The following is a 56,607-nucleotide window of genomic DNA, read 5'->3' as shown; positions in this document are numbered from 1 at the left end:
CCGGCGCAAGGTGGTGCAACTGATGATGCAGCAGGTGCGCGAGGCGTACTGGCAGGCCGTTGGCGCGCAGCGTATGGCGTCGCGCGTCGGCCCGCTGCTTGCGCAGGCCGGACAGGCGCTCGACGCGTCGCGCCAGTCGCAGCTCGAAGGCTTGCGCTCGCCGCTCGATACGCTTGCCTATCAGCATGCGCTGCTCGACATCATGCGCCAGCTCGAAGCCGTGCGCGACCAGCTCGACGAAGCCAAGCCGCGCCTCGCGTCGCTGATGAACATCGCGCCCGGTACGGATTTCCTGCTCGCGGCGCCCGGAAGTTTCACGGTGCCGAGCTTCGACATGCCGATGGCGCGCATGGAAGAGACGGCGCTCGAACGGCGTCCGGAACTCGTCGAGGCAAGCTACAACGAACGCATCAGCGTCAACGAGACGCACAAGGCGATCGCCAAGCTGCTGCCGGGCATCGAGCTGCAACTGGGCGCGCATTACGACAGCAACAGCTTCCTCGTCTATCACGCGTGGCGCGCGGCCGGCATCAACGTGAGCTGGAACCTGCTGAACGTGCTCAATGCGAAGAACATTCGCGGTGCGGCCAAGGCGCAGCTCGACGTCGCACATGCGCAGCGCCTCGCACTGTCGATGGCCGTCCTGACGCAAGTGCACGTCGCGCGCGCGGAGCTGAGCGCCAGACAGCGCCAGTTCGATCTGTTCAAGCAGATCAACGACGTGGACGCCCAGATTCTGCAGCACACGCACAACGCGACGATCGCGAACGCGCAAGGCCGGCTCGAGGAGATTCGCGCGGCAACCTCCGCAATGATGTCGGAACTCCGGCTGTATCAGAGCTACGGCGAACTCGAAAGCGCATACGGCCAGCTGCTCGCGACGCTCGGGCTCGATCCCGTGCCGTCTTTTACGCGTGATGCGGATTTGAAATCGATCGAACAATCGATCGACACGGAACAGGCGCGCTGGGCGCAATTCGGCCACGCGGACGGAGTAACGACGCAATGAATCGATGGTGCAGGGCAGGGCTATGCAGTGCCATCCTGATGGCGGCCGCCGATGGCGCATGGGCGGCCGGGACGCCGGGCGGCGCGGGGGTGCAGCGTGCCGTGGCAGCGCCGGGCGCATTCCCCGGTGTGCCGGCGGTGGTGCCATCCGTGACGCATGCCGACGACGACGGCCGGATTCGCGTCCAGCTCGTCGCTCGCGATCAGGTCGATATCTCGAGCGAGATCAGTGCGAAGATCGCATCGCTGCCGTTTCGCGACGGCGATGCATTCCGCGCAGGGCAGACGCTCGTCTCGCTCGATTGCGCTCTCTACGCGGCGCAACTGCGCAAGGCTCAAGCAGAGGCGGAAGCGGCGGGGCAACTGAAGCGCGTCGACGACCGGCTGCTGGAACTGCATTCGATTGGGGCGGTCGACGTCGAGCAGGCCAACGCAAAGGCGAAAGCCGGGGCGGCCGAGGTCGCGTATATGCGGGCAACGGTGGGCAAGTGCAGGATCGCCGCGCCGTTCGACGGACGGGTGGTCAAGCGCAGCGCGTCGGCTCAGCAGTTCGCCGAGCCCGGCAAGCCGATTCTCACCATCGTCGACACCGGCCACCTGGAACTCAAGATGATCGTGCCGTCGAAATGGCTCGCGTGGCTCAAGCCGGACCATCCGTTGAGTGTCTCCGTCGACGAGGTCGGCAAGACGTATCCGGCCAGCGTCGCGCGAATCGGCGCGCGTGTCGACCCCGTCACGCAGACGGTCGATGTGACGGCCGCGCTGTCCGGCCGCCCGCCCGAGCTGCTGCCCGGCATGAGCGGCTGGGCGAGGTTCGCCGGCGCTGCCCGCTGATCGCACGATGAACGCCCCGCTGCAGATCGACGCGCATGCGATCGCCGTTCTCTGGCAGTTGTCCGCGCGCGCGCGCGAGGCGCCGAGCGAGGAGACGCTCGGCTTCGTCATGGTCAATGAATCGCTGTCGTTGGTGCCGTATCGCCAGGCGGCCTGGTGGCGGGCGCCGGAGCCCGTGCCGGGCGCGGTTGCGGCGATATCGGGCTTGCCGCACAGCGATCCAGGCACGCCGTACGTGCAATGGCTCGGGGAAGTGTGCCGCGTGCTCGAACGCCAGTCGCGGCAAGCGGCGACGCCGGTACAACCGCCGAGCGCGACAGTTGCCGGCGACGAGGCAGGCGCGTCCGCATTGCCGCACGCGTTTGACGCAAGCAGCCTGCCGGCGACGCTCGCGGCGGACTGGGCCGCCTGGTGGCCGGCGCACGCGCTGTGGGTGCCGCTCATCGATCGGGCCGGCCGTTCGTCAGGCGGTGTCGCGCTTGTGCGCGAGCAGCCATGGACGCCGCTTGAGCAAGCGCTGCTCGCGGAACTTGCCCGTGTCTGGGCCCATGCGCTTTCTGCGTTCGGGCCGAGGGCATCATGGCTCGCGCGCGTGCAACTCGCGCTGCGCGCCGGCAAGCATCGGCGCCGCGCGCTCGCGGCTGTCGCCGTCGCGCTGGTCGTGCCGGTTCCGTTGACAGTGCTTGCACCTGCTGAAGTCACGCCGAAGGATCCGTTCGTCGTGCGGGCCCCGCTCGACGGCGTCATCGATCATCTGTTCGCGCAGCCGAATCAACGGGTCGCCGCAGGGGCGCCCTTGTTTGCGCTCGACTCGACGGCGCTCGCATCGCGCTATTCGCTCGCGAACAAGAACTACGCGACGGCCCAGGAGGAGTACCGCCAGACCGCCCAGCTGGCGGTGACCGACGACAAGGACCGGCTCGACATGGCATTGCGCAAGGGCAAACTCGACCAGAGCGCGGTCGAGCTCGACTACACGGCGCGCGAGCTCGCGCGCGTGAGCGTAACGGCGGCGCGCGCGGGTGTGGCCGTGTTCTCGGATCCGAACGACTGGAACGGGAAGGCGGTGTCGATCGGCGAGAGGGTGATGTTGCTCGCGGATCCCGCACACGTCGAACTCACGGCGTATGTGCCCGTCGCCGACAACGTCGACGTCGTGCCCGGCGCGACCGTGACCCTATATCCGAAGAGTTCACCGCTCGACGCGTACGATGCGCGCATCGATACCGTGGCGTACCGCGCCGAGCCGACGCCCGATGGCGTCGTCGCCTACCGCGTGAAAGCGACGTTCGCGGGCACGGCACGGCCGCCGCTCGGCATGATGGGCACCGCACGCATTCATGGTCGCTGGGTGCCGCTTGCTTATTACCTGCTGCGCCGGCCGCTCGCGACGGCGCGGCAGTGGCTCGGCTGGTAGCCCGCGCGTGGCCGCCGCTTTCACCGGATCTGGCGCATCGATGTCAAGTCTTCCGCCTCTTCGCCAGGAGCTGACGTTGACGCGTGGCGCCTCCACGCTGGGCGGCGCGCCGACCTGGATGCTGCACGACCCGGCGGCTCACCGGTTCTTTCAGATCGGCTGGCCGGCGTTCGAAATGCTCTCACGCTGGTCGCTGGGCGACGCGCAGGCGATCGTCGCGTCGGTTAACGCGGAAACGACGCTGCGCGTGACGATCGACGATTTCGAATCGCTCGTGCGCACGCTGCATCATCAGCACCTGTTCGTCGCGTCGAGCGCGGCCGATACGGGCCGGCTTGCGGGTGCGGCGGCAGCGAGCCGGCTTTCGCATGCGATGTGGCTGCTCAAGCATTACCTGATGATTCGCGTACCGCTGTGGCGGCCGATGCCGTTCCTGCGGCGCTTCGCCCGCCATGCGGACTTCGCGTACCGGCCTGCGTTCTGGGGCGTGGTTGCGCTCGTGGCTCTCGCGGGCCTGGTCCTGGTGTCGCGCCGCTGGGACGAGTTCGTTCATACGTTCCATGGCTATGCCGACCTGCGCGGACTGGTCGCGATCGGCATCGCGATCGGCTGTGCCAAGGTCCTGCACGAGTTTGGACATGCATTTACCGCGTATCGGTACGGCTGTCGCGTGCCGACGATGGGGATCGCGTTGCTCGTGATGGTGCCGGTGCTCTATACGGATACGACCGAAGCATGGAAAGTACCGGGTCGCGCCGAGCGATTGCGAATCGGCGCGGCCGGCATGCTGATCGAACTGGTGCTGGCCGCGTTCGCGACGCTGGCCTGGAGCGTGCTACCCGACGGACCGCTGCGTGCCGGTGCGTTTCTGCTGGCGACGACGACCTGGATCGGCACGCTGACGATCAACGCCAGCCCGTTCATGCGCTTCGATGGCTATTTCCTGCTCTCGGACTGGCTCGACATGCCGAACCTGCACGATCGCGCGTTCGCGTTCGGCCGCTGGTGGATGCGCGAGCGGCTGTTCGGTTTCGGCGATCCGCAGCCCGAGCCCTGCGCACCGCGCCGCCGGCGTTTCCTGATCGCGTTCTCGTTTGCGACGTGGCTTTACAGGCTCGTCGTGTTCTTCTCGATCGCGCTCGTCGTTTATCACACGTTTTTCAAAGCGCTCGGGTTGGTCCTGTTCGGCGTCGAGTTCGGCTGGTTCATCGCGCGGCCGATCGTCCGCGAGAGCATTGCTTGTTGGCAGCGTCGATCGGCGCTGCGGTGGTGCCGCGAAACCCGGCGCACCGCCGTCCTCGGCGTGGCGGCGATCGCGCTGCTCGTGTTGCCCTGGTATGGCGGGATCGGCGCGCCTGCCGTGGTCGGCCCGCTGCGCGCGCAGGGACTCTACGTGCCCGAGCCTGCCTATGTGACGGCCGATGCGCCGATTGCCCGCGATGGCCAGCACGTGCACGCGGGCGACGTGCTGGCCGTGTTTGCGTCGCCCGACCTTGCGCATCGGCTACAGGCGGCACGGGTTGCCGATGCGCTGCTGCGCTGGCAGCTTGAGCAGCAGCCGTTCGACTCGCGGCTGCTCGAACAGGGCGTCGCGTTAAAGCGCCGCTCGGACGCGGCGCATGAAACCGTTGCCGGGCTCGCGGCACAAGTTGCGCAATTGACGCTGCGCGCGCCGTTCGACGGCGTCGTGCAAACCGACGACACACTTGCGCCGGGCACCTGGCTGCCACGCGGCGAGCATGCGTTCGACGTCGTCGGGCCGGCCGGCGTGAAGGGCGAAGCATTCGTCAGCGAAGCGGATGCGGCGCGCATCGCGGCCGGCGATCGCGTCAGCTTCGTGGCATCGTTACCCGAATTCGACACACTGGACTGTCGGGTCAGTGCCATCGATCGCGTCAATGTCGCCACGCTCGACGCGCCGGCGCTGGCAAGCATTTACGGTGGTCCGCTGCCCGTGCAGCTTCAGCCGGGCACGCATAAGCTCGTGCCGCTTGCAGCGACCTATCGCGTGCGGATCGGAGATTGTCCGACAAACGTGGCGTGGCCGCGCGAGATCGTCGGCACAGCGACGATCGGCGGCGCGCGGCAAAGCTTCGCATGGCGCATGCTCGCGTGGCTGACGTCGGTGCTCGTGCGCGAGAGCGGTGCATAGGCAGGCATGGCGACATCGAGAATCGCGCGACACGCCGGGGCGGCAGAGTCAACCGGCATTGCGTCGTACGGGGCGATCAAGAACGTGTATCGCACGGAATTCGGTATCCGATCGCGAGCGCTTCGATGTATTCTGGCGCCATTCGTCAGACCTGAGGCGTCCACCCGTAACGCGTTGCGTGATCTCGTGCCCGCGCTTAATTCCGGTCGCCGGACGGAATCCTCGGCCGGGCGACGCGCGCCGGCAACGGCAGAATGCGCGGCAACACGTTCTCGGATTTGAGAAGCTTGTGTGCGAGCGCGCCTAGCACGTGCAAGCCAACCAGCGCGGCCAGTCCGTAAGCCGTCAGCGCGTGCAGTTCTCCCAGCCAGTGTGACAGCTCGTGGCTCTTGGGCACGAGGGTCGGCAGCGAGAAGAGTCCGAAGCAGCTGGCCGTGTGCCCAGCCGCATTCGTCTTCATCCATCCGAGCACGGGAATGACGAGCATCAGCACGTAGAGCAGCCCGTGGGCGCTGCGCTCCACAAAACGGCTCAGCGTGCCGGCCGGATTGATCGACGGCGGCAGCCGGCGCCGCATGCGCAGCCGGTTGACGATCCGGATCGCCACGAGCCCGAGGATGGCGATTCCGACCGACTTGTGCAGGCTGACGAGGTCTTCGTTGTCGTCCAGCAGCAAACCGACGATCAGGTTGCCGATCAGCGCGACCGCCAGCAGCCAGTGCAGCAGGCTGATCGACAGCGGGTAACGGGTAACGTTTTTCATGACGGGAATACCTGTCCAGTAGCAAAGGCGTGGCCGGCCGCGGTTAGCCGAGCAGGTCGTGATAGCGCTTTTTCGTGCCGTTGATCTGTCGCAACGCCTGCTTGGCGGCTGGCAGATCGTTGGCCTGAATCGCACGGTCGACGGCGGTCAGTTCGTCGCGCAATTTGCCCATGCCTTCGTCGTAGGTCGACTGGTCGTCGCGATACCGCTGGCGGCTCGCCTGCTGGGCATCGTTTTCGAGCCGGGTCACATACCCCTTCATCTCCGGAATCGTCCGGCTGCTCATCGCACCTTGCATCGCGTGCTTCATGTCCCTCATCAGCGTCTTGATCTCGCCGGCGCAAGCCGGCGCGGCAGCCACGGAAAGCAGCACGCTCAGCGCTGCGCAGAAACGGAGTCGGAACGACAGGCGGTTCATGGTCATCGATTCGGTTGCAAAGGTCGGTGATCGCGACCTTAGGGGGCCGACGTTAACGGATTCTTAAGGGCCGGATTTTTCCGCGCGCGGCTTGATGGCTGCCCGTGCCTGCGGGTATCGTGCGGCAAGGGACGGCATGTCCGGAACCAACAGGAACGCGACGCCATGCGGGTGTTACTCGTCGAAGACGACAAACTGATTGGAAGCGGTGTGGAGGACGGCCTGATCGAAGCCGGCATGACGGTCGACTGGGCGCACGACGGCAGGCACGCGCAGCTCGCGCTCGAAACCACGCCATACGACCTCGTCGTGCTCGATCTCGGCCTGCCTCGCCTGTCCGGGGTGGAATTGCTGGACTGGCTTCGCAAGCGGCGTGACCATACACCGGTGATGGTGATGACCGCGCGCGACACAGTGGCCGACCGCGTGAGCGGCTTGAGCGCCGGCGCGGACGACTATCTCGGCAAGCCGTTCGACCTGACCGAGCTGATCGCCCGCTGCCGGGCGCTCGTGCGCCGTTCGCAGGGGCGCGGCACCGACACGATCGAATACGGCGACATGTCGGTCGATCCCGCATTGATGACGGTGACGCGCGGCACCGAACGAATCGCGCTGACGTCGCGCGAATGCGCGTTGCTCGTCGAACTGCTGGCGAACCAGGGACGCCCGCTCTCGCGCGCGCGCCTCCAGGACAGCCTCTACGGCTGGAACGAGGAAATCGAAAGCAATGCGATCGAAGTGCACGTGTCGAATCTGCGCAAGAAGCTGGGGGCCGACTTGATCCGGACGATCCGCGGCGTCGGCTACGTGGTGGAGAAGGCATCGTGATGCGCTCGATCCGGCAACGGCTCACCTTGCTCGTACTGTCGGGCGTCGTGGTGGTCTGGGCCTACTCGCTGGTGTCGAGCTACCGCCAGGCGATTCACGAAGCGGAAGAATGGGATGAAACGCGCATCGAGCAGATCGCCCAGGCGTTCGCCGCGCTCGGTGCCTCCGATCTTCCGGTTTTTGCGGGCATCGCGCTCGGTTCGTCCGAAGACGACGACGGCGACAACGACGCATCGCCGCGGATGCTGTATCAGGTGAGCGACGCCGGCGGCCGGATCCTGGCCGCGAGTCCCGGGCTTGCGTCGCTCGATCTGCCGGTGTTTCCCGCCGCCGCATCGAGCCCGATCCGGTTCGGCAATCCGAAGTGGCACGCATACGTGCTGACCGATGCCGCGCGCGGCCGCACGGTGCGCATCTTCGAGCAACGTACGCACCGTTCGGATCTGTCCGCGGAGGTCGCGCGCCGCGTCGCCCGGCCGCTTGCGTTCGCGCTGCCCGTGCTGGCCGTGCTGATCTGGCTGGCGATCGGCCACAGCCTGACGCCGCTGCGCACGCTGTCCGAGGCGATCGACGCACGTTCGCCGGATAGTCTCGACGCCATCGGCACGACCGGCATTCCCGACGAAGTGCGGCCGCTGGTCACCGCACTCAATACGCTGTTGCAACGCCTGCGTGGTTCGCTCGATCGCGAACGCGCATTCACCAGCGACGCGGCACACGAGCTCAAGACTCCGCTCGCTGCCATCAAGGTCCAGGCACAGGTCGCGCTCACCGCGCGCGATCCGGACCGTCAGCGGCGAGCGATGCAGCGGGTCGTCGAAGGAGTCGACCGAAGCACGCATATGGCGGATCAGTTGCTCGCCCTGGCGCGACTCGACGAAACCGTACCGATGCCCGGCGAGGACGTGGACCTCGCGAGCATGGTGCAGGCGTGCAAGAGCGATCACCAGCCGCGAGCGGCGCTCAAGCGGATATCGTTGACGTCGCGCGCCAGTGATCACACGATCGTGCATGCGCCGCCGACGTTGATCCGTGTCCTGCTCGACAACCTCGTCGATAACGCGATCAAATACGGTCACGAACACGGAACGGTGGAAATCGCAACCTGGCGGGATGCCGGCACGATATGCGTTCAGGTACGGGACGACGGCCCGGGTGTTTCGAGCGACAAACTGTCTCGGCTGCACGATCGCTTCTTCCGGGGTGCGGACCACGACGAAAACGGTAGCGGCCTGGGGCTGTCCATCGTCGCGCGTATCGTGGCAAAGCTTGACGGGCGCCTCGCTTACGTCGACGGGCTGAACGGAACGGGATTCGGCGTCCGCATCACGCTTCCCGTGCCGGTGTGACGTCGCATACTCACGAATTCAGGCCGGCCCTCCATCGGCGATTCAATGAGCGGACGCGAACAGGCGCGATCAGCGACTTCAATGAAAGATCGATCGCATATTTAGGACCGGCGGCCACCGGTCATCTCCCGGCGCATTACCGAGCGCTGTTGATTCAAATACTCATCATCATCGACGCAATACGTGCAATCAGGCCTGCGATAAGAAAGCCTTAAGGTGTGGATTCTATGCTGATGACGTCAGCCGGACACCCGGCTCGTGCTGTGCGGCGGGCAATCCGGATGAACGTAGGAAGAAGCGCTTTCTGGAGGGTCTGCCATGAAATCTCTACTCCTGATCGCCAGCGTGCTCGCCGCCACGGCGCCGCCTTACGCGTCGGCAACGCCCCCCGCCATCCGCGGTGCCCACTTCGGGGTGGAGACTCAGCGGGAGCCGGCCGACCAACATGGGGTGCTGCCTCAGTCGCAGAGCAACGCTCCGCGGCTGAACGGACCCTCCGCCGCCAATGCCGGGCACGACACCTCAGGCTATGGCGGAATGATGAGCGGGGCCCAGCAAGCCGGCCGCATGTCGTTGAGCAAGTCGGAACGCGCCTTGTACGCACATCACTAGGCTCCTCGGCTTCGCGTCGTGCTTGCGCGCGTTCTTTATCGAATCAAAGCCTTGAAATTGAAGAGGTGGCTCATGCTGCAGAAATCTCTTTTTCTTGCGCTCGGCGTCGTCGGCCTCGCGATTGTCTCTTCGGTCACACGGGCTGCCGAGCCGGCCTCGGTCAGGGTGACGCTTTCAGACGGGAAAAATGGCAGCATGTCGCTGACGCTAAGTCCGTCGAAGGTCGCGGCGGGACCCGTCGAGTTCACGATAGCGAACGAGTCTCACACGATGAAGCACGAATTTCTGATCGTGCCATGGTCCGGTTCCGACGCTGCGTTACCCTATTCTGCGAAAACACAGCAGGTGGGGGAAGACCAGCTGAAAGGGCTGCAAGGTGTCGAAGACCTGAATCCGCGCGAGACTGTAACGGCACGATTTTCGCTGAAGAGGGGCAGATATCTCGTGTTCTGCAACGAGCCAGGTCACTACCGCGCTGCGATGCATACTGATCTTTTAGTTGGCAACGCGAATTAAAGGATCGTCGGCCGCGCTCGTCAGCCAGCATCGCAGCCCGGCTACGGATAACGGTTGCTTCGAATCGGCGAGGCCGCTGGTGGCTGGCGGAAGAAGATTCGAGCGGTAGCGTGGGGAGCGGGTTCTGTTTTGACTACAGCTATGCAGGCCTCGTCTACGCGTGGCCGTGTGGTTGTTGGCGAAGCCGGCCGGCGAACCCGTCGCACCGTAATCACGATGTGCTTCCCCTGAAGCGCGCGAGGGCGCTTCAGGGGAAGGCGGACATGTACAGGAACGACATGGCGGCGCGTTCGGACGTTTCTTGTCAGCTTGTCCGGTGAGGAAAGATCACGCGAACACTGAGCCCCCGCGTGTCGCGCCGATTGGTCATCTTCAGCTCCGCCTGGTGGTGCTCCGCGATACGTTGCACGATCGAGAGACCCAGGCCCGTTCCCGATGCGTCCTGACCCGCTCCGCGATAAAAGCGCTCCCAGACTCGTGTCAGTTCGTTATCGGGTATACCTGGCCCGGTATCCCGAACTTCCAGTACCGGGTGATTCCCGTCTTCCCCCACAACGACATCGATGCATGCGCCCGCGCCCGCGTATCGGATCGCGTTGTCGACCAGATTGTTGAGCAGAATCCGCAGCTCCTCCCGATTTCCCCGCACGATAGCGGCATCCGCTGCAACCAGCCCCAGGTCGACGTGATGAGCTTGCGCAACACGTTCCCGGTCGCTCACGACGGAGCGCGCGATCGCTGCGATATCGAGCGGCTCGAATGGGGCTTCCGGAGCCTGCGGCGCGAGACGCGCCAGCGTCAGCAACTGCTCCGCCAGATGGGCGAGCCTGGACGTGCCGATGCGAATCTGCGTGACGATCTCGTCCCGTTCCTGTTCGTCCTGGGCACGGGGGAGCAGCTCGGCCTGAATGCCGAGCCCCATGATCGGTGTGCGTAGCTCATGGGCGGCGTCCGCGATGAAGCGTCGCTGTACGGAAAACGACTGGTCGAGTCGCAGCAGGAGGTCGTTGATGGCGTCGGCCAGCGGAGCGACTTCGCTGGGCATCGCGGCCGTGTCGATCGTCTGCATGTTGTCGGCGTCGCGCCGTCTGAGCGTCGAAGCGATCTCCCGGAGCGGGTGCAATCCGTAGCCGATCCCGAACCATAGAAAGAGCGCAAGAACGGGGAGTAACGATAGAACCGGCCACAGCAGATGCATCGCTATTTCAGCGACGGCCTCCCCGTGTGCACGTTGTGCCTGGGCGACACGAATCAGGGTGTCGCCGCTACGGTACACGTAGGTATGCCACAGCTGCCCTTGAACGGCGATGTCGGCAAGCCCCGGGCCATGCGGAGGGGGAAGCGACGAGTCGGGGTCGGTGCTGAAAAGAACACCCGATCCACGCCAGACTTCCAGCAATACGCCGTGCGATTGCAGGCCCGACAGTCGATCGTCGTCACCTTGCTTGAAGCCGGTCAGTGACAGACGCCCGTTGCCATCCACTACCACGTGCCGCGCAACCGCCTTCAGTTGATCGCTCAGAAGTTCGTCGATCTCGGTCAATGCGCCCCAGTACGTGGCCGCGCTGGCGATTACGCCGATCAACAGCGTCGCGGGCACGAGCCACAGCAGGAGTCTGCGCCGGAGCGATTTCATCCGGGCTCTCCGATCCGGTATCCGATACCGCGTACAGTCACGATGACGTCCGTGCCGAGCTTCTGGCGGAGATGATGGATGTGAACCTGGACCGTGTTGCTCTCGACCTCCTCGTTCCATCCGTAGAGGCACTCTTCGAGCTGCTCCCGCGTAACGATTCCCTTCGGACGGCGGATCAGTTCTTCCAGGATGGCAAATTCCCGCGCCGTCACCGGCGCTTCCTCGGTCCCGAGCCAGACACGGTGCTGCGCAGGATCGAGCCGCAGCGTGCCGGACTGGAACACCGTTTGTACGTTTCCCGTTTGCCTTCGGGAGACGACGCGGATTCGTGCGAGCAGTTCTTCCAGCGCGAAAGGTTTGACAAGGTAGTCATCCGCTCCCGCATCCAGGCCGGCCACGCGATCGCCGATGGTATCGCGGGCAGTGACGATGATGACCGGGGTCGGGTCGTTTCGCTGCCTCAACCTCGTGAGCACGGAGGCGCCATCCTGCTTGGGGAGTCCGAGGTCGAGCAGCATCAGACCGTACTGTGTCGAGCGCAATGCGGTCAATGCGGCTTCGCCGTCCCGAACCCAGTCGACAGCGAAACCCGATTGGCGCAGCCCGCGCAGCACGCCGCTGCCGATCTGCTCATCGTCCTCTACCAGCAAGATGCGCATGCCGGCTCCATTTCGTTTGATTGCCACGACGCAATCGACGGATCGTTCCCGGACAGCGCATACGAAGGCGAATGGAACAACGGCGCGGAACGGGTCACCGCCTGTCGGGCAAGGTTCCCGGAGAATTCGCGCGCAACGGTCGCAGCTGCGGCCTGGATCGACGCCGGATACATGTTGCCCTTTCTCGACGGGTAGTAACCGGCGTCCTCAAACTGGATCAATTGATTGCGGACCTGTCCCCGAGTGAGCGGAGTGCGTGACGTTTGAGAAAGCGCCAGTGCCGGCACGAGCATGATCGCAGCCAGAGCCGTGAATTTCACTGCTGAACCCATCGCCTTGGCCTCCTGAAAGTCCCGGATCGACGCCCGTGCTGAATTTCATGGCGAGATCATGACGGCGAAGGCTTAAGGAATGGTTAACAGGCGCCGGCCCGGCCGCGCCTCGACTCATGCCCAGGGCAACAGATGCCGCCTGGCGTGCACCTCGCGATCTGGTATGACCAGAGTCAGCTCGTGATCGCGTCCGCATCGAGTGTGCGCGACGCGATCCTGATCGGCGTGGTACTGACCAAAGAGCATCGTGAGTCGAGTCTGTCGCATTGGATGAACACGCGTTATGCGGTGCTGATCGAGCGTGTCAGCCGCAGGCCGGTTCTCGCCCTGGCCGGCGTGGCGCCGCTGCTGATCGTGGCCGTACTGGCATTCACGCGGGTGGGCAGCGGGTTCATGCCGTCGATGGACGAGGGCGGATTCGTACTCGACTACCACACGGCACCGGGAACCTCGGTCACCGAAACCGATCGCCTGATGCGGGAAGTCGAGACGATCATCCGCGAGAATCCCAACGTCGCGACTTATTCGAGACGCACCGGCGCAGGCCTTGGCGGCGATCTCAACGAGCCCAACAAAGGCGACTTCTTCGTGCGTTTGAAGTCCGGTTCCCGCGAGCCGATCGATACCGTGATGGAAGAGATCCGGTCGAAGATTGAAGCGAATGTACCCGGCGTGAACATCGAACTCGCGCAACTGATGGAGGACCTCATCGGCGACCTGACTGCTGTGCCGCAACCGGTGCAGATCAAGATCTATTCGGACGATCCTCACGTGCTGGAATCGACTGCACGGCGGGTCGCGGCCCGGATCGGAAAAATTCAGGGCATCGTCGACGTCGACGACGGCATCAATCCGGCAGGCGATGCACTCGATCTTCACGTCCGGCCCGATGCGGCGGCGGCCGAAGGCATGGACCCGCAGACCATCGCGCAGCAAGTATCGGATCTGCTCGAGGGAAACGTGGCCACGCAATTCCAGCAGGGACCGAAGACAGTCGGTGTGCGCGTGTGGGTCGCGAACGCGATGAGCATGAATGGCACGGGGCTCGGAGAATTGCAGATTCGGGCGCCTGACGGGCACCTGTTCCCGCTCAAGCGGGTAACCGATCGCATCACGGTCAGTGGTCAGCCGGAGATCAGCCGCGATAACCTGAAGAGGATGGTGGCGGTCACCGCGCGAATCGACGGCCGCGATCTGGGCTCGACGATTGCGGACGTGCAGCGCTCGCTCGGCGAGGCGAACCTGTTGCCGGCAGGCGTGTATTACGAGCTTGGTGGCCTGTATCAGCAACAGCAGATCGCTTTTCGCGGGCTTCTTGCGGTGTTCGGTGCGGCCGTGGCGCTGGTTTTCGGTCTGTTGCTGTTTCTCTACGAGCGGTTTCGCGTGGCGCTCGCCGTGATGGCGATGCCGCTGTGCGCCACCGGTGCGGTTTTCATCGGTCTGTGGGTAACGGGCATCGAGCTGAACATCTCGGCGATGATGGGGATGACGATGATCGTCGGTATCGTGACCGAAGTCGCGATCTTCTATGTTTCCGAGTTCCAGGCGCTCGTGCGCGATGAGGGAATGGCGCCCGATGTCGCGCTGCTCGCCGCGGGCCGCAACCGGTTGCGGCCAATCGCGATGACGACGATCGCCGCGATCCTGGCATTGCTGCCGCTTGCTTTCGCGCTCGGTCAGGGTTCGGCGATACAGCAACCGCTGGCGGTGGCGATCATATCGGGGCTGATCGTGCAGCTTCCGCTGGTTTTGCTGGTGCTGCCGGTTCTGTTGCGTGTGCTGGTTGCGGGATCCGGGCCGGCAGGACTGTCGGACCATTGAACCGGCTGCCGATGCGGGCGACGCGGGAGACCGACGGCGAGTCAGGCGATCAGCGTACCCGATCGGCTTGCGACCACGGGGAAACGCATGCGGGTGCTGTTGATCGAAGGCGACGCGATGATCGGCGAGGCGGTTCAGGACGGATGGGGGCCGCGCTGGACCTGGGATTTTCCGCCCCGTCTCGCCAATGCGGGCTGATCGTCACGGTCCTGGTGCCGATATCGGATCGTGCATCAGACAACCACGCCAGATCGCCATAAGGCCTTCGAATATCAGGTGAAGCTTCTGTTCGTCGAGCCATGCGTTCATGCGAATCACACGCGTGGATTCATATGCCGCCGTTGTTTCGTTGACACTGACGAGCAGCGGCCGATGACGATTCGCCACGCATGCTGACGGTGGCGAATAGTATCGTCCGGCCGGCGATGGATCGCCGGCCGGAGGATAGACGACGCCGTGAACGGGCCGTCAGTGGTGCAGATAAATCGAGCGAGACATGGCATGTGTCGTGAGGGCATGTCCCGAGTTGCTACCTGCGGATTGTGCGGAACCGTAACCGGTTGTGTCGGCCTGGGCAGTCGACTCGGACGAGTGCAGGCGCGCTTCTGCCTGCTGAATGGATTGCGGATAGTGAATGTCTTTGCGGGCGGGGTAGTATCCGGCGTGCTCGATCTGAACGAGTTGTGCACGAACGTCCGCTCGAGTAAGGCCTTGTCCCGCGAACGCAAGTGCAGGAACAACCGCAAGTGCCAGCATGACGGTTCGAATGGCGAGTTTCATGGCCGTGATCTCCAGTGAGTTGGGAAGGGCAATCACACGATGTGCGATGCCGTAGAAACAGCATGCGCCTCCCGAACTGAAGATAATGTTAACGATGACGTTGATGAGCCGGCTCGAAGGTGCAATGCGAATGTGCGGTGCGCGGGCCCATGTGGGCGTTTTGCGCCGGCCCATCGCTGCAGGAAAGGTGTCGGGACAAAAAAAGACCCGGACTCGCGCCGGGTCGAACGAGCGCGGCGAACGACAAGCAACGAATTTCATGAATCGATCGTTGCTTGCTGCGTTTACCGTCACTCTGCGTGGACGAACGAAACATGAGCCGCACGGTATCGAACCGGCGCGGCATATGCACGTTGTCATGCCATACTTAAGTTATCCTTAAGCTGAAAGGAATCGGGTAAAGCGGAAACCGATGTCTTGATGTGAGGCTCAGCGAGCGCTACAGCGCCCGAAACCCGGTGCTCGACTGGCGAGAATCTCGACTTCAACGGCCGTTCCCAAAAAAGCGCTGCCGGTCGGCTGACCGTCAGCGCTTTTTTGTTGCTCTGGCTCCGCGTGCACGGATAAACCTGACCAACGCCACACGGATGCTGATTTCCGTTCTGCCGCTGACGCTGGCCATTCCGGCTTATGCTGCTACACCCGCCGACAACGTCGCATGGAGCGCGCGGCCCTGGGTTCCTAGTCCCAGAAACTCCGCACCGCGACCGCCACGATCACCGGTACCGAAAACACCAGCGGGATCGCGAAATACTGCGCGTCGCGATCGACGATCCAGCTATAAATCAACCACGCCACGCCAATCGCGAACGTGATGAGGCCGACCAGCACGGCGGCGATATTCAGGACGAGCTTCGAAGGCTGGCGGCGCGTTTTGTCGTTGGTGTCGGGTTCGCGCGGAGACGATTTCATCTGGAGAGGGGCCCGGGCCTGGCAGGTGTAAAAGCACAGGAGACCCCATCTGCACGGATCGCGCAAGGGCCGGCGCAGGGCGCCTGTACGTCGAGCGGTTGGCGCCGAACGCAACGAACCGCTCGCGAGGCTGCTGCGCGATCGCGAGGTCGAGCATCGGATCGGCGACGTCGGTGCGCATGCCGGCCGGTTCTTCGACGACCGCGTGCCCGCAGAATGTACGGATGCTGGCGAATTCGAGTACCGTCTTTGCTCGCTGCTGCAGGCGCTCATCCCGTTCGACGCCGCACGGACCGGCGTCGCGACACGCGTGCCCGCCGGTTCGGTGATGCACAACCGTTTCCTGTACCGTCTGCCGCATGCATGCTTCGCCGACCGGAAACGCGTGCGCAACTGCGATCCGCGCGCGCATCGCACGCTGCTCGGCGCGACGGCCGGCCCGACCGGCGAGAAACCGGCCGACGCGGCCGGTGTGCCGCGAGGAATCGCTCGTACGAGCATCTGCGACGAGCGTGTGCACGAATAGTTGTATCCACAACCATTGAGCGTTATGCTCGTCAGTTCCCAGCAGACGGATTTCCATCATGAACGACACGAATTCAGGGTCGGTGCGTGCGGCGGTGGTCGGTGTCGGCGCGATCGGCGGATTGCTCGCGGCTGCACTGTCGCGGGCCGGCATGACCGTGAGCGCCTACGCGCGCGGTGCGACGCTCGATGCGCTGAATGCGCACGGCGTGCGGGTGATCGACGAGGCGGGCGCCATGTCGTCGGTTCCGGTGCGTGCGAGCGACGACGCGGCCGCGCTCGGTGTGCAGGACTACGTGGTGATCGCGCTGAAGGCGCAGGCGCTGCCGGCGCTGGCCGCGCGCATCGCGCCGCTGGTCGGGCGCGACACGGTGATCGTCGCGGCGATGAACGGGTTGCCGTGGTGGTTCACGCATGGGCTCGCGGGCCCGATCGACGGCGTGCCGCTCGACGCGGTCGACCCGGCGGGCGTGGTGTCGGCGGCGCTGCCGGCCGCGCAGGCGATCGGCTGTGTCGTGCACCTGTCGTCGAGCACCGATGCGCCGGGCATCGTGCGCCGCGGCCGCGGCAACCGCCTGATCATTGGCTCGCCCGCTGCGCGGCTCGACGCCCCGGCCGCACGGTTCGCGTCGGCGCTTGCAGCGGGCGGCTTCGACGTCGAAGCGACGCCGGCGATCCGCACCGAGATCTGGGCGAAGCTGTGGGGCAACATGAACATGAATCCGCTGAGCGCGCTGACGGGTTCGACCGCCGAACAACTGCTCGACGATCCGTTCACGCAGGATCTCGCGTTGCGGATGATGGAGGAGGCGGCCGCGATTGGCGCGAAGCTCGGTCTCGACACGGGGATGAGCGGGCCGGCCCGGATTGCCGTGACGCGCAAGCTCGGTGCGTTCAAGACGTCGATGCTGCAGGATTTCGAGGCCGGACGGCCGCTCGAGACCGGGCCGATCCTCGGCGTGTTTCCCGAACTGGGGCGCAAGCTCGACGTACCGACACCGTATTGCGACGCGGTGCTGGGGTTGCTGCGTCAGCGCGCGGCGAACAGCGGGTTATAGCGGGTTGTGGTGGGCCTGGATCGCGGCGGCGGTGGCCCGCATGGTGAACCGTGATGAAGAACGACGAGCCGTCGTTCGGTGCGTGCCCGGGAGCGGCAAGCCGGGCCGCCACCCATGCGCTCGCGCGATTCGGCGGCCCGCGGATTCATCGGAACAAAGCAACGCGTGGCGATGCGCGCCGTGACGGACGCCGGCGGCCACCACCGCGATTCCGGGCGCATGCCGGCACGGGCACCACGGCGTTGAAACGCGCACGTGGCACGGGTTGCATCCGCCGCGCGACTCACTCGTCCCGTTCGAGCGCGTGTGCGACGACTTTGTCGAGCAGCCGCTCGAACGTCTGACGCTCGCTATCGGACAGGCACGTGAGCAAGCTTTCATTCCACTTGCGCACGATCGGCATGATCTTGCGATGCAGCGCGCGGCCGTCGGTGGTCAGCGCGATCAGCACGATCCGGCCGTCTTCCTCGCTCGCGCTGCGCTCAAGCAGCCCTTGGCGCAGCAGCGCTTCCGCCGCGCGGCTCGCCTGGCTCTTGTCGAGATTGGTGTGACGCGCGAGATCCATGATCGAAAACGGACCGAACGCGCCGACGGCGGCGATCACGCGCGCCTCGGGCAGCGAGATGTCCAGCTTGTGCCGGTACACCTCGGCGATGCCGCGGTCGGATCGCTTCGTGAGCGCATGGAGGCGATAGGTCGGAAACTGATCGAGCCCGGCTTGGCGGCCTTTCATGTCGAATCCTGAAGAAAAAGGGCGGGCCCGATTGTTCCTGTATCGCGCGCTCGGGTCAACGGTCAGTGTGCGCCGTACTTCAGCCGTGTCAACTGCTCGGCTTCGTTCGCGAGCAGGTTCGCGGCGTCGCGGATCGCGACGTCGAGCGTGATCGGGCCCGGCGCCGGCGAGAAGCACCCGGAAAAATGTTCGGACAGGCGCGGCAGGGCAGCCGGATCGACCGCGCCGGACAGCAGCGACGCGGGCACGCCGGCGGCCTGCGCGTGACGGCACGCGATGAACGGCGCCTTGCCGTGCAACGTCTGCACGTCGGAACGGCCTTCGCCGGTGATCAGCCAGTCGGCGCCGGCGAGCGCCGCATCGAGTCCGACCTGCCGCGCGACGACTTCCGCGCCGGCTTCGAACTGCGCCCCCAGCATGTGCAGCGCGAAACCGAGGCCGCCGGCGGCGCCGGCCCCGGCCGACTCGCGGCCGCGCCGGTCGAGCGCGACTTCCAGCAGATCGGCGAAGCGGCCGAGCGCCGCGTCGAGGGGGGCAACCTGTTCGGGCGTCACGCCCTTTTGCGGGCCGAACACCGCGGTCGCGCCATGCGGGCCCGTCAGCGGGTTGTCGACGTCGGACATGCCGATGAATTCCGCTTCCTGCAGGCGCGGATCGAGCCCCGACGCGTCGATCCGTGCGATGTCGGCGAGCCGTGCCGGGACGGGTTCGAGCGGCTGCCCGGCCGCGTCGAAGCATTGCAGGCCGAGGCCCGCGAGCAAGCCTGCGCCGGCATCGTTGGTGCTGCTGCCGCCGAGCGCGACGAAGAAGCGGCGCACGCCTTCGTCGAGCAGCGTGCGGATCGCTTCGCCCATCCCGCGCGTGCTGCGCGCGTCGACCGGCACGCTCATGCCGACCGCGTCGGTGATCCCGACGATCTCGGCCGTCTCGACGATCGCGGTGCGCGCGTCGATCACGCCGACCGCTGCGTCGCGTGCCGCGAGCGATGCGCCGGGCACCCGCAGCGTGCGCCGCGTGCCGCCGCCTGCCAGCATCGCATCGAGCGTGCCTTCGCCGCCGTCGGCCATCGGGCAGCAGCGCACGACCGCATCCGGCCGGGCACGGCGGATGCCGGTGGCGATCGCGTCCGCGACCTGCTCGGCGGAAAGCGAGCCTTTGAACGAATCGGGCGCGATGACGACGACAGGCGCGGACGGGTGTTGCGGCATGGTGTCTCCGGAAGGCGTAATTGGTGTGAAAAATGGGGCCGCGATCGCGGCGCACCCTCAATCGGAGCTTACAGGATGGCGGGCCCGCGGTGGATACGGCGTTCGGCATAGCGGCGATCCGCGCGCATGGCCGCGCAATGGGGCGGGCGATACGCCGGGCGCGCAAGTCTGTCGTGCCGATCTGGCGGTATGAGGAAAATTGTTTGCTAGAATAGTCGATTCTTCCGGCCAAAGCCGTGCTCCGAGCCGCTTGCGCTAGCCATCCGGCGCGTGCAGGGATGGCGTGGCGCTCCGGCGCGGCGTGTGCAGGTGTGATGCGCCTCACGCCGCAGGCAGGCACGGCAAGGAAAACCCGATTCGCTCGAATAATTTTAGGACGATTGAAGCCATGGCTAACGTTGTTGAGAACCTCGGCAAGCTTGAACGCCGCGTGACGATTTCCCTGCCGAAGGACACCGTGCAGAAGGAAATCGACGCCCGTATCCAGAAACTCGCGAAGAACGTTCGCATGCCGGGTTTCCGCCCGGGCAAGGTGCCGCTGAAGATGGTTGCCCAGCAGTACTCGGGTCAGGTCGAAGCGGAAGTGCTGAGCGACAAGATCGGCCAGGAATTCTTCACGATCAGCCGCGCGGAAAACCTGCGCGTCGCCGGCCAGCCGAGCTTCGAGCCGAAGCAGGAACAAGCTGAAGACGCATACGCGTTCGACGCGACGTTCGAGGTCTACCCGGAAGTGAAGATCGGCGATCTGGCGACGGCTGAAGTCGAGCGCTCGACGACCTCGATCGGCGACGACGAAATCGACCGCACGCTGGACATCCTGCGCAAGCAGCGCGTGCACTTCCACGCTCGCGGCGAAGCCGGCGAGCACGGCGACGGCGGTGCTGACACCGCAGCGAAGAACGGCGACCGCGTGACGGTCGACTTCGTCGGCAAGATCGACGACGTCGCGTTCCAGGGCGGCACGGCCGAAGACTTCCCGTTCGTGCTCGGCGAAGGCCGCATGCTGCCGGAATTCGAAACGGCAGCGCTGGGCCTGAAGGTCGGCGAACAACGCACGTTCGACCTGAAGTTCCCGGACGACTACCACGGCAAGGACGTCGCCGGCAAGACGGCACAGTTCACGGTCACGATGAAGAAGATCGAGTGGCCGCACCTGCCGGAAATCGACGGCGAATTCGCGAAGTCGCTCGGCATCGAAGACGGCGACCTGGCGAAGATGCGCGGCGAGATCAAGGAAAACCTCGAGCGCGAAGCGAAGCGTCGCACGCAAGCGATCGTCAAGAACCAGGTGATGGACGCGCTGCTGAAGATTTCCGAACTCGACGTGCCGAAGGCGCTGATCGAGCAGGACCAGCAACGCCTCGTCGAAATGGCTCGCCAGGATCTGGCGCAGCGCGGCGTGCCGAACGCGAAGGACGCACCGATCCCGGCCGAGATGTTCGCCGAGCAGGCAGAGCGTCGCGTGAAGCTGGGCCTCGTGCTGGCCGAGCTCGTCAAGTCGAACGGCCTGGAAGCGAAGCCGGAACAGATCCGCGCGGAAGTCGACGAGTTCGCGAAGAGCTACGAAGACCCGAAGGAAGTGGTCCGCTGGTATTATTCCAACCAGCAGCGCCTCGCCGAGATGGAAGCGTTCGTCGTTGAAAGCAACGTCGTCGACTTCGTGCTGGGCAAGGCAAAGGTGACGGACAAGGAAGTGAGCTTCGAGGCACTCGCGAGCGCATCGGCGCAAGCGTAAGTGTTGCTCTAGCGGCGTGCCGGCTGTCGGAGCGACGGCCTGCACGCCGTTTTTACGTCAAGCGCACGGTTGCCATTAATATGGCGATTGAGCGGGCGGCTTCCCTCCGTTCAATTTCCCATTCGAACAAGGTTCATTGAATGATCACTCGCGCTGAATTGCTGGACATGCTTGCTTCGAACGCGCCGCAGGGTTTCGAGGCGCAAGCGCTGGGGCTGGTGCCGATCGTCGTCGAAACGAGCGGCCGCGGCGAGCGTTCGTACGATATCTATTCGCGTCTCCTGAAGGAGCGCCTGGTGTTCATGGTCGGCGAAGTGAACGACCAGACCGCCAACCTCGTGGTCGCGCAATTGCTGTTCCTCGAGAGCGAGAATCCCGACAAGGACATCAGCCTGTACATCAACAGCCCGGGCGGGTCGGTGTCGGCCGGCATGGCGATCTACGACACGATGCAGTTCATCAAGCCCGACGTGTCGACGCTCTGCATGGGTCTCGCGGCCAGCATGGGCGCGTTCCTGCTCGCGTCGGGCGCGAAGGGCAAGCGTTTCGCGCTGCCGAACTCGCGCGTGATGATTCACCAGCCGCTCGGCGGCGCGCGCGGCCAGGCGTCCGACATCGAGATCCAGGCGCGCGAGATCCTGTACCTGAAGGAACGGTTGAACAACCTGCTCGCGCAGCACACGGGCCAGGACGTCGAGCGCATCGCGCGCGACACCGACCGTGATAACTTCATGTCGAGCGAAGACGCGAAAGCGTACGGGCTGATCGACCAGGTGCTGTTGAAACGCCCGTGAGCTTAAGTGGGGTGCCGCCCCGATTCGCGCGGCGCCCCGGCGATGTTCCGACGCCCTGAGCATCTGCGGCAAGCGCATCCAGCCGGCTCCGGTCGCGCCCTAGGCGCGGCGTCCGGAGCATTCGGCGTATCATGTCATTTACCTGTCCGGAGGCTCTACATTCATGGCGGACAAAAAAGGTTCGAACAGCGAGAAGCTGTTGTATTGCTCGTTTTGCGGGAAGAGCCAGCATGAGGTGAAGAAACTCATCGCCGGCCCGTCGGTATTCATCTGCGATGAGTGCATCGACCTCTGCAACGAGATCATTCGCGACGAGGCGGCTGCCGCCGGCGTCGAGGCCAGCCTGTCCCGGTCGGATCTCCCGAGCCCGCAGGAAATTCGCGACATCCTCGATCAGTACGTGATCGGCCAGGAGCGTGCGAAGAAGATCCTCGCGGTGGCCGTGTACAACCACTACAAGCGCCTGAAGCATCTCGACAAGAAGGACGACGTCGAGCTGTCGAAGAGCAACATCCTGCTGATCGGCCCGACGGGTTCCGGCAAGACGCTGCTCGCGCAGACGCTCGCGCGGTTGCTGAACGTGCCGTTCGTGATCGCCGATGCGACGACGCTGACCGAAGCCGGCTACGTCGGCGAGGACGTCGAGAACATCATCCAGAAGCTGTTGCAGAACTGCAACTACGAGGTCGACAAGGCCCAGCGCGGGATCGTCTACATCGACGAAATCGACAAGATCAGCCGCAAGTCGGACAACCCGTCGATCACGCGCGACGTGTCGGGCGAGGGTGTCCAGCAGGCGCTGCTGAAGCTCGTCGAAGGCACGATGGCGTCGGTGCCGCCGCAGGGTGGCCGCAAGCATCCGAACCAGGATTTCATCCAGGTTGACACGACCAACATCCTGTTCATCTGCGGCGGTGCGTTCGACGGTCTCGAGAAGGTGATCACCGATCGGACCGAAAAGACGGGCATCGGCTTCGGCGCGACGGTCAAGAGCAAGCAGGAGCGCGACGCGGGCGAAGTGCTGCGCGAAACGGAACCGGAAGACCTGATCAAATTCGGCCTGATTCCCGAATTGATCGGCCGCCTGCCGGTGGTCGCGACGCTCGGCAAGCTCGATGAAGCCGCGCTGATGAAGATCCTCGTCGAGCCGAAGAATGCGCTCGTCAAGCAGTATCACAAGCTGTTCGCGATGGAGCGCGTCGAGCTGGAAATCCGGCCGGGCGCGTTGCAGGCAGTCGCCCGCAAGGCGATCCGCCGCAAGACCGGCGCGCGCGGTTTGCGTTCGATCATCGAACAGGCATTGCTCGACGTGATGTACGAGCTGCCGGCGATGAAAGGGGTCAGCAAGGTCATCATCGACGAGAACGTGATCGATGGCGACGGCAAGCCCCTGCTGATCTATGAGGACACGCCGAAGGTGGCGGGTTCGAACTGACCGGCTTGCCGACGATGTTCTGCGAAAAAGGCCGTTCATGAGACCGTGGGCGGCTTTTTTTCGTTTATCTTGTGGGTAACTCTGACTCGACACGCGGTGGTTACTTTCTTACCGAATATTTCCCGCACTTGAAGGCTTGCAATTCGTTGTGGCGGCCTCAATTACCGAACAATTGATTCCACTCATGGGGAAATGAAATGTCAGGCACCCAACTTCTCCCGCCGGAACGCATCACGCTCCCGCTGCTGCCGCTGCGGGACGTCGTCGTTTTCCCGCACATGGTGATTCCGCTCTTCGTGGGCCGGCCGAAATCGATCAAGGCCCTCGAAGCAGCGATGGAAGGCGGCAAGCACATCATGCTCGTCGCCCAGAAAACCGCGGCCAAGGACGAACCGACCGAAAAGGACATGTACGAGGTCGGTTGTATCGCCAACATCCTGCAGATGCTGAAGCTGCCGGACGGCACCGTGAAGGTGCTCGTCGAGGGCCTGCAGCGCGCGAAGGCGTTGTCGATCGAGGAACAGGAGACGCAGTTCTCCTGCGAAGTCATGCCGCTCGAGCCCGATCACGCCGACAGCGCGGAAACGGAAGCGCTGCGCCGCGCGATCGTGTCGCAGTTCGACCAGTACGTAAAGCTGAACAAGAAGATCCCGCCGGAGATTCTCACGTCGCTGTCGGGCATCGATGAAGCCGGTCGCCTCGCCGACATGATCGCCGAGCGTTTGCCGCTGAAGCTCGACCAGAAGCAGCACATCCTCGAGATGTTCCCGGTCATCGAGCGCCTCGAGCACCTGCTCGCGCAACTCGAAGCCGAGATCGACATCCTGCAGGTCGAAAAGCGCATCCGCGGGCGCGTGAAGCGCCAGATGGAAAAGAGCCAGCGCGAGTACTACCTGAACGAACAGGTCAAGGCGATCCAGAAGGAACTGGGCGAAGGCGAAGAGGGTGCGGATCTCGAGGAGCTCGAGAAGCGCATCAACGCCGCGCGCATGCCGAAGGAAGCGAAGAAGAAGGCCGACGCGGAGCTCAAGAAGCTGAAGCTGATGTCGCCGATGTCGGCGGAAGCGACCGTCGTGCGCAACTACATCGACACGCTGATCGGCCTGCCGTGGCGCAAGAAGAGCAAGGTCAACAACGATCTGTCGAACGCCGAACAGGTGCTCGACGAGGATCACTTCGGCCTTGAGAAAGTGAAGGAACGCATTCTCGAGTACCTCGCGGTGCAACAGCGCGTGGACAAGGTCAAGGCGCCGATCCTGTGCCTCGTCGGCCCCCCGGGCGTCGGCAAGACCTCGCTCGGCCAGTCGATCGCGCGTGCGACGAACCGCAAGTTCGTCCGGATGGCGCTCGGCGGCGTGCGTGACGAAGCCGAGATCCGCGGCCACCGCCGCACGTACATCGGTTCGATGCCGGGCAAGATCCTGCAAAGCCTCACGAAGGTCGGCGTGCGCAATCCGCTCTTCCTGCTCGACGAAGTCGACAAGATGGGCATGGATTTCCGCGGCGATCCGTCGTCGGCGCTGCTCGAAGTGCTCGATCCGGAACAGAACCACACGTTCGCCGACCACTACATCGAAGTCGACTTCGACCTGTCCGACGTGATGTTCGTCGCGACGTCGAACTCGCTGAACATCCCGCCGCCGCTGCTCGACCGGATGGAAGTGATTCGTCTGTCGGGCTACACGGAAGACGAGAAGGTCAGCATCGCGCAGCGTTACCTGCTGCCGAAGCAGAAGAAGAACAACGGGCTGAAGGACGGCGAGGTCGACGTCACCGAACAGGCGATCCGCGACATCATCCGCTACTACACGCGCGAAGCCGGTGTGCGTTCGCTCGAGCGGGAAGTGTCGAAGATCTGCCGCAAGGTCGTGAAGATGCTGCTGCTGAAGAAGGCATCGGGCGCGATCAAGGTCGACGGCGAGAACCTCGATACGTTCCTCGGCGTGCGCAAGTACGACTTCGGCCTCGCGGCGAAGGAAAACCAGGTCGGTCAGGTGACGGGCCTTGCGTGGACGGAAGTCGGCGGCGACCTGCTGACGATCGAAGCCGCGGTGATGCCGGGCAAGGGCAACGTGATTCGCACGGGTTCGCTCGGCGACGTGATGAAGGAGTCGGTCGAGGCGGCACGTTCGGTCGTGCGCTCGCGTTCGCGCCGTCTGGGTATCAAGGACGAAGCGTTCGAGAAGCAGGACATCCACATCCACGTGCCGGAAGGCGCGACGCCGAAGGACGGCCCGTCCGCCGGCGGTGCGATGACGACCGCGCTGGTGTCGGTGCTGACGGGGATCCCCGTGCGTGCCGATGTCGCGATGACGGGCGAGATCACGCTGCGTGGCGAGGTGCTGCCGATCGGCGGGCTGAAGGAGAAGCTGCTGGCTGCGCATCGCGGCGGCATCAAGCTCGTGCTGATTCCGGAAGAGAACGTGAAGGATCTCGCGGACATTCCGGACAACGTGAAGAACTCGATCGAGATCGTGCCGGTTCGCTGGATCGACAAGGTGCTCGAACTCGCGCTCGAACGTACGCCGACCCCGCTGCCGCCGGAAGAAGAGGCGAAGGCTGCGGCGCCGGTAGGTGAGGCGGCGAAGGATGCCGGTTCGACGGAAGTCGTCAAGCACTGAGAGCCCGAACGCCGTCGCTGACGGATGTTCACGAAAAACCCGCGGCGTGTGTCCGCGGGTTTTTTTATGCGCGCGGGATCGCGTGTTCGGCAGCGTGTTAAAAAAATTCACGTACGGGCTTGGCAAAATGATCGGGGATGAATTAAACTCGCAGGCTCGCTGGTTGTTGATGCCGAAGCGCGCAGATCGCAGCCAGAACGAATCGGAAACGGGTGCTTAGCTCAGCTGGTAGAGCGGCGCCCTTACAAGGCGTAGGTCGGGGGTTCGAACCCCTCAGCACCCACCAGTTTCACGATTCAGCCAGACCAAGGAGCGGTAGTTCAGTCGGTTAGAATACCGGCCTGTCACGCCGGGGGTCGCGGGTTCGAGTCCCGTCCGCTCCGCCAGAAAATGAAAAAGCCCGCCTTGTGCGGGCTTTTTCATTTGCATCGTCGGTTGCGCTCGCGCTTGTTGCGCGCCTGCTTTTCTCCCGTCCCACCCCGTATGTTGTAATATCGGTCGTTTTGTCCAATTTTCCCGTCACGCATGCTCGATTTCTTCCGTAATCACCAGCGCCTGATGATGGCGCTCCTGCTCCTGATCGTGTTGCCGGGGCTGGGTTTTGTCGGGATCCAAGGTTTCCGCGGCTTCTTCGACGACAGTGCGAACGTCGCGGCAGTCAACGGGCACAAGATCACGCGGGTCGAATTCGACGGCGCGTTCCGCCAGCAGATCGATCAGGCGCGCCAGGCGCTCGGCGGGCAGTTCGACATCAAGGCATTCGACACGCCCGACCATCGCAAGCAAGTGCTCGACGGCCTGATCCAGCAACGCGTGCTGGCCGACGAGACGCAACGTCTGCACCTGACCGCATCCGACAACGCCGTGCGTGATGCGCTGATGAGCGATCCGATGATCGCGTCGCTGAAGAAGCCCGACGGCACGATCGACGTCGAACGCTATGCGCAGTTGCTGTCGTTCCAGGGCATGACGCCCGAGCAGTACCAGGAACGCGTGCGCTACAGCCTCGCGCTGCAGCAGATTCCGGCGAGCATCGTGTCGAGTGCATTCACGCCGAAGGGCCCGGCAGAGCGCCTGTCGGAGCTGGCCGCGCAGCAGCGCGAAGTGCAGGCGCTCGTGCTGAAGGCGAGCGACTACGCAGCGAAGGTGCAGCCGACCGACGCGCAGCTCACCGCGTACTACGACGCGCACAAGCAGAGCTTCGCGACGCCGGAAACCGCGACGATCCAGTATCTCGTCTATTCGCCGGCCGCCGCCGCCGCGAGCGCGCAGCCGACCGATGCCGACATCAAGAAGTTCTACGACGACAACCCGACGCACTTCCGTTCGGAAGCGCAGGTGCGTGTGAGCCACATCTTCATCGCCGCCGCGAGCGACGCAAGCGCGGCCGACAAGGCCGCCGCGAAGGCGAAGGCCGAGCAACTGCTGGCCGACGTGAAGGCGCATCCGGACCAGTTCGCGCAGATCGCGCAGAAGAACTCGCAGGACGCGCCGTCGGCAGCGAAGGGCGGCGACCTCGGCTTCATCACGCGCGGCTCGACGGCGGGCGGCAAGGCGTTCGACGATGCCGCGTTCGCGCTGAAGCAGGGCGACGTGAGCGGTGTCGTGCAATCGGATCTCGGTTTCCACATCCTGAAGGCAACGGAAGTGAAGCCGTCGGTGGTCAAGCCGTTCGCCGACGTGAAGGACCAGATCGCAGCGGAACTGAAGCAGCAGTACGCAGCGAAGGCATTTTCGGACAACGCGGAAGGCTTCACGTCGACCGTGTACGAAAAGGCGAAGACGCTGCAGCCGGCCGCCGACAAGTACAAGCTGACGGTCCAGACGGCCACCGTCATGCCGACGCCGAATCCGCAACTGCCGCCGACGAGCCCGCTGAACAATCCGAAGTTCCTGGCTGCCGTGTTCGCGAACGACTCGGTGAAGAGCCAGAACAACACGCAGGCGATCGACGTGGGCAACAACACGCTGATCTCGGCGCGCGTGACCGACTACAAGCCGGCTGCCGTGCCCGCGTTCGACGCGATCAAGGACGCCGTGCGTCAGAAGGTCGTTGCCGAGCAGGCCGCGGAACTCGCGAAGAAGGACGGCACGGCGAAGCTGGCCGAGCTGCGGAAGTCGAAGTCGGCCGATGGCTTCACGGCCGCGCAGAAGGTGTCGCGCACGCAGTCGCAAGGTCTGACGCCGGCGGCACTGAGCGCCGTCTACAAGGTCGATCCGAAGACGCTGCCGGCGTATGTCGGTGTCGATCTCGGTGCGAACGGCTACGCGATCTATCGCGTCAACGCGGTGATTCCGGGTACGGCCGTCGATCCGCAGCAGCTCGCGGCCGCGCAACAGCAGATGGCGCAGGTCGAAGCGCAAAGCGAAGGCGAAGCGTATCTCGCCGCGCTGCGCGACCGCTCGAAGGTGAAGTTGTACGGCACCGCGCCGAGCCAGTCGCAAGACGGCGGCAACTAAGCGGCAACCCGGCGAAACGCCGTTCACGGTTTCGCACGCAACAACAAAAAGCCCCGCTCGAAGCGGGGCTTTTTGCTTATCTGGCGAAGCGCGAACTCAGCCGCGCGGCTTGCCGAGCAACGGCTTCAGCGCCGGCCAGACGTTGTCGAGCAGGACGCCCTGTGCCTGTTGCGCGGGATGCATCTGGTCCGACTGGAACATCTCCGGCTTGTTCTCGATGCCGGCCAGCAGGAACGGCACGAGCGGCACGCCGAGCTCCTTCGACAGCCGCGTATAAACCGCATGGAATTTCTGCGTGTAGTCGGGTCCGTAGTTGGCTGGCACGTACATGCCGACCAGCACGACCTTCGCGCGCGCCTGCCGCGCATCGGCGATGATGTCGCGCAGGTTCTGCTCGGTCGTCGCGAGCGGCACGCCGCGCAGCGCATCGTTCGAACCGAGCTCGACGACGACGATCGACGGCTTGAGCCGCTGCAACACCGCGGGCAGCCGCGCGCGGCCGCCGCTCGTGGTGTCGCCGCTGACGCTTGCGTTCGCGACGCTATAATCGATTCGCTCGGTCGCGAGCCGTTGCCGCAGCAACGCCACCCAGCCGGTGTCGCGCGGCAGCCCGTATTCGGCGGACAGGCTGTCGCCGAGCACGACGAGTGCGGGGTGGGCCGCACCCGAGGGCGGGGCCGCCGTCGCGGCGCGGGCGGGCACATTTGCTGCGAGCAGCGTACCCAGCAGTGCGGCGAGCGCCGCACGTCTTTTCCAGCGGAATGTCGTGTCCATGTTCAAGATTACCGATCCGATCATCGAAGTCCATGACGTGTGCAAGCGGGTTGCCGATGCAACGGGCGAGCTGGCGATCCTCGACGGCATCACGCTCGCCGTGCGGCCCGGCAGCAGCCTCGCGATCGTCGGTGCATCGGGGTCGGGCAAATCGACGTTGCTCGGCCTGCTTGCGGGGTTGGACAGCGCGACCAGCGGCACGGTTCGCCTGCTCGGCCGCGCGCTCGAGCAGCTCGACGAAGACGAGCGCGCCGCGCTGCGCAACGGCGCGGTCGGGTTCGTGTTTCAGTCGTTCCAGTTGATGCCGCACCTGACTGCGCTCGAGAACGTGATGCTGCCGCTCGAGCTGCAGGGCAGCATCAGCGCGCGCGACGCGGCCGAGCGTGCCCGCGCGCTGCTCGTGCAGGTCGGGCTCGGCGAGCGTACCGCGCATTATCCGAAGCTGCTGTCGGGCGGCGAGCAGCAGCGCGTCGCGCTCGCGCGTGCGTTCGTCACGCATCCGGCCATTCTGTTCGCCGACGAACCGACCGGCAGCCTCGATGCGGCCACGGGCCACGCGGTCATCGACCTGATGTTCGAGCTGAACCGCACGCACGGTGCGACGCTCGTGCTCGTCACGCACGACGCCGAACTCGCGCGGCGCTGCGCGACGACGGTGACCATCGACGCAGGGCGCATCGTCGCGCCGCACACGGCGTAGCACGACGCTGACTTCTCGCGCCGGTCGCACAGGGCCGATTGTCCGGTGCGACCGGCGTGCATGACGCTGTCGCGTCAGCGCTTGAGCGCCGCGCGCGCGCGCTCGATCAGCGCGGTCGTCGACGAATCGTGCTTCGCGGGATCGACCGACTCGGCCGTCAGGTCGGCTTCGACGACCTTGCCGAGAATCTTGCCGAGCTCGACGCCCCACTGGTCGAACGGATTGATGTCCCACACCGTCGCCTGCACCAGCACCTTGTGCTCGTAGAGCGCGATCAGCGCGCCGAGCGTGCGCGGCGTCAGCGCATCGACCAGCAGCGTCGTCGTCGGGCGGTTGCCGGGGAACGTCAGGTGCGGCGCGAGCGCTTCCTTGCCGGGGCCCGCGACCTTGCGCGCTTCGTCGAGCGTGCGGCCGAGCATCAGCGCTTCGCTCTGCGCGAAGCAGTTCGCGAGCAGCTTCGGGTGATGGCTTGCGAGCGGATGCTCGGGCGTCAGCACCGCGATGAAGTCGATCGGTACGATCGTCGGGCCCTGGTGCAGCATCTGGAAAAACGCATGCTGGCCGTTGGTGCCCGGCTCCCCCCAGGTGACGGCCGACGTCGGGTAGTCGACAAACGTGCCGTCCAGGCGCGCGGACTTGCCGTTGCTTTCCATCTCGAGCTGCTGCAGGTACGACGGCAGATAATGCAGCGCTTCCGAATACGGCGCGACGAGATAGCTCTGCGAGCCGAAGAAGTTGCGATACCAGATGCCGAGCAGGCCGAGCAGCACCGGCAGGTTGCGCTCGAGCGGCGCTTCGCGGAAATGGCGATCCATGTCGTTCGCGCCGGCCAGCAGTTCGTCGAACTGATCGGGCCCGATCGCGATCATGATCGACAGGCCGACCGCCGACCACAGCGAATAACGGCCGCCAACCCAGTCCCACATTTCGAACACGTTGTCCGCGGAGATGCCGAACTTCACGACCTCGGCCGGATTCGCCGACACGCCGACGAAGTGCTTCGCGAGCGCGTCCTCGGGGCAGCCGCGCGCGACGAACCAGTCGCGCAGCGAGCGTGCGTTCGTCATCGTCTCGAGCGTCGTGAAGGTCTTCGACACGATGATCGCAAGCGTTTCTTCCGGATCGACCTGTTCGAGCACGCGCGCGAGATCGGCGCCGTCGACGTTCGACACGAAGTGGGTCGAGATCTCCGGCGTCGCGACGTGATGCAGCGCGTGCGTGACCATCTTCGGGCCGAGGTCCGAGCCGCCGATGCCGATATTGATCACGTGGCGGATGCGCTTGCCGGTGTAGCCGGTCCACGCGCCGCTGCGCACGGCGCGCGCGAAGGTCGCCATCTTCGCGCGCTCGGCGCTGACCTGCGCATGGAACGGCGCGTGCGGGTCGGTCGCCCGCAGTGCCGTGTGCAGCGCGGCGCGGCCTTCGGTCGGGTTGACGATGTCGCCGGCGAACATCGCGTCGCGGCGCGCTTCGACGCCTGCTTCGCGGGCCAGCTGCACGAGCAGGCGCAGCGTGTCATCGTTGATGCGGTTCTTCGAGAAGTCGGCCGCAAGGCCGCCGCCGGGGATCGTGAAGCGTTCGGCACGGGTCGGCGCGCGGTCGTTGTCCGGCGCGAACCAGTCGCGCAGCCGCGCGTGGCGGATCTGTTCGAAGTGGGATTGAAGGGCAGTCCAGGCGGGGAGCGAATTCAGCGTCATGGCGGTTCGAGTGAAGCGTGAATCGGGAGGAATGCCGCGCCGGCGCATCCGGATCGGAAGGCTGGCGGACGAGAAGGCCCGCCGTGCGGCGGGGCACCCAGTATAGCGGCGTTATATGTCGGCGCGCGGCGACGGGTAGAAAAGGCGATTGATCAGCGTGCGGACCATCGGCGCGAGTTCGCCCGCGGTCAGGCCGGCCGGCCCCGTACCCTGCGCGGTCAGCGTGTCGGCCGCGAGGCCGTGCAGGTAGACGCCCGCGAGCGCGGCTTCGTACGGCGCGACGCGCTGTGCGAGCAACGCGCCGATCAGGCCGCCGAGCACGTCGCCGGTGCCGCCGGTGGCGAGCGCGGCATTGCCGGTCGGGTTGATCGCGAGGCGGCCGTCGGGCGACGCAATCACCGTGCCCGAGCCTTTCAGCACGACGATGCTCGCGTAGCGCATGGCCAGTGCCCGGGCGGCGGCCAGCCGATCGTGCTGCACCGTCGCGGTGTCGCTGCCGAGCAGCCGCGCTGCCTCGAGCGGATGCGGCGTCAGCACGCACGCATGGCCGCGTGCGCCGCGGGCGGCGACGGCGGTCGCGAGGTCGTCATGCGTCGCGACGAGGTTCAGCGCGTCGGCGTCCAGCAGTGTCGCGGCCTCGTGCGCGAGCACGTCGCGCACGAGGGTGGCTGCGGCCGCGCGGGTGCCGAGGCCGCAGCCCGCCGCGATCGCGGACATCGCATCGAGGTCGAGGCCGTCCGCAGGATGGAGCATCAGTTCGGGAAACGGCGGGTCGTACGGCGGCGCGCCGGCGCCGAGCAAGCCGACATGCACCTTGCCGGCGCCCGCGAACAGCGCGGCGCGCGCGGCCAGGATCGGCGCGCCGCACATGCCGGTATCGCCGCCGAGCACGGCCAGGCTGCCGAAGGTGCCCTTGTGCGACGCGAACCCGCGCTCGGGCAGCGCGGCGGCGAATCGTGCCGGCTGGTTCAGCACGATGGCCGGCGCGGCGGGCGGCGGGACGTCGAGCGACGCGATCTCGATCGCGCCGGCGAGATCGCGGCCGTCGCCGGTGTAGAGGCCCGGCTTCGCGCCGATGAAGGCGAGCGTGTGGGTGGCGGCGACCGCGACACCCGCGCCGACGATCCGGCCGGTGTCGCTGTCCAGTCCGCTCGGCACGTCGAGCGCCAGCACGCGGCCGCCGTTGCGGGTGTGCGCGGCGATGCGCGCGGCCTGCGTGGCGAACGGGCCGTCGAGCGCGCGGCGGAGGCCGATCCCGAACAGTCCGTCGACCACCCACGCGTAATCGTCGAGCGAGGCGGGCGGCCCGGCCGACAGCGGCACGCCGGCCGCGCGCGCGAGGCCGAGCGCCCACTGCGCATCGTCCGGCTTGACCGGGACGGGCATCCACGCCTGCGTCGCCACGCCGAGCTGTTGCAACTGCGCGGCGGCCACCAGCGCGTCACCGCCGTTGTTGCCGGGGCCGACCGCGAACCAGACCGGACGTTCGTCGCCGGCCACCCGTTCGGACAGCCAGCGCGCGGCGGCGGCGCCCGCGCGGCCCATCAGCGTGTGCGGCGGGAGGTCCGCGGTTGCGGCGGCCTCGGCCGCGCGCAGGTCGGCGACGCGCAGCAGCGCGAGCGGGGCGGAGTCGGAAAGGGAGCGGGCGTTCGTCATCACGGGGTCATGGCGGCGGGAGGGCCGCCCCGGGACGGGCCCGCGGCGGTCAGGTCGTGAAGCGCGCGGCGCTGAGCGCGGCGAGCGTGTCGGCGGGCCACTGCTGCGTGTCGCCGCCGAGGCAGTCGGTCACCACTTTAGCAGACCCGCATGCGAGCCCCCAACCGGCCGGGCCGTGGCCGAAATTGACGAACACGCGCGGATGCGGGGTCGGACCGACGACCGGCAGGCCGTCCGGCGACAGCAGTTGCGTGCCTTGCCACGACAGCGCGGCGGAAATCTTCGCGGCGCCCGGCACCCAGTCGTGCACGGCCTGGCCGAGCAGCGCGAGCGCGGCCTCGGACAGCGGCTCCGGGAGCGGCTTCGCGGTGTCGGCGAGGCTCTGCAGCACGGCGCCGCCGCCGATGCGCAGACGCTGGTGGGTGCGCGTGATCGAGATCCGCTTGATCGAATCGACGACGCTCAGGTGCGGCGCATGTTCTTCGTACGCAACGGGCGCGGTCAGCGTATGGGCGCGGACCGGATGCAGCGGCAGCTGCCAGCCGAGCCGCTCCAGCAGCGGCAGGCTGCCGGCGCCGGCGGCGACCACGATCGCGTCCGCCGAAATCACGTCGACCTCGCGCGCGTTCGCGTGGCGGCCGCCGGTCGCCGGCGCGAGTTCGACGGCGGCGCGGCCGGTGTCGACGCGGATCGCGGCGACGTCCGCGCCGAAGCGGAACTGCACGCCGTGCTCGTCGAGCGCCTGCTTGACCAGTTTCGCGAACAGCGGGCAGTTGCCGGTGCGCTCGGCCTCGAGCAGCACGCCGCCGGCGAAGCCGGGCTCGGCCGGCACCGATGGCTCGAGTGCCGCGCATTCGTCGGCGGTGAGCACGCGGTACGGCTGGTCGAGGGTGCGCAGCAGGTCGAGCGCCGGCTGCAGCGCGTCCCAGTCGCGCGGATCGCGCACGACGTGCAGGATCCCGGGCTTCTGCTCGAATTCGAGCTGGAAGCGCGCCTCGATGTCGGCGAGGGATTCGCGCGACGCGTCGAGCAGCGGGCGCAGCCGCGCGTACTGCGCGGCGAACGCGTCGGGCTCGCGCAGCGCGGCAAGCTGCTTGACGAAGCGGCGCACGCCGCCGTTGAGTCCCGGCTTGTAGACGATGCCGGTGTCGCGCGACTGGCGCTGGCGCATGAAGGTCGGGCCGAACCAGACGTCGAGCGGGCTCGGCAGCAGTGCGCCGCCGTCGCCGTAGGTCGCGCCCTGCGCGACGGTCGCGTGGCGTTCGACCACGCACACGCGATGGCCGGCCGCGCGCAGCTGGTAGGCGGTGGCGACGCCGCTGATTCCGCCGCCGATGACGATGACATCCATGGATTGCTTCGATGACGGGCGGCGCGCACGCCGCCCGGTGAGAATTCGCTGACGGGCCGACGGCCCGGTGAACCGGGAATGATAGCGCCAAAATCGCGCCAACCGGCACCACGCGTCCCCATCCGGTTCCGCCGTCATGCCGCCGCCGGTTGCCGCTGCCGCGCGTGCCGGCCCGGCGGGCGGTTCGGTGCGGCGCGCGCGCCGGTGCACCGGTGCGGTGCACGACGGGTGCCGATCGGCCGGTCTGGGCCGACTGACTTCCGGGTATAATTACGGCCTTCCTTTCGCCCCACGTCGCCACTTCGCGCGACTCATCGACGTCAGTCCAGCCCATGGCTCACTTCTCGTGTTTTCCCGGCGCTTCGGCCCTCTCCGATTTCCGTCAAACCCGTCTGCTCGACACGCTCAGGCAAATCGACGCCAACATCGTCGCGGTGCGCGGCCAGTTCCTGCACTTCGTCAATGCGGCCGAGCCGCTGTCGGCCGACGACAGCGCGCGCATCGACGCGCTGATGCACTACGGCGCGCCGTTCGAGCCGGCGGCCGAGAAGGGGACGGCCGAGACCTTCGTCGTGCTGCCGCGCTTCGGCACGGTTTCGCCGTGGGCGAGCAAGGCGACCGACATCGCGCAGCATTGCGGCCTCACGCAGGTGCGCCGCATCGAGCGCGGCGTCGAATTCACGGTCACGCTGAAGTCGGGCCTGCTCGGCGGCAAGAAGGCGCTGTCCGACGACGCGCGCGCCGCGGTGGCAGCCGCGCTGCATGACCGGATGACCGAGAGCGTGGTCGCCGCGCGCGACGACGCGCAGCATCTGTTCGACGAACTGCCGGCCAAGCCGCTCGCGACGGTCGACGTGCTGGGCGTTGGCCGCACGGCGCTCGAGCGCGCGAACGTCGAGCTGGGCCTCGCGCTCGCCGACGACGAGATCGATTACCTGGTCGACGCGTTCCGCAAGCTCGAACGCAACCCGACCGACGTCGAGCTGATGATGTTCGCGCAGGCGAACAGCGAGCACTGCCGCCACAAGATCTTCAACGCGCAGTGGACGATCGACGGCGAAGCACAGGACATGTCGCTGTTCGCGATGATCCGCAACACCGAGAAGCTGAATCCGCAGGGCACGATCGTCGCGTATTCGGACAACTCGTCGATCATGGTCGGCGCCGAGGCCGAGCGCTGGTTCCCGCGCAACACGGGCGCGGCCGGCGAGCCGGGTGAACGCTATGGGCGCCATACCGAGCTCACGCACACGCTGATGAAGGTCGAGACGCACAACCACCCGACGGCGATCTCGCCGTTCCCGGGCGCGGCGACCGGCGCGGGCGGCGAGATTCGCGACGAAGGCGCGACGGGCCGCGGTGCGCGTCCGAAGGCCGGCCTGACGGGCTTCACGGTGTCGAACCTCGACTTGCCGGACGCACGCCAGTCGTGGGAAAACGCACGCGACGCGGCGCAGCCCGTCGGCGAGCGCAACCCGAACGACGCGCACGGCCCGTACGGCCGCCCGGACCGCATCGCGTCGCCGCTGCAGATCATGATCGACGGCCCGCTCGGCGGCGCCGCGTTCAACAACGAATTCGGCCGCCCGAACCTCGGCGGCTACTTCCGCGTGTACGAGCAGAACGTCGGCGGGAAGGTGCATGGCTATCACAAGCCGATCATGATCGCGGGCGGCCTCGGCAACATCGCGGATCAACACACGCACAAGCACGACGTGCCGGCCGGCTCGCTGCTGATCCAGATCGGCGGCCCCGGCATGCGGATCGGCATGGGCGGCGGCGCGGCGAGCTCGATGGCGACCGGCGCGAACACGGCCGAACTCGACTTCGACTCGGTGCAGCGCGGCAACCCGGAAATCGAGCGGCGCGCGCAGGAAGTGATCAACGGCTGCTGGCAGCTGGGCGCGGAAAACCCGATCCTGAGCATCCACGACGTCGGTGCGGGCGGCCTGTCGAACGCGTTCCCCGAAATCGTCGACGGTGCGGGCAAGGGCGCGCGCTTCGAGTTGCGCAAGGTCGCGCTCGAGGAATCGGGCCTGTCGCCGCGCGAAATCTGGTCGAACGAGGCGCAGGAGCGCTACGTGCTGGCGATCGCGCCGGCCGACCTGCCGCGCTTCGAAGCGATCTGCGTCCGCGAGCGCTGCCCGTTCGCGGTGGTCGGCGTCGCGACCGACGAACGCGAGCTGAAGCTGGTCGACGACGAAGCGACGGGCACGGATGAATTCCCGGTCGACATGCCGATGGAAGTGCTGCTCGGCAAGCCGCCGCGCATGCACCGCGACGTCGCGCGCGTCGCAACCGAGCGCGCGCCGGTCGAGGTGACGGGCGTCGCGCTGTCGGAAGTCGCGGTCGACGTGCTGAAGCACCCGACGGTCGGCAGCAAGTCGTTCCTGATCACGATCGGCGACCGCTCGGTCGGCGGCACGTCGGTGCGCGACCAGATGGTCGGCCCGTGGCAGGTGCCGGTGGCCGACTGCGCGGTGACCGCGCTCGACTACGCAGGCTTCAAGGGCGAGGCGATGACGATGGCCGAGCGCACGCCGCTCGCGGTGATCGACGCGCCGGCATCGGGCCGCATGGCCGTCGGCGAGGCGATCACGAACATCGCGAGCGCGCCGATCGCGTCGCTCGACAAGCTGAAGCTGTCGGCGAACTGGATGGCCGCATGCGGCACGGCCGGCGAGGACGCCGCGCTGTTCGACACGGTCAAGGCGATCGGCATGGAGCTGTGCCCGGCGCTCGGGATCGGCATCCCGGTCGGCAAGGACTCGCTGTCGATGAAGACCAAGTGGGACGAGCAGGGTGTCGCGAAGGAAGTGGTGTCGCCGGTGTCGCTGATCATCTCCGCGTTCGCACCGGTCGAGGACGTGCGCCGTCACCTGACGCCGCAACTGCGCCGCATCGCCGACGCAGGCGACAGCGTGCTGATCGCGATCGACCTCGGTCGCGGCAAGAACCGGATGGGCGGCAGCATCTTCGCGCAGGTCACGCAGCAGGTCGGCGATACGACGCCGGACGTCGACGATCCGGAAGACCTGAAGCGCTTCTTCAACGCGATCCAGTCGCTCAACGCGCAAGGCAAGCTGCTTGCGTACCACGACCGCTCGGACGGCGGCCTGTGGGCGACGGTGTGCGAAATGGCGTTCGCGGGTCACGCAGGCGTGTCGCTGAACGTCGACATGCTGACGCTCGACCCGAACCACGAATCCGACTACGGCGACGCGAAGGACTGGGCGAAGCAGACGAGCGGCCGTCGCGAGGATCGCACGCTGCGCGCGCTGTTCTCCGAAGAGCTCGGCGCCGTCGTGCAGGTGCGCGCGGCCGACCGTGACGCGGTGCTCGGCGCGCTGCGCGAGTTCGGTCTGTCCGCATGCTCGCACGTGATCGGCACGGTCAACGATCGCGACGTGATCGAGGTGTACCGCGACGCGAAGAAGGTCTTCGATGCGCCGCGCACCGAACTCCATCGCGCGTGGGGCGAAGTGAGCTGGCGCATCGCGCGCCTGCGCGACAACCCGGCCTGTGCCGACGCCGAATACGACGCGCTGCTCGATGCGGCCGATCCGGGCATTTCGCCGGTGCTGACCTTCGATCCGGCCGACGACATCGCCGCGCCGTTCATTGCGACGGGCGCCCGCCCGCGCGTCGCGATCCTGCGCGAGCAGGGCGTGAACTCGCACCTCGAGACGGCGTATGCGTTCGACCGCGCGGGCTTCGATGCGCACGACGTGCACATGAGCGACCTGCTGGCCGGCCGCGCGACGCTCGCCGATTTCGCGGGCGCGGTCGCCTGCGGCGGCTTCTCGTACGGCGACGTGCTGGGTGCGGGCGAAGGCTGGGCGAAGACGATCCGCTTCAACGCGAACCTCGCCGACATGTTCTCGGCGTTCTTCGCGCGTCCCGACACGTTCGCGCTCGGCATCTGCAACGGTTGCCAGATGCTGTCGAGCCTCGCGTCGATGATTCCGGGTGCCGAAGCGTGGCCGAAGTTCACGCGCAACAAGTCCGAGCAGTTCGAGGCGCGCTTCTCGTTCGTCGAAGTGGAGAAGTCGCCGTCGATCTTCTTCGCGGGGATGGAAGGCTCGCGGATTCCGGTGGCGGTCGCGCATGGCGAAGGCTATGCGGACTTCTCGCAGCAGGGCGACATCGATCGCGTCGCGGTCTCGATGCGCTATGTCGACCACCGCGGCGAAGCGACCGAACGCTATCCGTTCAACCCGAACGGGTCGCCGGCCGGCATTACCTCGGTCACGACGGCCGACGGCCGCTTCTCGGTGCTGATGCCGCACATGGAGCGCGTGCACCGCACGGTGACGATGAGCTGGCATCCGGAAGGCTGGGACGAAGCGAGCCCGTGGATGCGCGTGTTCCGTAACGCACGCCGCTGGATCGGCTGATGTTCGATCCGCACGCGCCGGTCGATATCGTCACGCTGCGCGCCGAGTGCGCGGGCGACGTCGATGCGATCGGCCGTGTGATCGTGGCCGCGTTTGCGGGCGAGCCGCGGCACGGGCAGTTCGAGCGGCAGGTCGTCGATGCGCTGCGCGCGGATGGCACGCTGAGCGTGTCGCTCGTCGCGGAGCGCGACGAGCGCGTGATCGGTCACGTCGCATTCTCGCCGGTTTCGATCGGCGGGGAGCCGGCCGGCAGTCACGGGTGGTACGGGCTCGCGCCGCTCGCGGTGCGGCCCGAATGCCAGCGCCGGAGTATCGGCGCCGGGCTCGTGCGCACGGGGCTCGACGCGTTGCGCCGGCTCGGTGCGCAGGGTTGCGTCGTGCTCGGCGATCCCGCGTACTACGCCCGGTTCGGTTTCGTGTCGTCCGGCGATCTCGTGTTTGCGGATGCGCTGCCCGAGTATTTTCTCGCGCTGGCGTTCGACGAAGCCGCGCCGCGGCCGTCGGGTGAGGTTCGCTATCACGCTGCGTTTTATCCGGCGTAGCGATTCGCTGCGTCGCCGGTATGTGATCCCGCAGTGTTGAAAAGCCGTTTCGAAGCGGCTTTTTCTTTGCGCGGTCGCCGTGCTGATGGGCGGTATCCAGGGCGGCATCCCGGCGGATCCGGATTGCAACGCGCGTGCCGCAGCGGCAAAGCGCGCACAAAAAAGGCCGCTCCAGGGAGCGGCCTTCGCGCGGGCGATGTGCGCCGACGTTACTGGATCTTCGCCTGCTGGCGCAGACCTTCCTCGAACGCCTGCAGCTTCTGCTGCACGAGCTGCTGCGCGATCTGGGCCTTCACCTGATCGAACGGCGGCGGCGCGACGTCGCGGATGTCGTCGACACGGATGATGTGCCAGCCGAACTGCGTCTTCACCGGCTCGTCGGTCATCTGGCCTTTCTGCAGCTTCTGCGCGGCTGCCGCGAATTCCGGCACGTATGCCTTCGGGTCGGACCAGTCGAGATCGCCGCCGTTCTTGCCCGAACCCGGATCCTTCGAGTACTGCTTCGCCAGATCCTCGAACTTCGCGCCGCCCTTGATCTTCGCGATCAGGTCCTTCGCCTGCTGCTCGCTGTCGACGAGGATATGGTGCAGGTGATACTCGCGGTTGCCGCCGGCACCCTTCACGAGGTCGTCATAGCGCGCCTTCACTTCGGCGTCGGTCGGCTGGTTCTTCTTCAGGAAGCTTTCGATCATCGAGCGCAGCACGACCGTCTGTTGAGCGACGGCGATCTGCGCCTTCACGTCCGGACGGCTCGGGATGCCTTCGCGGATCGCTTCCTGCATCAGGATTTCGCGGTTCACGAGTTCCTGGCGCACGGCCTGCTGAAGTTGCGGGCCGTCGGACTGGCCTTGCTGGACGAGCTGCGCGACCATCGCATCGGCGCGCGACTTCGGAATCGGCGTGCCGTTGACGACGGCGATGTTCTGGGCGAATGCCGGTGCCGCTGCGAAAGCAGCCGCCGCGACCCACAGGCGGGGGGATTTCAGGATCATCGGGAATTCCTGTTGAGACTAGATTGAAGATTCGTTGAATTCTTCGGGCGTATAAGCCACGATCGCGAGCGCGTGAATGCCGCGCTGCATCGCATCAGCGAGCGCATCATACACCAGCCGGTGCCGCGCGACGCGCGGCTTGCCCGCGAAGGCGGCCGACACGATCGTCACCATGAAGTGGCCACCGGCGGCCGCGCCGGCGTGGCCCGCGTGCTGCGCGCTGTCGTCGCGCACCGTGAGCGACAGCGGGGCAAGCGACGCGGTGAGGCGGGCTTCGATCAGTGCGATGCGCTCGTCGGGCGAGGCGTTGAGAAAGGCGTCGGTCATGTCATTCGTCCTTCAGGTACTTCGTGAGCCACAGGCTCTGCAGGATGATGAACACGACCATGGCCCCCGTCGTGCCGAACAGCTTGAAGTTCACCCACTGCGATTCGGTGTAGTTGCGGACCACGTACAGGTTCGCGACGCCGAGCACCGCGAAGAACAGCGCCCATGCGACGTTCAGTTTGTCCCACACGGGGTGCGGCAGCGTGAGCTGCTTGCCCATCATCTTCTCGATCAGGTTGTTGCCGAACGCATAGCGTGCGGCGAACAGCCCGATCGCAAACAGCCAGTACAGCACAGTCGGTTTCCATTGAATGAATTTTTCGTCGTGCAGGACGAGGGTGGCGCCGCCGAAGACGACGATCACGCCGAGGCTGACCCACAGCATCGTGTCGACCTTCCGGTGCCGGAAAGCGACCCAGGCGACCTGGGCCAGCGTCGCGACGATCGCGACCGCGGTGGCGGTGAAGATGCCCCAGACCTTGAAGGCGGCGAAAAACAGGATGATCGGAAACAGATCGAACAGGAATTTCATGGCGCTCGCAGCTGCGTGACAGGCCGCATCGCGCGGCCTGTCACCGTTGTGGGGACCCGCCAGGCGCCGCCGTCCGGGGATCGGGGCAGCCGGGGAGGCTGTCCGACCGATCCGTCCGGCGCCGCTCAGTCGTTTTCGGGTCGGGACTCGAAGTTTAACGCAGCCGAATTGATGCAGTACCGCAAACCGGTCTGGTCGCGCGGGCCGTCCTCGAACACGTGGCCGAGATGCGCACCGCAATGGTTGCAGCGGACCTCGACGCGGACCATCCCGTGCGAGCGGTCGATCTTCTCGTCGATCACCTCGCCGTTCAGCGGCTTGAAGTAGCTGGGCCAGCCGCAGCCCGAATGGAATTTCGCGCCGGATTCGAACAGCGGCGTGCTGCAGACGACGCATTTGTAGATGCCGGTGTCTTCCGTGTCGGTGTATTCGCCGGTGAACGCACGCTCGGTCGCCGCATGCTGCGTGACCTCGTACTGCAGCGGCGTGAGCCGGCGGCGCAGTTCGGCGTCGTCCTTCCGGTACGGAAAGGTTTTATCGTCGGAATCGTGTGACATGTGGGAGTTCTCCTGATCGGTCGGTCGGGTCGTGCGGATCACGACGAGCAGCTCACTTCGAGCGACCCGGCCCAGTCGGGCGGCAATGCCGCATACGCTTCATGTTCCGGTTGTTCGTCGAACGGCCGGCGCAGGATCCGTGCGAGTCGTTCGACTTCGGAAAAATCCTTCTCTTTCGCGCGCCGGATCGCGACTTCGGCGAGATGGTTGCGCAGCACGTATTTCGGGTTCACGCGATTCATCGCGTCCGCGCGGGCCGCGTCGTCGCGCGTCTCCTCGGACAGCCGCGCACGGTACAGGTTCGCCCACGCATCGAATGCGTCGCGATCGATGAACAGGTCGCGCACCGGCGCGTCACGGCTCGCGTCGCGCTTCGAAATTTGCGCGAGGCGGCGGAACGTCAGCGTGAAGTCCGCATGGCTCGCGTGCATCGTTTCGAGCAGCTTGTTCGCGAGCTCGGCGTCGTGCTCGCGTTCGAGCGCGAGGCCGAGCTTCGCGCGCATCGCGCGTTCGAGCGCGGGGCCGAAGCGTTCGGGAAACGTCGCGAGCACGGCTTGCGCGTCTTCCACCGCACGCTCGGCGCGCGCGTCGTCGTCGGCGATGCCGTGCTGCAGCCCGATCAGCGGCAGCAGCGCCTGCGCGAGGCAGTAGCAGTTCCAGTGCGCGATGCGCGGCTGCATCCGGTACGCGTAGCGGCCGCTCGTGTCGGAGTGGTTGCAGATGTGGTTCGCGTCGAACGAGTCGACGAAGCCGAACGGGCCATAGTCGATCGTCAGTCCGAGGATCGACATGTTGTCGGTATTCATCACGCCGTGGCAGAAGCCGACCGCCTGCCATTGCGTGACGAGGTCGGCCGTGCGCAACGTTGCGGCTTCGAGCAGCGCGAGATACGGATCGTCGGCGTCGCGGCAGGCCGGATAGAAGCGGTCGATCACGTGATCGGCGAGCTGGCGCAGCAGGTCGGGGCGATCGTTCGAGAAGAAGTGCTCGAAGTGGCCGAAGCGCACGAAGCTCTCCGACACGCGCGTGACGACGGCCGACGTCTCGATCTCCTCGCGCACCACCGGCTGGTCGGAGCCGATCACCGTGAGTGCGCGCGTGGTCGGAATGCCGAGGTGATGCATCGCTTCCGAACACAGGAATTCGCGGATCGACGAACGCAGCACCGCGCGGCCGTCGCCCATCCGCGAGTACGGCGTGCGGCCGCCGCCCTTGATCTGCAGTTCGTAGCGCCGGCCGTCGGTGCCGGGCAGTTCGCCGATCGTCAGCGCGCGGCCGTCGCCGAGCTGGCCGGCCCACACGCCGAACTGGTGACCGGAATACACCGACGCGTACGGCAGCGCGTTTGCGGGCCAGTCGCGCGTCGGGTTGCCGGCGAACAGCTCGGCGAAGGCGGGCTGCGTGGAGAGCGATGGCGGCAGGCCGAGCAGGTGCGCGACTTCATCGGAACAGCCGACGACGTACGGCGCGGGCAGCGGCGCGGCCGGCAGCCGCGTATGAAACGCGTCGCCGAGCGTGACGAACGCGCCGGCAGCGGGCGCGCCGAGCGTCGCGGCGAGGTCGGGGAGAGTGTCAGCCGTATCGGCTGCGCTTCGGGAAAACGACATGTTGAGCGCCTCTGGGTAAGCCGATATTGTAAGGCGGCGCCGCGCCGCCCGCATGGCGGCCCGCGCGCGTTGCGCCAGCCCTGTCCGGGCCGTGGACGGGTTGCAGGCCGGCGCACCGCTGCGAGGCGGGTCACCGATTCGCGTCCTTCCGGGAGAACAAGACGATGGGTAAGCCGTTGCTGGGCCAGATGATGGACATGCCGTTGCTGGTGTCGTCGCTGATCGCGCATGCCGCGCGTTACGCCGGCGACACGGAGATCGTGTCGAGGCGCGTGGAAGGCGACCTGCATCGCTACACGTACCGCGACTGCGAGCAGCGCGCGAAGCGGCTCGCGCAGGCGCTCGCACGGCTCGGCGTCGAATCGGGCGAGCGCGTGGGCACGCTGGCCTGGAACGGCTACCGGCATCTGGAGGCGTATTACGGGATCGGCGGGATGGGCGCCGTGTGCCATACGATCAACCCGCGCCTCTTTCCCGAGCAGATCGCCTACATCGTCAATCACGCGGAAGACCGCTACGTCTTCTTCGACATCAATTTCGCGCCGCTCGTCGATGCGATCGCGCCGCAGTGCCCGCACGTGAAGGGCTGGATCGCAATGACCGACGCCGCGCATCTGCCGTCCGGCGCGACGCCGTACCTGTGCTACGAAACGCTGGTGGAAGCGGAGGACGGCCGCTACGACTGGCCGCGCCTCGACGAGCTGCAGGCGTCGGGCCTCTGCTACACGTCGGGCACGACCGGCCACCCGAAGGGCGTGCTGTATTCGCATCGCTCGACGGTGCTGCACGCCTATGGCGCCGCGCTGCCCGATGCGATGAACCTGTCGGCGCTGGACGCCGTGCTGCCCGTCGTGCCGATGTTCCATGTGAACGCGTGGGGGCTGCCGTACGCGGTGCCGCTCACGGGCGGCAAGCTCGTGCTGCCCGGCAAGGACCTCGACGGCAAGTCGCTGTACGACCTGATGGAGGCCGAACGCGTGACGTTCTCCGCGGGCGTGCCGACCGTGTGGCTCGGGCTGCTGAACTACATGCGCGAGGCCGGCGTGCGCTTTTCGACGCTCAACCGCACGGTGATCGGCGGCTCCGCTTGCCCGCCCGCGATGCTGCGCACGTTCGAGGACGAATACGGCGTGCGCGTGATCCATGCGTGGGGGATGACCGAGCTGTCGCCGCTCGGCACGCTCGCGAAGCTGAACTGGGCGCAGTCGCAGCGGCCGCTCGACACGCAACGCCGGCTGCTCGAGAAGCAGGGGCGCGTGATCTGCGGGGTCGACATGCGGATCGTCGGCGACGACGGGCACGAACTGCCGTGGGATGGCGTCGCCTTCGGCGAGTTGCAGGTGCGCGGGCCGTGGGTGATCGATCGCTACTTCAAGAGCGATGCGTCGCCGCTGTCGGACGGCTGGTTTCCGACCGGCGACGTCGCGACGATCGACCCCGACGGCTTCCTGCAGATCACCGACCGCAGCAAGGACGTGATCAAGTCGGGCGGCGAGTGGATCAGCTCGATCGACCTCGAGAACGTCGCGATCGCGCACCCGGGCGTCGCCGAAGCCGCCTGCATCGCGTGCGCGCACCCGAAATGGACCGAGCGTCCGCTGCTCGTCGTGGTGCCGCGCGAGGGCGCGAACCTGACCCGTGACGCGCTGCTCGCATTCTACGAGGGCAAGGTCGCGAAATGGTGGGTGCCCGACGACGTCGTGTTCGTCGAATCGCTGCCGCACACCGCGACCGGCAAGCTGCAGAAGCTGAAGTTGCGCGAGACGTTCCGCGACTACGTGCTGCCCACGGCGGTCTGCGCGCCGTAAGCGTCGGCCACCGACGGCCTGCCGCATGGTCGCCCGATCCGTCCCCCGGATCGGGAAAAATTCAAATTGAACGACCGTGCTTTTTTGTTGTATGCTGCCTCCGTTCGATCCGGACATGCGGCCGTTCGACCGCGCACAATGAAGCTGAAGCGCAGCCACCCCGGCGCGCGATGCATGGAGGCAGGCAGATGGCAGTGGATTACTCGACTCGCGACGGCGTGGCCGTCATCACGCTCAACAATCCGCCCGTCAACGGGCTCGGCCTGTCGACGCGTCAGGGTGTCATGGACGCGCTCGATCGCGCCGCGCAGGATCCGTCGGTCACGGCGATCGTGCTGACCGGCGCGGGCCGTGCGTTCTCGGGCGGCGCCGACATCACCGAATTCAATACCCCGAAGGCCCTGCAGGAGCCGACGCTGCACACCGTGATCCGCGCGGTGGAGGCGAGCGCGAAGCCGGTCGTCGCGGCGCTGCACAGCGTCGTGATGGGCGGCGGCCTGGAGCTCGCGCTCGGCGCGCATTATCGCGTCGCGGCGCCCGGTGCGCAGGTCGCGCTGCCCGAAGTGAAGCTCGGCCTGTTGCCGGGTGCGGGCGGCACGCAGCGGCTGCCGCGCGCGGTGGGGCTCGAAACCGCGCTGAACATGATCGTGTCGGGCGCGCCGGTGCCGTCGGAGCAGCTTGCGACGAGCGGGCTGTTCGACGAAATGGCCGACGGCGACCTGCTCGACGCGGCCGTCGCGTTCGCGCGCAAGGCCGGTGGACAGAAGGGGCCGCATCCGCGCGTGCGCGATCGCAAGATCGTCCACGAGAATGCCGCGGGCTTCATCCAGTTCGCGCGCAATTCCGCGCGGGCGGCCGCGCCGAATTTCCCCGCGCCGCACAAGTGCATCGATGCGATCGAGGCCGGCGTGCTGAACGGTTTCGACAAGGGCAGCGTTGCCGAACGCGACGGCTTCGTCGCGCTGATGATGACGCCGGAAAGCCGCGCGCTGCGGCATGCGTTCTTCGGCGAGCGCGCCGCGAGCAAGATTCCCGACGTGCCGGCCGATACGCCGGTGCGCGAGATCCGCCGCGTCGGCGTGATCGGCGCGGGCACGATGGGCGGCGGGATCGCGATGAATTTCATCAACGCGGGCCTGCCCGTCACGCTGCTCGAGACGAAGCAGGACGCGCTCGAGCGCGGGCTGGCCACGATCCGCAAGAACTACGACGCGCAGGTGAAGAAGGGCAAGCTCACGCAGCAGAAGCTCGACGCGCGCATGGCGCTGATCACGCCGACGCTGTCCTACGACGACCTGAAGGATGCGGACCTGATCGTCGAGGCCGTGTTCGAGGAGCTCGGCGTGAAGGAGCAGGTGTTCGGCCGGCTCGACGCGGTGGCGAAGCCCGGTGCGATCCTCGCATCGAACACGTCGACGCTCGACGTCGACAAGATCGCCGCGTTCACGAAGCGTCCGCAGGACGTCGTCGGCATGCACTTCTTCAGCCCCGCGAACGTGATGAAGCTGCTCGAGGTCGTGCGCGGCGCGCAGACCGCGAAGGACGTGCTCGCGACCGTGATGGCCGTCGCGAAGAAGATCCGCAAGACGGCGGTCGTGTCGGGCGTGTGCGACGGCTTCATCGGCAACCGGATGATCGAGCAGTACATCCGCCAGGCACTCTTCATGCTCGAGGAAGGCGCGCTGCCCGCGCAGGTCGATCGCGCGATCGAGAAGTTCGGTTTCGCGATGGGGCCGTTCCGGATGAGCGACCTTGCCGGCAACGACATCGGCTGGGCGATCCGCAAGCGCCGCTATGTCGAGCAGCCCGATCTGCAGTACTCGAAGATCGCCGACCGCCTGTGCGAGCAGGGCCGCTTCGGCCAGAAGACGGGCGGCGGCTGGTACGACTATGTGCCGGGCGAGCGCAAGGCGAAGCCGTCGGCGCTCGTCGACGAGATGGTCGTCGCGTATTCGAAGGAGCGCGGCGTCGAGCGGCGCAAGATCGGCGACGACGAGATCGTCGAGCGGCTCGTGTTCGCGCTCGTCAACGAAGGCGCGAAGATTCTCGAGGAGAAGATCGCGTCGAAGGCGTCCGACATCGACATGGTCTATCTGACCGGTTACGGCTTCCCGCTGTGGCGCGGCGGCCCGATGCTGTACGCGGACATGGTCGGCCTCTACAACGTCGAGCGGGCGATCCGCCGCTACGCGGCCGCGCCGAACGGCGATGCCTGGCAGCTCGCGCCGTCGATCGTCGAACTGGCACAAGCCGGGCGCGGCTTCAACGGCTGAGGGCCCGCGTGCGCGACCGCCCGGCCGGGCTCGCAAGGAGAAACGCAATGAGACGCACTGACGACGTGTTGCTCGTGATCGACGTGCAGTACGACTTCATGCCGGGCGGCGCACTCGCGGTGCCGGACGGCGATGCGGTCGTGCCGGTGATCAACGCGCTCGCGCAACGCTTCGACCAGGTCGTGCTGACGCAGGACTGGCACCCGCGCGAGCACGTGTCGTTCGCGGCGAACCACCCGGGGCGAGAACCGTTCTCGACGCTCGCGCTGCCGTATGGCGAGCAGGTGTTGTGGCCCGTGCACTGCGTGCAGGACACCGATGGCGCGGCGCTGCATCGCGACCTCGACATCCCGCATGCTCGGCTCGTGATCCGCAAGGGTGGCGACGCACAGGTCGACAGCTATTCCGCATTCGTCGAAGCCGACCGCACGACGCGCACGGGGCTCGCCGGCTATCTGCGCGAGCTCGGCGCGAAGCGCGTGTGGTGCTGCGGGCTCGCGACCGACTATTGCGTCGCATGGTCCGCGCTCGATGCGCGTGCGGCGGGCTTCGAGGCCGCGGTGATCGACGATGCGTGCCGTGCGATCGACCTGAACGGGTCGCTTGCGCACGCATGGCAACAGATGCAGGCAGCGAGCGTCGCGCATGTGACGTCCGCAGGCGCGCGCCCGACGGCGTAGCGCATTCCCATCCGATTCAGGACATGAAGCAGGACCGAAGGAGACTCGCATGACCGAAGCCGTAATCGTATCGACCGCACGCACGCCGCTCGCGAAATCGTGGCGCGGCGCCTTCAACATGACGCACGGCGCGACGCTCGGCGGCCACGTGGTCGCGGCCGCGCTCGAACGCGCGAAGCTCGACCCCGCGCGCATCGAGGACGTGATCATGGGCTGCGCAAACCCCGAGGGCGCGACCGGCGCGAACATCGCGCGGCAGATCGCGCTGCGCGCCGGGCTGCCGGTGAGCGTACCGGGGATGACGGTGAACCGTTTCTGCTCGTCCGGGCTGCAGACGATCGCGCTCGCCGCGCAGCGGATCATCGCGGGCGAGGGCGACGTGTATGTCGCGGGCGGCGTCGAATCGATCTCGTGCGTGCAGAACGAGATGAACCGGCACATGGTGCAGGAAGGATGGCTCGTCGAACACAAGCCCGAGATCTACTGGAACATGCTGCAGACGGCGGAGAACGTCGCGAAGCGCTACGGGATCGAGAAGGCGCGCCAGGACGCATACGGCGTGCAGTCGCAATTGCGGGCCGCGGCCGCGCAGGAAGCCGGGCGCTTCAACGACGAAATCGTGCCGATCACGGTGCGCGCGGGAATTGCCGACAAGGCGACGGGACGGTTGTTCACCCAGGAGGTGACGGTGTCGGCCGATGAAGGCATTCGGCCCGACACGACGCTCGAAGGTGTATCGAAGATCCGGTCGGCCGTGCCGGGCGGCGTGATCACCGCGGGCAACGCAAGCCAGTTCTCGGACGGTGCGTCGGCGTGCGTGGTGATGAACGCGGATGTCGCGCAGCGCGAGGGGCTGCAGCCGCTCGGCGTGTTCCGCGGCTTCGCGGTGGCCGGTTGCGAGCCGGACGAGATGGGCATCGGCCCGGTGTTCGCGGTGCCGAAGCTGCTGAAGCAGGCGGGGCTGAAGGTCGACGACATCGGCCTGTGGGAATTGAACGAAGCGTTTGCGGTGCAGGTGCTGTACTGCCGCGACACGCTCGGGATTCCTGATGACCGGCTGAACGTGAACGGCGGCGCGATCGCGGTCGGCCATCCGTACGGCGTGTCGGGCGCGCGCCTGACCGGCCACGCGCTGATCGAAGGCAAGCGGCGCGGCGTGAAATACGTGGTCGTCACGATGTGCATCGGCGGCGGGCAGGGAGCTGCCGGACTGTTCGAAATCGTCTGACGTGAGATCGTGGGCGGCCGCGGCTTGCCGGGAGGGACGCCGCGGTCGCGAATCGGCAGTGCGCAGGCGCGATTCGTAAGGCTCGGGAGGTAAAGCGTGCCGGTTCGAAGCTGCCGTTTCCCCTTACTTGTCAAATGAATTGCGGGACCTATACTTGCTCTGACATTTGCCTTTCGTCGGGATGAGCCCGCGCGTGCATCGCATCGACGCACGCGACGCGTTTCCGGTAGCCGGCGCAGACGATGCATCACGCGTTTCCGGTGCCGCGAGCGTTCGAATCACGCAGCAGACCGAACGGGGACCGAATTGAGCACGACCTATGCAGCCGGGGAACCGCCGCGCGTCGTCAGCGCGGCCGCGAGGCTCTACGCGAAATGCCTGCTGGTCGGATTTGCATTGCTGCCGGCCTATCTCATTGCCTATCTGTGGTTCTTCAGCGACCCGCACGTCCTGTTCGAGAGCCATGCATTCCATGAACTCGCGATCGCGGCCGCGACCCTCGAGGGCGCGTTCGTCACCTACGTGACGTGGGTATGCTACCGCTCGTCCGGCGAGCCGCTGCTGCGCTGGCTGACACTCGGCTTTCTCGGCTTCGCGATGATCTATGCGATGCACGGTCTCTTCACCGGGATGGCGCACCACAATATCTGGCTGTTCCTGCTGTACGGGCCCGCGTCGCGGTTCGTGATGTCGGCCCTGCTGCTGACCGGCCTGCTGTCGTATTCCCGGCCGCCCGATCGCATCGAGAAGCGGACACGCGCGGGAACGTGGCTGCCATGGATCGTGTTGTTCCTGGTCGTCAACGTGGCGGTCGCGTACATCGCGTATTCGCCGGTCGCGGGCGCGTTCGGCACGCGCACGTCGATGGAAGGCGGCGCGCTCGTGTTTTCGCTGCTGAACGTCGGCCTGCTGCTCGCGCGGCGCATCCGCTCGCCGTTGATGGTGATCTACGGCGTGTCGATCATGGCGTTCGCGCTGTCGTCGCTCGCCTTCCTGCTCGGCAAGCCGTGGAATCACATGTGGTGGCTCGCGCATGCGATTTTCGCGGGCGGCTTCTTCCTGTTGAGCTATGGCGTCGTGCAGGCGTTGCAGACGACGCGCTCGTTCTCCGCGATCTACAGCCAGGAAGATCTGATGAGCCGGCTGTCGGAATCGATGGCACGCACCGAGAGTGCGCTGCAGGAATTGCGGCGCACGAACCAGAAGCTCGAATACATGGCGGCGACCGATCCGATGACGGGCGCGTCGAACCGCCGCCAGTTCATCGCGCAGGTGGAGCGCGAGATCGTGCGCGCGGAGCGCGACGGCACGCCGTTCTGCCTGCTGGCGCTCGATCTCGACAACTTCAAGCACATCAACGACGCGTACGGGCACCAGATCGGCGACGAAGTGCTGCGCGGCGTCGTGCGCCAGTGTCTCGAGGCGATCCGCCCGGCCGGTGCGCTGGCGCGTGTCGGCGGCGAGGAGTTCATGGCGCTGTTGCCCGAGATGCCGCTCGAGGGCGCGCGGATGACGGCCGAACGCGTGCGTTCGTCGATCGCGAGTGCGCCGTTCGGGCTCGACTTCAAGCGCGTGCAGGTGACGGTCAGCGTCGGCGTCGCGCAGTACGGTGTCGACGGGGGCACGGTCGATGCGTTGCTGCGCGCGGTCGATGAAAGGCTGTATCAGGCAAAGCGCGACGGACGCAATCGCGTGGTCGCGCACTGACGGCCGGCCGCCGCGCCAGCGGCACGGTGACGCGCGGGGAGGCAACGCAACGGCGTGCTGCGCTGCGCAGTCCGTTTCGTGCGCAACCTGAATCGACGAAGCCCCGCAGGCGGATGCGCTTGCGGGGCTTCGTTTTGCCGGCGCGCTATCGCGACGCGACGGCTGCTGCATGCTCCGGCTGCGCGTCCTGCATGCGCCGCGTTGCTGTTGCCGTTGCCGACGGTCCCGCCGGACCGCCGATCGCACGATCGCCCCATCGGGTGCGTCAATTTGGTAGGCTTGGTGCCTGCCGTCGTGCGCCGGATCGCGTCGACGCATATCGATGCGACGCAAAAGCGGCGTATCGTCGCCGGAAATACCGGACGACAGCCGAGACTCTGCGCGTTGCGTCCCGGCTTGCCCGCAACCGCGGGCAAACAGCACAAGCAGCACAAGCAGCGCAGACTGACAACCGACGGGGCGCGTCGCCCGCCGCGGATGCGGCGAACCGGCGGCGTGCCTTTCAACGAACTGGAGCAACGGAAGTGATCAGACATATCGTCATGTGGAAGCTGAAGGAATCGGCCGAAGGCGGCACGCGCGCGCAGAACGCGCTGAAGCTGAAGGAAAAGCTCGAAGGCTGCCGCGACCTCGTGCCGGGCATCCTGCAGCTCGACGTCGGCATCGCGACGCCGGGCCTCGAGGCGACGTCGGACGTCGTGCTCGTGTCCGATTTCACGGACCAGGCCGCGCTCGATGCGTACCAGGTGCACCCGGTTCACCAGGAAGTGAAGAAATTCATCGTGGCGGTGGCCGAGTCGCGCCAGTGCGTCGACTACCTGTCCGGCAGCGCACGATGAGCGACGCGGCATCCCCGGCGGACGGCCCGTCGATCGAAAGCCCGTTCGTCGATCTGCTCGGCGTGCGGCTGGTGTCCGCGAAGGACGGCGCGAGCGAGATCGTGCTGCCGCTCGACGAGCGGCACATGAACACGTGGGGCATCGCGCACGGCGGCGTGACGATGACGCTGTCGGACATCGCGCTCGCGATGGCCGCGCGCAGCCTGACCGACGACGGCGTTGGTGTCGTCACGGTCGAGATGAAGGTGAACTTCATGCAGCCGGGCCGCGGCGAACTGCGCGCGTACGGCCGCGTGATGCATCGTTCGACGACGATGGCGTACTGCGAAGGCGAAGTGCGCGACAGCGACGGCAACTTCGTCGCGAAGGCGCTCGGCACGTTCAAGTACATGCGCCGGCTCGCGGTGGGCCGCGACATCAAGCGGCAACGCTCGCGCACGGCGCCGGATGCGCAGCCCGGCCCGAGCGACGCGTAAGCGCCGGGACGCGCGGCCCCGCCTGATCGAAGGCAGGGCCGCTTTGTCTTGCGGCATGGCTTCACAGCGGGAGGGCGATTCGGTGCGCATGAAGCCAAGGAGACAGCAATGAATACGGTCAACCGCCGGATCCTGCTCGTGTCGCGCCCGCAAGGCGCCGCGAGCATCGAGAACTTCCGGCTCGTCGAAACGCCGCTCGTGCCGCTCGCCGACGGCGAACTGCGGGTACGCAACCATTTCCTGTCGCTCGACCCCTACATGCGCGGACGCATGAACGACGCGAAGTCGTACGCGGTGCCGCAGCCGTTGAACGAGGTGATGATCGGCGGCACGGCGGGCGAGGTGATCGAATCGCGGCACCCGGAGTTTGGGGTCGGCGAGCAGGTGGTCGGCCAGTTCGGCTGGCAGGAATACGGGACGTCGGACGGCAGCGGGCTGCGCAAGGTCGACACGTCGCGGGTGCCGCTGTCGGCCTGGCTCGGCGTGACCGGGATGCCGGGCGTGACCGCGTGGGTCGGGCTGAACCGGATCATCGCGCCGAAGGCCGGCGAAACCGTCGTCGTCAGCGCGGCGAGCGGCGCGGTCGGCAGCGTCGTCGGGCAGCTCGCGAAGCGCGCCGGTTGCCGCGCGGTCGGCATCGCGGGCGGCCCCGACAAGTGCCGCTACGTGGTCGACACGCTCGGCTTCGACGCGTGTGTCGACTACAAGGCCGGCCGGCTGGCCGATGACCTGGCCGCCGCGACGCCCGACGGCGTCGACGGCTGCTTCGAGAACGTCGGCGGCGCGGTGCTCGACACGACGATGGCGCGGATGAACGCGTTCGGCCGGATCGCCGTGTGCGGGATGATCGCCGGCTACGACGGCGTGCCCGTGCCGCTTGCGAACCCGGGCCTGATCCTGCGCTCGCGGCTGACGATGCAGGGCTTCATCGTGTTCGAGCATCCCGACGCGTGGCCGCCCGCGCTGGCCGAATTGAGCGCACTGGTCGCGACGAAGCAGCTGCATTACCGCGAGACGATCGCCTATGGGCTCGAGCGGGCGCCGGACGCCTTTCTCGGGCTCCTGAAAGGCCATAATTTCGGCAAGCAGCTCGTGCAGCTTGTCTGACCCGTGCGTGGCATCATGTGACGCTTGTCCGCTCACGGCGCAGCACGCGCCGTCCTTACCGATGCCGCTGAATCCGAAGATCGCCCAGATACTCGACATGGTCGAGCGCGCGAAACGTCCGTCCTATCACCACCAGACGCCGCAGCAGGCGCGCGCCGCGTACGAAAGGAGCGCGCCGATTCTCGACGTCGCGCCGGCGTCGATGTATGCGGTCGAGGCCTGCGTCGTGCCGACCCGCGACGGCCGCACGATCGGTGCGCGACTGTACCTGCCGGTCGAGCCGAGCCTCGCCGAACCGCTGCCGGCGCTCGTCTATTACCACGGTGGCGGCTTCACGGTCGGCAGCGTCGACACGCACGACGCGTTGTGCCGGATGTTCGCGCGCGACGCGCGCTGTGCCGTGTTGTCGGTCGACTATCGGCTGGCGCCCGAACACAGATTTCCGACCGCGGTAAACGATGCCGAAGATGCGTTGCGCTGGCTGCATCGCGAGGCTGCCGCGTTCGGCATCGACGCCGCGCGGCTCGCGGTCGGCGGCGATAGCGCCGGCGGTACGCTCGCGACCGTCTGCGCGGTGCTCGCGCGCGACGCGGGCATCGAGCTTGCGCTGCAGATGCTGATCTATCCGGGCGTGACGGGCTACCAGGACACCGGGTCGCACGCACGGCTCGCGAACGGCTACCTGCTGACACAGGACACGATCCAGTGGTTCTTCACGCAATACGTGCGCGACCGGTCGGACCGTGACGACTGGCGTTTCGCGCCGCTCGACGGCACGCGCGATGCGCCTTCGTTCGCCGGTGTCGCGCCGGCGTGGATCGCGACGGCCGAATACGATCCGCTGAGCGACGAGGGCGTCGCGTACGCGGACAAGCTGCGCGCGGCCGGCAATGCGGTCACGCTGGTCTGCTATGCCGGGATGATCCACGAGTTCTTCAAGATGGGCGGCTACGTGCCCGAGGTGCGGGCCGCGCACGCCGATGCGGTGGCGGCGCTGCAGGCCGCATTCGAAGACGTTTGACGGTTGACGGCGGCGGCGCCCGACGCCGCGCGGAGGAAGCGATGACGGACGGCTTGGTGGAAACGGGCGGATGGACGGTGCTGGGCGGCGATGCCGCGCGCATTCGCGACGCGGTGTTCGTGCGCGAGCAGCGGATTCCGCCGGAATGGGAGCTCGACGACGAGGATCCGCTGTCGTTGCACGCGGTTGCCTACCGGGTCGATGCGGTGACCGGCGCGCGCCGCGCGATCGCAACAGGGCGGCTGCTGCGCTCGGGCACGATCGGTCGCGTCGCGGTGCTGGCCGACGCGCGCGGGCAGGGTGCCGGATCGGCCGTGCTGCACGCGCTGCTGGACCTGGCGCGGTACCGCGGCGAACCGGTCGTGCGGCTCTACGCGCAGCAGGCAGCGGTATCGTTCTATGTGCGGCACGGCTTCACGGCGATCGGCGAGCCGTTCACCGAAATCGGGGTGCCGCACGTCGAGATGGCGCGCGCGCCATAGCGCCAAGGTGCCTGGCGCCGCACGCGCGGGCTCAGCGCGGCTGCGTCGTGTCGATGTCGAACGTGAACGCGCGCTCGAACGTGCCTGGGCGAACGGTGCGGTGCGAGCCGTCGTCATCGCAGCGTTCCTTGATGTCGACCGTCAGTCGCACGCCTTCCTTCATCGTCACGCGCAGCGCGGTCGTGCCGCGCGTGCCGTATTCGGGCGTCTCGATGAACGCGGCCGACAGCGCACGCTCGCGCTCGATCGGAATACCCGTGTTCGGTAGCGCGGCGTCGTCCGCGACGTGCGGGTCGCGCATCAGCTCGATCAGTTCGTCGAGCGACGGGGTCGGGTTGTCGGTCAGCAGCGTGCCGAGTTCCGCGCGCTTGCGCACGACTTTCGGCCAGGGCGTATCGAGCCGCGCATTCGACAGCGCATGCACGCCGGCGCCGATCGCGACCGGCGCGGCGACACCGGTCTCGCCCTCGGCCGCGCGGTTGCAGAACCACGCGAGTTCGCGCCGCTTCCAGTCGCCGACCAGCAGGTTGAAGCCGTTGTACACGGCGGCATGCTCGGCCAGTTCGCCGAGGTAATCGAGCGGCGCGACGGACGCGCCGCGGAGGAAATCGGACACGAGCTTGCCGCGGGTCGGCGCGCCCGCACGGATGTCGAACGGCGCACGGTAGTTGGTCAGCGCCGCGAAGCGGCCATCGCGCGATACGCCGAGCCACGTGCCGCCCGCTTCGAGATCGCGGCCGGCCAGCACGCCCGGCAGGTCCTCCCACCACGAAAGCGGTGCACTCGTACGGCGAAAGAATTCGTCGCGATTGGCGGTCAGGGTAAAGACGGGACCGGCGGCGGCGTCAGGCTGCCAGTCGAAGGCAATCAGGCACATCGGGCGAATCTCTCGCAGGAAACATCGGGCGCCGGCTGCAACGTGCGAACCGGCGCGCGAACGGGTTGTCAGTGCGTCACGCTTCCGTCGGCCACGCGTACGGCAGCGCGTCGAACGCGAGCGCCGGACCGTCGGCCGAACCGAGATGCACCGTGCCGCTGTCGAGCGCGGCCAGCTTGATCTCGACGAGCGCGTCGACGCCGCCCGCGGGGGCGGCCGCCGCGTTGACGATCATTCCGCACGGCTGGCCGGGGTCGTCGCTGTGGAACAGCTCGACGCCGGCATGCACGGTGCCGGTCTCGCCGTCGACGTGCGCGAGTGCGGTGCGGCGCTTGATCGTGCCGCGGTACTGGCTGCGCGCGACGATTTCC

Annotated in this window: 47 protein-coding genes, 2 tRNA genes and 3 pseudogenes (2 of these 52 cut by a window edge); 31 read left to right on the top strand and 21 right to left on the bottom strand. The window is 66.7% G+C overall.

Translation table 11 applies throughout. From position 1 onward, the window contains the following. The 4 genes in view from ACTJKF_RS07750 to ACTJKF_RS07735 are tightly spaced (at most 40 nt apart) and all read left to right on the top strand, a layout consistent with a single transcriptional unit that may run on beyond the window. On the top strand, positions 1–1,009 hold the 3' portion of the coding sequence (locus ACTJKF_RS07750) for a TolC family protein (RefSeq protein ID WP_440622979.1). Its footprint begins 548 nt before the window's first position; 1,009 of the gene's 1,557 nt are visible here — the last part of the coding sequence; the start codon falls outside the window, past its left edge; its stop codon occupies positions 1,007–1,009. A gap of 38 nt (positions 1,010–1,047) precedes the next feature. Next, the gene (locus tag ACTJKF_RS07745) at positions 1,048–1,842 is read left to right on the top strand and encodes an efflux RND transporter periplasmic adaptor subunit (protein ID WP_440622978.1); all 795 of its coding nucleotides are present in this window, start codon (positions 1,048–1,050) and stop codon (positions 1,840–1,842) included. A gap of 7 nt (positions 1,843–1,849) precedes the next feature. After that, a complete protein-coding gene (locus ACTJKF_RS07740; protein ID WP_440622977.1) occupies positions 1,850–3,259 on the top strand; it encodes an efflux RND transporter periplasmic adaptor subunit in 1,410 nt (469 codons plus the stop codon). 40 nt (positions 3,260–3,299) lie between these two features. Beyond that, entirely contained in the window at positions 3,300–5,411 is a 2,112-nt protein-coding gene (locus ACTJKF_RS07735; RefSeq protein ID WP_440622976.1) for an HlyD family efflux transporter periplasmic adaptor subunit, read from the top strand. Positions 5,412–5,607: 196 nt separating this feature from the next. Here the strand turns inward: ACTJKF_RS07735 and ACTJKF_RS07730 are convergent, their stop codons facing one another. Both ACTJKF_RS07730 and ACTJKF_RS07725 read right to left on the bottom strand, forming a co-directional pair. Continuing rightward, positions 5,608–6,174 carry a cytochrome b gene (locus tag ACTJKF_RS07730; RefSeq protein ID WP_440622975.1) on the bottom strand — a complete coding sequence of 189 codons (567 nt, stop codon included), beginning with the start codon at positions 6,172–6,174 and terminating at the stop codon, positions 5,608–5,610. A 43-nt stretch (positions 6,175–6,217) separates the two neighbouring features. After that, on the bottom strand, positions 6,218–6,592 hold the full coding sequence (locus tag ACTJKF_RS07725) for a cytochrome b562 (protein WP_440622974.1): 375 nt from the start codon (positions 6,590–6,592) through the stop codon (positions 6,218–6,220). A 165-nt stretch (positions 6,593–6,757) separates the two neighbouring features. On the opposite strand from ACTJKF_RS07725, the gene ACTJKF_RS07720 reads away from it, so the two are divergent. From ACTJKF_RS07720 to ACTJKF_RS07705, 4 genes are all read left to right on the top strand, one after another. Next, a complete protein-coding gene (locus ACTJKF_RS07720) occupies positions 6,758–7,420 on the top strand; it encodes a response regulator (protein WP_440622973.1) in 663 nt (220 codons plus the stop codon). Next, positions 7,420–8,769: an ATP-binding protein gene (locus tag ACTJKF_RS07715; RefSeq protein WP_440623001.1), complete on the top strand. Its 1,350-nt coding sequence runs from the start codon at positions 7,420–7,422 to the stop codon at positions 8,767–8,769. The genes ACTJKF_RS07720 and ACTJKF_RS07715 overlap by 1 nt, the downstream gene beginning before the upstream one ends. A 318-nt stretch (positions 8,770–9,087) precedes the next feature. Continuing rightward, positions 9,088–9,381: a hypothetical protein gene (locus ACTJKF_RS07710; RefSeq protein WP_440622972.1), complete on the top strand. Its 294-nt coding sequence runs from the start codon at positions 9,088–9,090 to the stop codon at positions 9,379–9,381. Between the two features lie 72 nt (positions 9,382–9,453). After that, positions 9,454–9,897 (top strand): hypothetical protein, encoded by a 444-nt coding sequence (locus tag ACTJKF_RS07705; protein WP_440622971.1) that lies wholly within the window; start codon positions 9,454–9,456, stop codon positions 9,895–9,897. A 304-nt stretch (positions 9,898–10,201) separates the two neighbouring features. On the opposite strand, the gene ACTJKF_RS07700 is transcribed toward ACTJKF_RS07705, so the two are convergent. The 3 genes from ACTJKF_RS07700 to ACTJKF_RS07690 are packed head-to-tail and all read right to left on the bottom strand — an operon-like array spanning position 10,202 to position 12,524. After that, positions 10,202–11,533 carry an ATP-binding protein gene (locus ACTJKF_RS07700; RefSeq protein ID WP_440622970.1) on the bottom strand — a complete coding sequence of 444 codons (1,332 nt, stop codon included), beginning with the start codon at positions 11,531–11,533 and terminating at the stop codon, positions 10,202–10,204. Then, positions 11,530–12,192, bottom strand: coding sequence for a response regulator (locus tag ACTJKF_RS07695; RefSeq protein WP_440622969.1), 663 nt, complete (start codon positions 12,190–12,192; stop codon positions 11,530–11,532). The genes ACTJKF_RS07700 and ACTJKF_RS07695 overlap by 4 nt, the downstream gene beginning before the upstream one ends. Continuing rightward, on the bottom strand, positions 12,174–12,524 hold the full coding sequence (locus ACTJKF_RS07690; protein ID WP_440622968.1) for a DUF4148 domain-containing protein: 351 nt from the start codon (positions 12,522–12,524) through the stop codon (positions 12,174–12,176). The genes ACTJKF_RS07695 and ACTJKF_RS07690 overlap by 19 nt, the downstream gene beginning before the upstream one ends. A 264-nt stretch (positions 12,525–12,788) precedes the next feature. Here ACTJKF_RS07690 and ACTJKF_RS07685 point away from each other — a divergent pair. After that, positions 12,789–14,345: pseudogene (locus tag ACTJKF_RS07685) on the top strand (efflux RND transporter permease subunit); the annotation flags it as partial. A gap of 468 nt (positions 14,346–14,813) precedes the next feature. On the opposite strand, the gene ACTJKF_RS07680 reads toward ACTJKF_RS07685, so the two are convergent. The 3 genes and pseudogenes from ACTJKF_RS07680 to ACTJKF_RS07670 all read right to left on the bottom strand — a co-directional run. After that, a complete protein-coding gene (locus tag ACTJKF_RS07680) occupies positions 14,814–15,386 on the bottom strand; it encodes a DUF4148 domain-containing protein (RefSeq protein WP_440622967.1) in 573 nt (190 codons plus the stop codon). A gap of 420 nt (positions 15,387–15,806) precedes the next feature. After that, the gene (locus ACTJKF_RS07675) at positions 15,807–16,037 is read right to left on the bottom strand and encodes a hypothetical protein (protein ID WP_440622966.1); all 231 of its coding nucleotides are present in this window, start codon (positions 16,035–16,037) and stop codon (positions 15,807–15,809) included. 106 nt (positions 16,038–16,143) lie between these two features. Further along, a pseudogene (locus tag ACTJKF_RS07670) lies at positions 16,144–16,254 on the bottom strand (class II histone deacetylase); the annotation flags it as partial. 12 nt (positions 16,255–16,266) lie between these two features. Between ACTJKF_RS07670 and ACTJKF_RS07665 the strand changes: the two are divergent. Both ACTJKF_RS07665 and ACTJKF_RS07660 read left to right on the top strand, forming a co-directional pair. After that, a pseudogene (locus ACTJKF_RS07665) lies at positions 16,267–16,467 on the top strand (DNA-binding response regulator); the annotation flags it as partial. A gap of 154 nt (positions 16,468–16,621) precedes the next feature. Beyond that, a complete protein-coding gene (locus ACTJKF_RS07660) occupies positions 16,622–17,620 on the top strand; it encodes a 2-dehydropantoate 2-reductase (protein ID WP_440622965.1) in 999 nt (332 codons plus the stop codon). A 283-nt stretch (positions 17,621–17,903) separates the two neighbouring features. Here ACTJKF_RS07660 and ACTJKF_RS07655 read toward each other — a convergent pair whose 3' ends face one another. Both ACTJKF_RS07655 and ACTJKF_RS07650 read right to left on the bottom strand, forming a co-directional pair. After that, positions 17,904–18,353, bottom strand: coding sequence for a MarR family winged helix-turn-helix transcriptional regulator (locus ACTJKF_RS07655; protein WP_440622964.1), 450 nt, complete (start codon positions 18,351–18,353; stop codon positions 17,904–17,906). Positions 18,354–18,415: 62 nt separating this feature from the next. Continuing rightward, on the bottom strand, positions 18,416–19,561 hold the full coding sequence (locus tag ACTJKF_RS07650) for a glycerate kinase (RefSeq protein ID WP_440622963.1): 1,146 nt from the start codon (positions 19,559–19,561) through the stop codon (positions 18,416–18,418). 388 nt (positions 19,562–19,949) lie between these two features. On the opposite strand from ACTJKF_RS07650, the gene tig reads away from it, so the two are divergent. The 7 genes from tig to ACTJKF_RS07615 all read left to right on the top strand — a co-directional run bounded on the left by tig (position 19,950) and on the right by ACTJKF_RS07615 (position 28,606). Then, positions 19,950–21,296: a trigger factor gene (gene tig / locus ACTJKF_RS07645; protein ID WP_440622962.1), complete on the top strand. Its 1,347-nt coding sequence runs from the start codon at positions 19,950–19,952 to the stop codon at positions 21,294–21,296. A gap of 140 nt (positions 21,297–21,436) precedes the next feature. Next, positions 21,437–22,090 (top strand): ATP-dependent Clp endopeptidase proteolytic subunit ClpP, encoded by a 654-nt coding sequence (gene clpP, locus ACTJKF_RS07640; RefSeq protein ID WP_006496351.1) that lies wholly within the window; start codon positions 21,437–21,439, stop codon positions 22,088–22,090. 163 nt (positions 22,091–22,253) lie between these two features. Further along, a complete protein-coding gene (clpX, locus tag ACTJKF_RS07635; RefSeq protein ID WP_006754177.1) occupies positions 22,254–23,525 on the top strand; it encodes an ATP-dependent Clp protease ATP-binding subunit ClpX in 1,272 nt (423 codons plus the stop codon). 197 nt (positions 23,526–23,722) lie between these two features. Continuing rightward, on the top strand, positions 23,723–26,146 hold the full coding sequence (gene lon, locus ACTJKF_RS07630) for an endopeptidase La (protein ID WP_440622961.1): 2,424 nt from the start codon (positions 23,723–23,725) through the stop codon (positions 26,144–26,146). Between the two features lie 210 nt (positions 26,147–26,356). Beyond that, positions 26,357–26,432 (top strand) — tRNA-Val (locus ACTJKF_RS07625). A gap of 23 nt (positions 26,433–26,455) precedes the next feature. After that, positions 26,456–26,532, top strand: a tRNA-Asp gene (locus ACTJKF_RS07620). A 139-nt stretch (positions 26,533–26,671) separates the two neighbouring features. Next, positions 26,672–28,606 (top strand): SurA N-terminal domain-containing protein, encoded by a 1,935-nt coding sequence (locus ACTJKF_RS07615; protein ID WP_440622960.1) that lies wholly within the window; start codon positions 26,672–26,674, stop codon positions 28,604–28,606. Between the two features lie 96 nt (positions 28,607–28,702). Here the strand turns inward: ACTJKF_RS07615 and ACTJKF_RS07610 are convergent, their stop codons facing one another. Then, the gene (locus ACTJKF_RS07610; RefSeq protein ID WP_440622959.1) at positions 28,703–29,380 is read right to left on the bottom strand and encodes an arylesterase; all 678 of its coding nucleotides are present in this window, start codon (positions 29,378–29,380) and stop codon (positions 28,703–28,705) included. Here ACTJKF_RS07610 and ACTJKF_RS07605 point away from each other — a divergent pair. Then, a complete protein-coding gene (locus tag ACTJKF_RS07605; protein ID WP_440622958.1) occupies positions 29,379–30,080 on the top strand; it encodes an ABC transporter ATP-binding protein in 702 nt (233 codons plus the stop codon). The genes ACTJKF_RS07610 and ACTJKF_RS07605 overlap by 2 nt on opposite strands. A 74-nt stretch (positions 30,081–30,154) precedes the next feature. On the opposite strand, the gene pgi is transcribed toward ACTJKF_RS07605, so the two are convergent. The 3 genes from pgi to ACTJKF_RS07590 all read right to left on the bottom strand — a co-directional run bounded on the left by pgi (position 30,155) and on the right by ACTJKF_RS07590 (position 34,784). Continuing rightward, positions 30,155–31,777 carry a glucose-6-phosphate isomerase gene (gene pgi / locus ACTJKF_RS07600; protein WP_440622957.1) on the bottom strand — a complete coding sequence of 541 codons (1,623 nt, stop codon included), beginning with the start codon at positions 31,775–31,777 and terminating at the stop codon, positions 30,155–30,157. 111 nt (positions 31,778–31,888) lie between these two features. Then, entirely contained in the window at positions 31,889–33,433 is a 1,545-nt protein-coding gene (locus ACTJKF_RS07595) for an NAD(P)H-hydrate dehydratase (RefSeq protein WP_440622956.1), read from the bottom strand. 49 nt (positions 33,434–33,482) lie between these two features. Then, positions 33,483–34,784 carry an FAD-dependent oxidoreductase gene (locus ACTJKF_RS07590; RefSeq protein WP_440622955.1) on the bottom strand — a complete coding sequence of 434 codons (1,302 nt, stop codon included), beginning with the start codon at positions 34,782–34,784 and terminating at the stop codon, positions 33,483–33,485. A gap of 332 nt (positions 34,785–35,116) precedes the next feature. Between ACTJKF_RS07590 and purL the strand changes: the two genes are divergently transcribed. After that, the gene (gene purL, locus ACTJKF_RS07585) at positions 35,117–39,181 is read left to right on the top strand and encodes a phosphoribosylformylglycinamidine synthase (protein ID WP_440622954.1); all 4,065 of its coding nucleotides are present in this window, start codon (positions 35,117–35,119) and stop codon (positions 39,179–39,181) included. Beyond that, on the top strand, positions 39,181–39,723 hold the full coding sequence (locus ACTJKF_RS07580) for a GNAT family N-acetyltransferase (protein ID WP_440622953.1): 543 nt from the start codon (positions 39,181–39,183) through the stop codon (positions 39,721–39,723). The genes purL and ACTJKF_RS07580 overlap by 1 nt, the downstream gene beginning before the upstream one ends. A 209-nt stretch (positions 39,724–39,932) precedes the next feature. On the opposite strand, the gene ACTJKF_RS07575 is transcribed toward ACTJKF_RS07580, so the two are convergent. From ACTJKF_RS07575 to ACTJKF_RS07555, 5 genes are all read right to left on the bottom strand, one after another. Beyond that, on the bottom strand, positions 39,933–40,715 hold the full coding sequence (locus tag ACTJKF_RS07575) for a peptidylprolyl isomerase (protein ID WP_440622952.1): 783 nt from the start codon (positions 40,713–40,715) through the stop codon (positions 39,933–39,935). Positions 40,716–40,733: 18 nt separating this feature from the next. Next, positions 40,734–41,042 (bottom strand): BolA family protein, encoded by a 309-nt coding sequence (locus ACTJKF_RS07570; RefSeq protein WP_440622951.1) that lies wholly within the window; start codon positions 41,040–41,042, stop codon positions 40,734–40,736. A gap of 1 nt (position 41,043) precedes the next feature. Further along, complete coding sequence (locus tag ACTJKF_RS07565; protein WP_098556068.1) at positions 41,044–41,574, bottom strand: septation protein A; 531 nt, start codon at positions 41,572–41,574, stop codon at positions 41,044–41,046. A 125-nt stretch (positions 41,575–41,699) separates the two neighbouring features. Beyond that, positions 41,700–42,131: a peptide-methionine (R)-S-oxide reductase MsrB gene (msrB, locus tag ACTJKF_RS07560; RefSeq protein WP_440622950.1), complete on the bottom strand. Its 432-nt coding sequence runs from the start codon at positions 42,129–42,131 to the stop codon at positions 41,700–41,702. Between the two features lie 38 nt (positions 42,132–42,169). Beyond that, the gene (locus tag ACTJKF_RS07555; RefSeq protein WP_440622949.1) at positions 42,170–43,738 is read right to left on the bottom strand and encodes a protein adenylyltransferase SelO; all 1,569 of its coding nucleotides are present in this window, start codon (positions 43,736–43,738) and stop codon (positions 42,170–42,172) included. Between the two features lie 164 nt (positions 43,739–43,902). Here ACTJKF_RS07555 and ACTJKF_RS07550 point away from each other — a divergent pair, with 164 nt between their 5' ends. From ACTJKF_RS07550 to ACTJKF_RS07505, 10 genes are all read left to right on the top strand, one after another. After that, a complete protein-coding gene (locus ACTJKF_RS07550) occupies positions 43,903–45,546 on the top strand; it encodes a 3-(methylthio)propionyl-CoA ligase (protein WP_440622948.1) in 1,644 nt (547 codons plus the stop codon). Positions 45,547–45,734: 188 nt separating this feature from the next. Continuing rightward, complete coding sequence (locus ACTJKF_RS07545; RefSeq protein WP_440622947.1) at positions 45,735–47,819, top strand: 3-hydroxyacyl-CoA dehydrogenase NAD-binding domain-containing protein; 2,085 nt, start codon at positions 45,735–45,737, stop codon at positions 47,817–47,819. Positions 47,820–47,866: 47 nt separating this feature from the next. Further along, positions 47,867–48,499 (top strand): bifunctional nicotinamidase/pyrazinamidase, encoded by a 633-nt coding sequence (pncA, locus tag ACTJKF_RS07540; protein WP_440622946.1) that lies wholly within the window; start codon positions 47,867–47,869, stop codon positions 48,497–48,499. A gap of 49 nt (positions 48,500–48,548) precedes the next feature. Next, positions 48,549–49,727 carry an acetyl-CoA C-acyltransferase gene (locus ACTJKF_RS07535; protein ID WP_440622945.1) on the top strand — a complete coding sequence of 393 codons (1,179 nt, stop codon included), beginning with the start codon at positions 48,549–48,551 and terminating at the stop codon, positions 49,725–49,727. A 306-nt stretch (positions 49,728–50,033) separates the two neighbouring features. Beyond that, positions 50,034–51,434 carry a GGDEF domain-containing protein gene (locus ACTJKF_RS07530; protein ID WP_440622944.1) on the top strand — a complete coding sequence of 467 codons (1,401 nt, stop codon included), beginning with the start codon at positions 50,034–50,036 and terminating at the stop codon, positions 51,432–51,434. A gap of 524 nt (positions 51,435–51,958) precedes the next feature. After that, a complete protein-coding gene (locus ACTJKF_RS07525; RefSeq protein WP_440622943.1) occupies positions 51,959–52,273 on the top strand; it encodes a Dabb family protein in 315 nt (104 codons plus the stop codon). After that, positions 52,270–52,749, top strand: coding sequence for a PaaI family thioesterase (locus ACTJKF_RS07520; protein ID WP_440622942.1), 480 nt, complete (start codon positions 52,270–52,272; stop codon positions 52,747–52,749). Before ACTJKF_RS07525 ends, ACTJKF_RS07520 begins: the two co-directional genes overlap by 4 nt. A gap of 108 nt (positions 52,750–52,857) precedes the next feature. After that, positions 52,858–53,856, top strand: coding sequence for an NADP-dependent oxidoreductase (locus tag ACTJKF_RS07515; protein ID WP_440622941.1), 999 nt, complete (start codon positions 52,858–52,860; stop codon positions 53,854–53,856). A gap of 61 nt (positions 53,857–53,917) precedes the next feature. Next, the gene (locus tag ACTJKF_RS07510) at positions 53,918–54,877 is read left to right on the top strand and encodes an alpha/beta hydrolase (RefSeq protein WP_440622940.1); all 960 of its coding nucleotides are present in this window, start codon (positions 53,918–53,920) and stop codon (positions 54,875–54,877) included. A 41-nt stretch (positions 54,878–54,918) separates the two neighbouring features. After that, complete coding sequence (locus ACTJKF_RS07505; RefSeq protein ID WP_440622939.1) at positions 54,919–55,359, top strand: GNAT family N-acetyltransferase; 441 nt, start codon at positions 54,919–54,921, stop codon at positions 55,357–55,359. Positions 55,360–55,390: 31 nt separating this feature from the next. On the opposite strand, the gene ACTJKF_RS07500 is transcribed toward ACTJKF_RS07505, so the two are convergent. Further along, positions 55,391–56,236: an NRDE family protein gene (locus ACTJKF_RS07500; protein ID WP_440622938.1), complete on the bottom strand. Its 846-nt coding sequence runs from the start codon at positions 56,234–56,236 to the stop codon at positions 55,391–55,393. 76 nt (positions 56,237–56,312) lie between these two features. Beyond that, positions 56,313–56,607, bottom strand: the end of a protein-coding gene (gene ygfZ, locus ACTJKF_RS07495; RefSeq protein WP_440622937.1) for a CAF17-like 4Fe-4S cluster assembly/insertion protein YgfZ. The gene runs 740 nt beyond the window's last position; 295 of the gene's 1,035 nt are visible here — the last part of the coding sequence; its start codon lies beyond the right edge, outside the window; its stop codon occupies positions 56,313–56,315.

Source organism: Burkholderia sp. 22313 (genome assembly GCF_052045245.1).
In the GTDB taxonomy this organism is placed as follows: domain Bacteria; phylum Pseudomonadota; class Gammaproteobacteria; order Burkholderiales; family Burkholderiaceae; genus Burkholderia.
The sequence above is the reverse complement of the archived record's forward strand: the minus strand, read 5'-3'. Positions and strand labels throughout refer to the sequence as shown.

Bases quoted from the DNA above. Each gene is read 5' to 3' on its own strand.
- ACTJKF_RS07745 (WP_440622978.1), top strand. From the start codon at position 1,048: ATGGCGGCCGCCGATGGCGCATGGGCGGCCGGGACGCCGGGCGGCGCG.
- ACTJKF_RS07740 (WP_440622977.1), top strand. From the start codon at position 1,850: ATGAACGCCCCGCTGCAGATCGACGCGCATGCGATCGCCGTTCTCTGG.
- ACTJKF_RS07735 (WP_440622976.1), top strand. From the start codon at position 3,300: ATGTCAAGTCTTCCGCCTCTTCGCCAGGAGCTGACGTTGACGCGTGGC.
- ACTJKF_RS07730 (WP_440622975.1), bottom strand. From the start codon at position 6,174: ATGAAAAACGTTACCCGTTACCCGCTGTCGATCAGCCTGCTGCACTGG.
- ACTJKF_RS07725 (WP_440622974.1), bottom strand. From the start codon at position 6,592: ATGAACCGCCTGTCGTTCCGACTCCGTTTCTGCGCAGCGCTGAGCGTG.
- ACTJKF_RS07720 (WP_440622973.1), top strand. From the start codon at position 6,758: ATGCGGGTGTTACTCGTCGAAGACGACAAACTGATTGGAAGCGGTGTG.
- ACTJKF_RS07715 (WP_440623001.1), top strand. From the start codon at position 7,420: ATGCGCTCGATCCGGCAACGGCTCACCTTGCTCGTACTGTCGGGCGTC.
- ACTJKF_RS07710 (WP_440622972.1), top strand. From the start codon at position 9,088: ATGAAATCTCTACTCCTGATCGCCAGCGTGCTCGCCGCCACGGCGCCG.
- ACTJKF_RS07705 (WP_440622971.1), top strand. From the start codon at position 9,454: ATGCTGCAGAAATCTCTTTTTCTTGCGCTCGGCGTCGTCGGCCTCGCG.
- ACTJKF_RS07700 (WP_440622970.1), bottom strand. From the start codon at position 11,533: ATGAAATCGCTCCGGCGCAGACTCCTGCTGTGGCTCGTGCCCGCGACG.
- ACTJKF_RS07695 (WP_440622969.1), bottom strand. From the start codon at position 12,192: ATGCGCATCTTGCTGGTAGAGGACGATGAGCAGATCGGCAGCGGCGTG.
- ACTJKF_RS07690 (WP_440622968.1), bottom strand. From the start codon at position 12,524: ATGGGTTCAGCAGTGAAATTCACGGCTCTGGCTGCGATCATGCTCGTG.
- ACTJKF_RS07680 (WP_440622967.1), bottom strand. From the start codon at position 15,386: ATGAAATTCGTTGCTTGTCGTTCGCCGCGCTCGTTCGACCCGGCGCGA.
- ACTJKF_RS07675 (WP_440622966.1), bottom strand. From the start codon at position 16,037: ATGAAATCGTCTCCGCGCGAACCCGACACCAACGACAAAACGCGCCGC.
- ACTJKF_RS07660 (WP_440622965.1), top strand. From the start codon at position 16,622: ATGAACGACACGAATTCAGGGTCGGTGCGTGCGGCGGTGGTCGGTGTC.
- ACTJKF_RS07655 (WP_440622964.1), bottom strand. From the start codon at position 18,353: ATGAAAGGCCGCCAAGCCGGGCTCGATCAGTTTCCGACCTATCGCCTC.
- ACTJKF_RS07650 (WP_440622963.1), bottom strand. From the start codon at position 19,561: ATGCCGCAACACCCGTCCGCGCCTGTCGTCGTCATCGCGCCCGATTCG.
- tig (WP_440622962.1), top strand. From the start codon at position 19,950: ATGGCTAACGTTGTTGAGAACCTCGGCAAGCTTGAACGCCGCGTGACG.
- clpP (WP_006496351.1), top strand. From the start codon at position 21,437: ATGATCACTCGCGCTGAATTGCTGGACATGCTTGCTTCGAACGCGCCG.
- clpX (WP_006754177.1), top strand. From the start codon at position 22,254: ATGGCGGACAAAAAAGGTTCGAACAGCGAGAAGCTGTTGTATTGCTCG.
- lon (WP_440622961.1), top strand. From the start codon at position 23,723: ATGTCAGGCACCCAACTTCTCCCGCCGGAACGCATCACGCTCCCGCTG.
- ACTJKF_RS07615 (WP_440622960.1), top strand. From the start codon at position 26,672: ATGCTCGATTTCTTCCGTAATCACCAGCGCCTGATGATGGCGCTCCTG.
- ACTJKF_RS07605 (WP_440622958.1), top strand. From the start codon at position 29,379: ATGTTCAAGATTACCGATCCGATCATCGAAGTCCATGACGTGTGCAAG.
- ACTJKF_RS07610 (WP_440622959.1), bottom strand. From the start codon at position 29,380: ATGGACACGACATTCCGCTGGAAAAGACGTGCGGCGCTCGCCGCACTG.
- pgi (WP_440622957.1), bottom strand. From the start codon at position 31,777: ATGACGCTGAATTCGCTCCCCGCCTGGACTGCCCTTCAATCCCACTTC.
- ACTJKF_RS07595 (WP_440622956.1), bottom strand. From the start codon at position 33,433: ATGACGAACGCCCGCTCCCTTTCCGACTCCGCCCCGCTCGCGCTGCTG.
- ACTJKF_RS07590 (WP_440622955.1), bottom strand. From the start codon at position 34,784: ATGGATGTCATCGTCATCGGCGGCGGAATCAGCGGCGTCGCCACCGCC.
- purL (WP_440622954.1), top strand. From the start codon at position 35,117: ATGGCTCACTTCTCGTGTTTTCCCGGCGCTTCGGCCCTCTCCGATTTC.
- ACTJKF_RS07580 (WP_440622953.1), top strand. From the start codon at position 39,181: ATGTTCGATCCGCACGCGCCGGTCGATATCGTCACGCTGCGCGCCGAG.
- ACTJKF_RS07575 (WP_440622952.1), bottom strand. From the start codon at position 40,715: ATGATCCTGAAATCCCCCCGCCTGTGGGTCGCGGCGGCTGCTTTCGCA.
- ACTJKF_RS07570 (WP_440622951.1), bottom strand. From the start codon at position 41,042: ATGACCGACGCCTTTCTCAACGCCTCGCCCGACGAGCGCATCGCACTG.
- ACTJKF_RS07565 (WP_098556068.1), bottom strand. From the start codon at position 41,574: ATGAAATTCCTGTTCGATCTGTTTCCGATCATCCTGTTTTTCGCCGCC.
- msrB (WP_440622950.1), bottom strand. From the start codon at position 42,131: ATGTCACACGATTCCGACGATAAAACCTTTCCGTACCGGAAGGACGAC.
- ACTJKF_RS07555 (WP_440622949.1), bottom strand. From the start codon at position 43,738: ATGTCGTTTTCCCGAAGCGCAGCCGATACGGCTGACACTCTCCCCGAC.
- ACTJKF_RS07550 (WP_440622948.1), top strand. From the start codon at position 43,903: ATGGGTAAGCCGTTGCTGGGCCAGATGATGGACATGCCGTTGCTGGTG.
- ACTJKF_RS07545 (WP_440622947.1), top strand. From the start codon at position 45,735: ATGGCAGTGGATTACTCGACTCGCGACGGCGTGGCCGTCATCACGCTC.
- pncA (WP_440622946.1), top strand. From the start codon at position 47,867: ATGAGACGCACTGACGACGTGTTGCTCGTGATCGACGTGCAGTACGAC.
- ACTJKF_RS07535 (WP_440622945.1), top strand. From the start codon at position 48,549: ATGACCGAAGCCGTAATCGTATCGACCGCACGCACGCCGCTCGCGAAA.
- ACTJKF_RS07520 (WP_440622942.1), top strand. From the start codon at position 52,270: ATGAGCGACGCGGCATCCCCGGCGGACGGCCCGTCGATCGAAAGCCCG.
- ACTJKF_RS07515 (WP_440622941.1), top strand. From the start codon at position 52,858: ATGAATACGGTCAACCGCCGGATCCTGCTCGTGTCGCGCCCGCAAGGC.
- ACTJKF_RS07510 (WP_440622940.1), top strand. From the start codon at position 53,918: ATGCCGCTGAATCCGAAGATCGCCCAGATACTCGACATGGTCGAGCGC.
- ACTJKF_RS07505 (WP_440622939.1), top strand. From the start codon at position 54,919: ATGACGGACGGCTTGGTGGAAACGGGCGGATGGACGGTGCTGGGCGGC.
- ACTJKF_RS07500 (WP_440622938.1), bottom strand. From the start codon at position 56,236: ATGTGCCTGATTGCCTTCGACTGGCAGCCTGACGCCGCCGCCGGTCCC.